The sequence below is a fragment of the Nocardia sp. NPDC050175 genome (assembly GCF_044459885.1).
GTDB lineage: Bacteria > Actinomycetota > Actinomycetes > Mycobacteriales > Mycobacteriaceae > Nocardia.
On record NZ_JBITJI010000004.1, the window covers coordinates 167,706 to 225,376 of the forward strand.

The following is a 57,671-nucleotide window of genomic DNA, read 5'->3' on the forward strand; positions in this document are numbered from 1 at the left end:
GTGCGCGGGCCACGGTGAGCACAACGCCGTAGGTAAGGCCCCAGCGGATGGCGGGCAGGGTGATGCGCCAGAACGTCTGCCAGCGGGTGGCGCCGAGGGTGGCGGCGGCCTGCTCCTGGTCGTCGCCGATCTCGTGCAGCACCGGCTCGACCTCGCGCACCACGAACGGCAACGTGACGAAGATGGTGGCGAGCACCATGCCGGGCAGGCCGAAGATCACCTTGAAGCCCGCGCTCTCCAGACCACCGAACCAGCCGTGCACACCCCACAGCAGGATCAGCGCGACGCCGACCACCACGGGCGAGACCGCGAACGGCAGATCGACGATGCCCTGAACGACCGTGCGGCCAGGGAACTTTCCGCGCACCAGCGCGAGCGCGGTGAAGATGCCGAAGATGACGTTCAACGGGACAACGATCGCCACGATGATCATCGACAACTGGAACGCCGAGATCGCCGCGGGCGTGCTGATCGAATCGATGAACTCGCCGATGCCCTTTTCGAAGGTGCGCAGCAGGATGATGATCAGCGGCGACACCAGCAGCACGAACAGGTAGCCCAGCGCGACGACCCGCAGCGAAATGCGGGCAGGCCAAGAAAGATTCATCGCGCTTCCTGTTCCTTGCGCACGCTGCGCTCGGCGAGCAGTCGCAATATGAGCAGCGATGCGAACGAAATGACCAGCAGGGCAACCGAAACCGCCGCCGCGTTGATCGGCCGATCGATCTCGATCTGCTTCTGGATGTACTGCGAGGCCATTTCGGTCTTGCGCGGAATCGCGCCGCCGATCAGCACCACCGAACCGTACTCGCCGATGGCGCGCGCGAAGGCGAGCCCGCCACCGGAGATGATCGCGGGGCCGAGCGTGGGTAACACGATGCGGCGGAACGTGGTCCAGTTGTCCGCACCGAGCGAGAGCGCCGCCTGCTCGACCTCGCGATCGGCCTCGATCAGCACCGGCTGCACGGAGCGAACCACGAACGGCAGCGTGACGAACGCCAGCGCGACGATGAGGCCGGGCTGAGTGGCGTTGAGGTGGATGTCGATTGGGCTCTGCGGCCCGTAAAGGGACAGCAGCACAATGCTGGCCACGATCGTCGGCAGCGCGAACGGCAGATCGATCAGCGCGTTGACGATGCCCTTGCCGGGAAAGTCGTCGCGCACCAGCACCCAGGCGATGAGCGTCCCCATCACCACGTTGATCACCGCGACCACGATCGAGACGAACACGGTGATCCGCAGCGAGTCCACCGCGGCGGGCGCGCTGATCGCGGCCCAGAAGCCGGACCAGCCCTCGTCGAAAGAGGTGACGGTGAGCGCCGCCAGCGGCAGCAGCACGATGATGCTGAGCCACAGCACCGCCGTGGCGATGCCGAGCGGGCCCACCGAGCCGGTCACCCGCAGCCACGACCAATTGAACCGGCCCGGGGAACCGCCGGGAGCGGGCGTGGTCCCGGCGGTGCTGCTGTCAGTCACAATCGTCCAGTATCCCGTGTGCCGGAGCCGGCTACTTGGTGGCCTTGTCGTAGATCACCGCGACGGAGCCGGTGTTCGGGGTGAACAGGTCCTTGTCGACGGCCTTCCAGCCACCGAGGTCGGTGATGTTCCACAGCTTCTGCGGGGTCGGGAAGTCCTTGGCGAAGTCGGCCGCCACCTTCGGGTCGACCGGGCGGAAACCGGCTGCCGCCCAAGCCTTCTGGCCCTCGGGGGTGTAGAGGAAGTCGCGGAAGGCGACCGCCTTCTCCTGGCTCTTGCTGTTCTTGAGCACCGCGACCGGGTTCTCGATCTTGAAGGTGACCGGCGGGATGAAGTGCTCGATCGGGTCGCCGTTGCGCTCGGAGAAGATCGCCTCGTTCTCGTAGCTGAGCAGCACGTCACCGGTGCCCTGCAGGAACGTCTCGGTGGCTTCGCGGCCCGACTTCGGCTGCACCTTCACGTGGTCCTTGGTGACCAGCTGGCTCAGGTAGTCCAGACCGGCCTGCGGGTTCTTACCGCCGTCGGACTTGGCCGCGTACGGGGCGAGCAGGTTCCACTTCGCCGAGCCGGAGCTGAACGGGTTCGGGGTCACTACCTCGACGCCCGGCTTGAGCAGGTCGTCCCAGTCCTTGATGCCCTTCGGGTTGCCCTTGCGGACCACGATCGCGACGACCGAGCCGAACGGAATTCCCTTGGTGGCGTCGGCATTCCAGTTCGCGTCGACCAGGCCTGCGTCGACCAGGCGGGTGACGTCGGGCTCGACCGAGAAGTTCACGATGTCGGCCTCGGCGCCGTCCTTGACCTTGCGGGACTGATCGCCCGACGCGCCGTAGGAGCCGTTGACCACAACGTTCTTGCCCTTGTCGGTCTTGTTGAACTCCGGGACCACCTTGTCGAAGCCCGGCTTCGGGACCGCATAGGCGTAGAGGTTCAGCGTGCCGCCACTGCCGTCGGCGCCACCACCCCCGGCGGTGTCACTGGCTCCACCGCCGCACGCGGTGAGGGCGACCGCCGCGAACGCGGTGAGTGCGGCGACGGTGGCGCGTCGGCGCGGGGAGAGCCAAGAATTGCGAGACATCGGGGTGGACCTTTCCTACGGACCGCCGATTCGGGACCTCGAACGGCGGAGACAACTACTGTTGGATCGGTAGACCTTGCCGCCGCGTCGATGCGAGCGGTGGCGTGGCTATCGGCCGGGTAGGCCGTCGGGGGTTCGGGGACGTCTGCGAAAAGGTTGCACGCCAGTCTACGAGGGAGGGACGCGCAAACGTGCCCGGTCAGCCGATCAGCGACAGAGAATGTCGGCGACAGCGAGATTGCCGACCGCGATCAACGCCAGTTCATGGCGGACCCGCGGGACGCAACTCGAAGACACGGGCAGACTGTAGCAGAGGCCACGGCCCGAGTTCGAATCTACAGAGTTCCAGGAAGACGGGGGTTTCATCCCATGACTAACAGCCCGGATCGTATACGTACGAGGTTTCCCGGCATCAGCACTCGCGCGTGGGAGCACCCCGCCGATCGCACCGCATTGGTCGCGCTGCGGACCCTATCCGGGTTCGACGTCATATTGCGGACTTTGTCCGGTTTGCTGCAAGAACGCCAGCATCGACTTCTCTACCTCGCGACGGCCGTTCGAGTCGACGAACGACAGTTCCGTTCGCTGCATCAATTGCGCGAAGACTGCGTCGCGGTGCTCGACGCCCGCACCACGCCGGAGATTTTCGTGCTGCAGACCCCGGAGGTGAATGCCCTCACCATCGGCATGGACCAGCCGTTCATCGTGCTGACCACCGGTTTGATCGACCTGATGGATACCGAGGAGTTGCGTTTCATCGTCGGCCACGAGCTCGGCCACGCACTGTCCGGGCACGCGGTGTACCGCACCATGCTCATGCATTTGCTGCGAATCTCCGCCAGCATCGGCTGGATGCCGGTGGGCGGCTGGGCTTTACGCGCGATCGTCGCCGCGCTGATGGAATGGAGCCGCAAATCCGAGTTGTCCGGCGACCGGGCCGGGCTGCTGTGCTCGCAGGACGTCGACGTCTCGGTGCGGGTGCACATGAAGACCGCGGGCGGCACCTGGATCAAGGAAATGAACCACGGCGCGTTCCTGGCCCAAGCCGACGACTACGAACGCTCCGGCGATCTGCGTGACGGTGTGCTGAAACTGCTCAACCTGGAATTGCAGAGCCACCCGTTCTCCGTGCTGCGCGCCGCCGAGCTGCGCCGCTGGATCCAGAGCGGTGAGTACGACCGCCTGCTCGCCGGCGACTACCCGCGGCGCGACCAGGACAAGAACGCCAGCCTCACCGAGGAGATCAAGGAAGCCGCCCGCACCTACCGCAACAACTTCGACCAGTCCGAGGACCCGCTCATCCGCACCGTGCGCAACCTCGGCCGCGACGTCGGCTCCGCGGTCAACACGGTCGGCCAGGAGGTCGGCGAGACCGTCTCCAAGATCGGCAAGCGGTTCAACGACTGGCGCGCGGGCGAGAACTAGCGGGTCACCAACCAGGCGACGACGACGAGGACGAGCAGGGCGATCAACGCCAGCTGGACGCGCGAACGGGGCATCAGTGGGCGCCGCTCTGCACGGTCGGGCGGGTTTCGCCGGTGGTGAGGTCGGCGGGCACGGTGTCGGGCACGGTGGGTAGCGCCTCCTCGACGCCGTGTCTGCGGTCGAGCACCCGAAGCAGGGCGCGCAGCGTCCGGTCGAGCAGGTAGGCGATGGCGAAGCTGACCGGGACCATGCCTACCAGCACGACGAGGAATTGCGGGATGAACGGGAGTCCCGCGACCCACAGCTCGAAGCTGTCCCACCAACCTGCGATCTGATGCACCAGCCCAGCCTAGTGCGTCCACCTGAGAGCTCGGCAAGGTCAATATTCGGTCACGGACGCGCCGCCCGGCAGGCGCGACATCAGACACAGTGGACGTGGGGCTGTGGTGGGCCCGAAGATGTGGGTATGGCGTCTCCTGAGTCCTCCGACGACCTCACCGTCGACGAGCCGTATGACCTGCCGGTGCTGAGCCACCTGACCGAATCCAAGCGGCACGGCGCCTTCCCGCCGATCGACGACTACGCGTTCCTGTCCGACTGCGAGACCAGCTGCCTCGTCGCCAGCAACGGATCCGTCGAATGGATGTGTGTGCCCCGCCCGGATTCGCCGAGCGTCTTCGGCGCGATGCTGGACCGTAGCGCGGGCCACTTCCGGCTCGGCCCGTACGGCGTCAACGTGCCGAGCGCGCGCCGCTACCTGCCGGGCGGGATGATCCTGGAGACCACCTGGCAGACCGAGACCGGCTGGCTGATCGTGCGCGACGCGCTGGTGCTCGGCCCGTGGCACAACAATGACCAGCGCTCCAAGACGCACCGCCGCACCCCGATGGACTGGGATGCCGAGCACATGCTGCTGCGCACGGTGAAGTGTGTGAACGGCACCGTCGAGCTGGAGATGAGCTGCGAGCCGTCGTTCGATTACCACCGTGCGGTGAGCCGCTGGGAGTACACCGGCAAGGTCTACGAGGAAGCGACCGCGGTCCGCACCGACGACCCGAGCGCAGGCCCGAGCCTGGTGCTGACCACCGACCTTCGGCTCGGGCTGGAGGGCCGAGAAGCCCGCGCGCGCACCAGGATGCAGGAGGGCGACGAGAAGTTCATCGCGCTGACCTGGTCGGAATTGCCCGCGCCCAAGACCTATGCCGATGCGGCGCAGAAGATGTGGCAGACCACCGAGAGTTGGCGCCAGTGGATCACCCAGGGCAACTTCCCGGATCACCCGTGGCGCAGCTACTTACAGCGCAGCGCGCTGACACTCAAGGGCCTCACCTACGCTCCGACCGGCGCACTACTCGCCGCTGCCACCACATCTCTCCCGGAAACCCCTGGTGGTCAACGCAATTGGGACTATCGCTACACCTGGGTGCGCGATTCCAGCTTCGCCCTGTGGGGCCTGTACACGCTCGGACTCAACCGCGAGGCCGACGACTTCTTCGCCTTCCTGCGCGACGCCACCACCGGTGAAAACGGCGATGCTGTTCCGATGCAAGTCCTTTACGGCATCGGCGGCGAACGCCAGATCACCGAGGAGACGCTCGACCATCTCAGCGGCTACGAACGATCCAAGCCGGTGCGCATCGGCAACGCCGCCTACAACCAGGACCAGCACGACATCTGGGGCACCATGCTCGATGCGGTGTACCTGCATGTGAAGTCGCGTCAGCAGGTGCCGGAAACGTTGTGGCCGTTGCTGGAACGTCAGGTGCACGCGGCCATCGCGCACTGGCGCGAGCCCGACCGCGGCATCTGGGAGGTACGCGGTGAGCCACAGCATTTCACCTCGTCCAAGGTGATGTGCTGGGTCGCACTCGACCGCGGCGCGAAGCTGGCCGAGCTGCACGGCCAGTTGGAGCACGCCGCCGACTGGTACACCATCGCCGACGAGATCAAGGCCGACATCCTCGAGCACGGGGTGAACTCCAACGGCGTCTTCACCCAGACCTACGGCGGCGACACCCTGGACGCCTCACTGCTTTTGGCGGTACTGAACCGCTTCCTGCCGCCGGAGGACCACCGGATCCGGGCCACCGTGCTGTCCATCGCGGACCGGCTCACCGAGAACGGGCTGGTGCTGCGCTACCGCACCGAGACCACCGACGACGGATTGACCGGTGCCGAAGGCGCTTTCACCATCTGCTCGTTCTGGCTGGTGTCGGCACTGGTCGAGATCGGCGAGCTGCGGCGGGCCAGGCACCTGTGCGAGCGACTGCTCGCCTTCGCCAGCCCGCTGCGCCTCTACGCCGAGGAGATCGACCCGCGCAGCGGCCGCCACCTCGGCAACTTCCCGCAGGCCTTCACCCACCTGGCGCTGATCAACGCGGTCACCCACGTGATCAGGGCCGAGGACTACCGGAACGCGGGCGGCTTCCAACCCGCCCACTCCCCCGCGAACAACCCTGGGTAGCAGGGATTTTCGTCAGACGGTCAGACTGTCGGCCTGTTCACGCAGGCCGCGCAGTTTGCCGAGCTGCGCGTCGACGTCGGCGATCCGGTCGCCGCTGCGGTCGCCGTACTTCTCGTAGGCCGCCTCGGCCAGGCGCAGCGCCTCGTCCGCCTGCTTGGCGACGTCGGTGGCGATCTCGGTGAAGTGATCGCGCAACACCCGCTGCATGGCGCGCAACCGATTCCGCGATTCCTTGCTCACCTGGAAGATGACGTCGTCCATCAGCCGAGCCACCGCGACCTTCGCCTCGGCGCGACGGCGGGCCTTGCGGTTCTTGCGGTCGTCCCACAGCGCGTTCACACCGAGCAGTACACCCGCACCGGCCGAATACCAGTTGACCAGTGACATGCCGAGCAGGCTGGTGGCGAGACCGACCATCAGGACGCCGCCGTAGGATCCGCGCAGACCGGACAGGAACTGTTGGGTCACACCGGCTTTCGCGCTTTCTAGGGGCTCGAGCGGCTGCACCGGTTCGAGGACCTCGCCGGGGTTGTCCAGGCGCAGATCCGGCAGCGGCGCGGCGCGGTTGTCCGCCAAGAACTTCGAGGCCACCTGCTCGGACAGTTCGACCGAGCGATAGTGCGCCATCACGAAGTTCTCCTCGACCGCCTCGCAGATCCTGGCGTCGAGGTCGGTGCCGAATTCCTTCCAGCGGCGCGCCGGATCGGTCTTGATGATCTCCGCCTCGGCATCGCGCACGAGGTTGCGCAACCGGTGCCGCAGGTCGTGTTCGATGTCGGCCATCAGCTCGGTGCTGCCGTCGACCAGGGTGACCTGCCAGTTCGCCGTGCGCTGGCGCAGCTGATCGGCCCCGTCCCGCGCCCGGACCAGTTGGTCGGTGATCTCGTCGCGGCGCCGCGGATCACGCAGCGACTCCACCTCATTGCGCAACGTCAACGCGAGATGATCGCCGACCAGGCGAATATCCTGCACCGCCGCTTCCGACGCGACACTGTCCGCGCGGGCGACCACGTAGTCGCGCAGGTGGTCGATCAGTTGCGGCACACCGGATTCGATGTCGCGCTGGTAGTTGCCGGACAGCCCGGCCTGCCGGTGCAGTTCCGCCGACACCGGCGCCACCGCGAAGCCGAGTCCGGCCGCGTCGAGCAGTTCCCGGTTGCGCTGCTGGGTGTGCGACCAGTGGGAGAACTGGTCGATCTTGTTCAGCACGCAGATGACGGTCGGGCAGATCTGCTGGATGCGCTGCAGATAGGCGATCTGATCGACGGTGAGTTCGGTGGCCGCGTTGGTGACGTAGAGGACGGCGTCGGCGGCGGCGACCATCGACCAAGTGGTGTTGTCGGCGCCGCGCGCACCCGGGGCGTCCATCACCACGACCCCGTCGGCCAGCAGCGAACTCGGCTGGGTGAACTCGGCCCGGACAACGCCGAAGCCGGAGATGGCAGGCCCCGGATCGAGCGGGTCCACCGACTGCCGCTCGGTGCGGCCGTCGACCGAACGGACCAGTGTCGCAGTCGGTTCCGGTCCGTACTCGACGATGACAGGCACGCTCAGGTCGCTGTCGGTGGCGCTGACCGACGCGCCGACCAGACTGTTGACCAGCGTACTCATGCCGTTCTTCGGCTCACCGACGACAACGAGGCGAACCCGGGGATCACTGACCCTGGCCCGGACCATGCTCAGGCGACTGCCCAGATCGTCCCGACCCGCGAATCGGGTCATCTCCCGCAGTTCGTCCAGAATCCGGATCAGCGGCGCCATCGCGTCCGGATGTTTCACCGTCGCGGCCTTCAGCCCGGCTGCGGCAGACAACCTGCCTCCTTACATGTGTTTGCTATCGATCGACATGGACGCCCCTGCACCCCTTGACCACACAACAAGCTCCGATTACATCAACGCTATGTCCAAGCCGCCCGGCACCATGTGGTGGATCTCGGCCATCGTCGCTTCCGGCATCAACGCACCGGAAAGGCCGCCGCCCGAAGCGAACGCGAGGGTCGAGTGGTCGTCGTAGAAGGCATGGTCCTGGATCGGGACCATGGACGAGTCGACCATGTGTGCACTGCTGATCGGATCTGCGATCGCATGCGGCTTGGGGTCGATCGTCGTCGGCGGCTTGTAGGTCGGCGCCTGTGTCGGCACCGGAGCCTGGGTCTGGACGGGAGGCTGGTAGGTCGGCACCGGGACGTCGTGCGTCGGGACCGGGACATCGTGCGTCGGCACATCCGCGGTCGGGATGTCACGAGTGGGCACGGTCGGCACGTCCTTGGTCGGCACGGTCGGCTGGGTGGTGACTCCACCGGACGCGCCACCGTTGCCGGTGCTCGGGCCGGTACCGGTCCCGGTGCCCGGCGTGGTGACGCCGTCATCATCCGGGGAGGTGGTCGGCACGTGCGTCGGCTGGCTGCCGGTGGCCGGCGGAACCTTGGTGGTCGGCACGTCCGGCCCGGTGCTGATGCCGCCATGACCCGTCGAAGGGCTGCCCGCGCCCGGCACCTTCGTCGTGATATCCGGCGTCTTCGGGGCGCTCGGAGTGGCAACGTCGGTCGGCACCACCGGGACCGGGACGGTCTTGGTGATGGTGGTCGGCGTGTTCGGGGTGGTGACCGAACCGTCCGAGTGCTTCGTCGTATCGGTCACCGGAGTAGTCGTCGGCTTCAGCACCGGCGTCGGGCGAGCGTGATCGAAGATCACCGGTGTGGCGGCCGCGGGCACGGTGAGCACCGACGGACCTTCCGGCGCGGTGAACACATTCGCGATCGGCGTGGTCGCGGCGTCCGGCTGGATCGTGGTCTGCAGCGGGGTGGCCGCGACCGGTTGCGCGGCACTCGCCACGGGCGCGACGGCGACAACAGGCGCCGCGGCGGCCACGGGTGCGACCGCGGCCGACATGACCGGCGCGGGCGCGGCGAGCGGCTGCACGACGGGCTGCGCGGTCGATGCCGTCGACGAGTTCGAGCCGGGAGTGGTGAGACCGCCGACAACGCCCGGGTGGCTGTGGTGACTGTGCCCGGTCATGGCCGGATCGGTCACCGAGCGTCCGGTGCCGTCGGGCACGTGACCGAGGCCGCTGCCGAGGAAGTCGGTGAACTGGTCGAGCTGGTCGCCCACGTGACCGACGCCGACGTCCACCTTCATCTCGGAGTTGAAGTAGATGCCCTGCGGGCCGATGCCGAAGTCCACCGACCACTGCGTGCCGACGAAGACGCCGAGCGGGTCACCGCCGCCGTCGCCGACACCGTCGAACGGACCACCGGCGGCCGAGGCCGCGTGCGAGCCGGGCAGGTCGAAGGCGCCGGAACCGGGCGCGACGAAGCCGTTCGTGCCCGGCAGGCCGAAACCGTGCCCGGCCTGACCCAGCCCGTGGCCGGGCAGGCCGAAGCCGTGGCCGCCGGGCAGGTCGAGATCGTTCGAGACACCGCCGGTACCCGGCAGTTGCAGACCGTTGGACGCACCGGCGTCCGTACCGGGCAGGCCGATGCCGTTGGGTGTGCCCGGCAGGCCCATGCCTGGCTGGCCGGTCGCGTCGGAGGTGCCTGGCAATCCGAAGCCTGGGTTCGATGTCCCCGGCAGTTCCATGCCGTGCTGGCCCGACGGACCACCAGGCACGCTGGGCAGTCCCATGCCGGACTGGCCGCCATCGGTGCCCGGCAACGCGAAGCCCGCATCGGTGCCGCTGTAGTCACCGTTGAGCGTCGGCAACGGCAGATTCGCGCCGTGGTCACCGCCGGGCAGCCCGAAACCGGGAGTGGGGTGCGCAACCGTCGAGTTGGTCGCGTGCGGCGGAGTCAGCGGAGCCGGCTCGACGACCAGGTCCGGGAAGGTGATCACCGGCGAGGGGATGTCGGAGTCGGGATCGGTGTTGTGTGCCCAACCCGCGTTCCTGCTGTCCGCGTGCGAAGAGTTGGGATGAGCCGGGACGCCGCCGCCGTTCGCGGCCACCAGTGCGCCGCCGGTGACGTAGGCGCCGGCCCGCGCTACCCGCGCGACACCCGTGGCCACTCGATAGGCGGTGTCACCCGTGCGCTCAGCTGCCTCGGTGGTCTCGTCATCGAAGGGCAGGTCACGCGTCATGAAAGCTCCATCTCGGGTTTCCAGCAACCATCCTCACAGACCGGCCAAGCCGAGTGAAGATCACCTAACACTATTTCGGGAAAACCCGACTGTCACATTCTGCAGGACTGTAGAGACTCCACAGGGGGCGAGCAACACAACCTTGCCATCCCGAAAACCAGAACGAAAGCCCTATTTCTAGTGGGTTACCCAACTGGACAAAGCCTCCAATTTGCACCATGACCAGGTCAGATTCTGCCGGTGCGCCGCCAGGCCGCGCGAAGGCCGACGAGACCCTAAGAAATCTCTAACGATTGCTCAACAAGTGGTGAAGATCCTTTGCCTACCGTCGATTTCATCGGACCAGCCGGGCCGACAGCATCGATCTGAAGGAGTCACCCCTCATGACTGCACTCATCGGACGCCGCATCGCGGCCGTGCTCAGCGGGACCGCGCTCACCGCCGCGGTGGTCGCGAGCATGGCGGGCGCCGCCTCGGCCCAGCCGGGAGCGCCGGGCACGCCGCCGCTCCCGACGCAGCCCGGTCCGCGCATCGCGATCGATCCGGTCCCCGGCGAACCCATCGTCTGCCCGCAGATCGGGCCGGACGGGTCGGTGGTGATCACGCATGGTGCGGGTGAGGAAGGTCCGTGGGTCACCATCGAGCGCGAGTTGCCACCCGGTGCCGTCCCCGCCACTCCGCTCGACACCAGGCCCGGCGTCCCTGCCGACGCCGCACCCGCATACCCGGCCGAGCCGGGGTGCGTCGTCGCCAGCGTTCGCTGACCGACCGGGATTACTGTTGATCCATGACCGGACACCGGATCTTGGTCGTGGACGACGAGGTTCGTGTGCTCGCGTCGCTACGACGCGGGTTGGAACTCTCCGATTTCGAAGTGGTCACCGCGGCCGACGGCGCCGAAGCCCTCGCCATGGTTCGGACCACGGCACCCGACGCCATGGTGTTGGACGTGAATATGCCGACGCTGGACGGTGAAGGCGTGGTCACGGCATTGCGCGCGATGGGAAACGACATCCCGATCTGTGTGCTCAGCGCCCGCAGCGCCGTGACCGACCGCATCGCCTGCCTCGAACGCGGCGCCGACGACTACCTCACCAAACCCTTCGACCTCGGCGAACTGGTCGCCCGGCTGCGCGCGCTGCTGCGCCGCCGGGTCACCACCGAACGGCCGGACGCGCAGGTGCGGGTCGGTCAGGTGCAGATCGACCTGGCCGGGCACCGGGTGCTGGCCGCAGGCACGCCCGTCGACCTGACCAAACGAGAATTCGAGGTGCTCGCCATGCTCGCCGACAACCCGGGCATCGTGCTCGGACGCGAGCAAATCCTTTCCACGGTATGGGGTTACGACTTCGCCACCGACACCAATGTGGTCGATGTGTTCGTCTCCTATCTGCGGCGCAAGCTGGAAGCGCCCGGCGCGCCACGGGTGGTGCACACGGTGCGTGGAGTCGGGTTCGTACTACGGGAGCAGCCGTGAAACGGTCACCGTCGCTGCGTACTCGGGTGGCAGTAGTTTCCGGTGTCGTCGCGGCGCTCGTCGCGCTCACCCTCACCATCACCTTCGCCGCGTTGCTGAACGCGACCGGTGAGCGACAGTTGGACGACACCGTGTCATCGATGGCGGTGCGGGTTGCTCCGCCATTGAAAGGTGTTCCGGCGGAGCGAATTCCGGGACCACCAGCCGCAGCCGCGCCACCACCGGCCGCCGCACCACCGCTGGCTGCGCCGCCGCTGGCAGACGCGCTGCCCTCCCCTGCCGCGACCGCTGGGACAGCAGCCCCCGGCTACGCGACCCAAGCGCCTTACGCGGCGAAAGACATCCCCGAGGACGCCACCGTCGCCCGCGGCGACCTGCCACCCGACGCCGCGATCACCCGCGTCGACGGACTGCCCGGCGTACTCGTTTCGCTGGACCCCAACCGCGACGTCGTCGCCTCGGCCATCCACCGCAGCCAGCTGATCGGCCTCGGCATCGGCGTCGCCGGCGCGCTGACCGCCGCGTTGCTCGGCTGGTTCCTGGCCGGTTACGCCGCCCGCCCACTGCGCAGGCTGGCCGCCGCCACCCACGGCATCGACACCCTCGAGGAACTGCCACCGCTGTCCGGCCAAGGCGCCAGGGAGGCGGAAGAACTCTCCGACGCCATCACCCGCATGCTCGCCCGCCTCGAAGCCGCCCACCGCGCCACCAACCACGCACTCACCAGCGCCCGCGACTTCGCCGCCGTCTGCGCCCACGAACTGCGCACCCCACTCACCGCGCTGCGCACCGACCTACAAGTGCTGGCCACCAAGGAGATTCCCGCCGAACAACGCGGCACCATCCTCACCGAGGTCCTCTTCGCCGAACAACAGATCGAAAACACCCTCACCGACCTGGAACGACTCGCCGTCGGCGAACTCACCAAGCCCGACCTCTTCGAACCCTTCGACCTCTGCGAAACCCTCGACCGCGCAGCCCAAGACGCCCAACGCCGCCACCCCGACGTCCACATCACCCTCACCGAATGCGAACCGGTCACGATCACCGGCACCCCCGGCGGCCTGATGCTCATCGTCACCAACGCGGTAGCGAACGCCGTCCAACACGGTCACGCCGAAACCGTCACCATCACCGTCCACCCCACTGCAAACAACACGGTGGAAATCCTCATCGACGACGACGGCACCGGAATCCCAGAAACCCTGTGCCCCACCGCTTTCGACCGTTTCGTCAAAGGCCCCGGCTCCCCCGGCTCCGGCCTCGGCTTGGCCTTGGTCCGCCAACAGGCCGAGTTACATTCCGGTACGGCCGAACTCGCCCGCAGCCCGCTCGGCGGCGTGCGCCTCCAGGTCCGAATTGCCGTACAGCCCTCGGACTGACATTCGGTCCGAGGCGCTGTCTACTTGCCCTTCGGCTTGTCCGAAGCAGCATCCGTGAAAGGGAGCGTCAGTCGGCAAAGTCCTTGAGCGCCTCGGTGTCGAGTGTGATGCCGACCGGCGGGGGAAGCGTCACCTCGCGTCCGAAGGCATAGCTGTGCACATCCTGATATCCGTCATCGCCTGGCTGGCTGTGCACCACAACGGTCCCCGCATCACGATCTATCAATAGATAGATCGGAATCCCTGCCTGGGCGTAGGCAGCGGGCTTCTCCACTCGATCGCGTTTATTGGTGCCCGAATCGTGGGACGTGACTTCGACCGCCATCACAACAGGGTCCGGCGAGGCCCATTCACCGGCGCCGCCGAACGCATCGTAAGGCGCCAGCACCCCATCTGGACGTGCTCGACCCTTCCGATAAGGCCCAACAGCCAAGCCTTGCCCGATGACATGCAGAAAGAGACCTGGGCTCAACGGCATCAACAGCATCAACAGCCAGTTGAGAACCCGGCCGTGGTCACCATCAGGCACTCGTTTGACCCCCAGTCGTCCGTCGATAAGTTCGACCTGCATCCCCTCGACCTCGCGATCGACCGCGCGGGCGATCGCCTCGAACTCCTCGGTCAGGAATGTGTCCTCATGCACCGCAGTCATCGCCATCCTCCCTGGTTCAGCACCGCTCGCCGACGCATTCTGCCTCATAGCTCACCACCTACTAGGCATTATCGCTCGATTCGCCGACGCATGCCGGATCGACGACCTACTACTTGCCCTTCGGCTTGTCCGAGGCAGCATCCGAGGACAACGCCGCCACGAATGCTTCCTGTGGGACCTCGACGCGGCCGATGGTCTTCATCCGCTTCTTGCCTTCCTTCTGCTTTTCCAGCAGCTTGCGCTTGCGGCTGATGTCGCCGCCGTAGCACTTGGCGAGCACGTCCTTGCGGATGGCGCGGATGTTCTCGCGGGCAATGATTTTCGAGCCGATGGCGGCCTGGATGGGCACCTCGAACTGCTGGCGCGGGATGAGTTCGCGCAGCTTGGTTGTCATCTTGTTGCCGTAGGCCTGGGCGGCGTCCTTGTGCACGATCGCGCTGAACGCGTCCACCGCCTCACCCTGCAGCAGGATGTCGACCTTGACCAGCGCCGCGTCCTGCACGCCCGTCTCCTCGTAGTCGAGGCTGGCGTAGCCGCGGGTGCGTGACTTCAGCGAGTCGAAGAAGTCGAAGATGATCTCCGCCATCGGCATGGTGTAGCGCAGCTCGACGCGGGTCTCGGACAGGTAGTCCATGCCGCCGAGCTCGCCGCGGCGACTCTGGCACAGCTCCATGATCGAGCCGATGAACTCGCTCGGCGAGATGACGGTGCACTTCACCATCGGTTCGTAGACGTGCCGGACTTTGCCCTCCGGCCAGTACGACGGGTTGGTGACGACATGCTTGCTGCCGTCTTCCATCTCTACGGTGTAGACCACGTTGGGTGCGGTGGAGATCAGGTCCAGATCGAACTCGCGCTGCAGCCGCTCGCGGGTGATCTCCATGTGCAGCAGGCCGAGGAAGCCGCAACGGAAGCCGAAGCCAAGTGCGACAGAGGTTTCCGGCTCGTAGGTGAGCGCGGCGTCGTTGAGCTGGAGCTTCTCCAGCGCGTCGCGCAGGTCCGGGTAGTCGGAGCCGTCGACCGGGTACAGACCCGAGTACACCATCGGGCGCGGCTCGCGGTAGCCGACGAGCGGTTCGGTGGCACCGTTGCGCGCGGCGGTCACCGTGTCACCGACCTTCGACTGGCGCACGTCCTTTACGCCGGTGATCAGGTAACCCACCTCGCCGACGCCGAGCCCCTGGGTCGGCTTGGGCTCCGGCGAGACGATGCCGATCTCCAGCATCTCGTGCGTGGCGCCGGTGGACATCATCTTGATCTTCTCGCGCGGCGTGAGCCTGCCGTCCACCACGCGGACATAGGTGACCACGCCGCGGTAGGTGTCGTAGACCGAGTCGAAGATCATCGCGCGGGCGGGCGCGTCGGAATCACCGACGGGCGCGGGCACCGTCTTGATGACCTCGTTGAGCAGTTCGGTCACGCCGACACCGGTCTTGCCCGACACCCGCAGCACGTCGTCGGGTTCGCAGCCGATGATGTGCGCGATCTCGGCCGCGTAGCGGTCCGGGTCGGCGGCGGGCAGGTCGATCTTGTTGAGCACCGGGATGATCGTCAGATCCTTGTCCAGCGCCAGGTACAGGTTCGCCAGCGTCTGCGCCTCGATGCCCTGCGCCGCGTCGACCAGCAGCACCGCGCCCTCGCAGGCTTCCAGTGCGCGCGACACCTCGTAGGTGAAGTCGACGTGGCCCGGCGTGTCGATCAGGTGCAGCACGTAGTCCGTGCCGTCGACCTGCCACGGCAGCCGCACGTTCTGCGCCTTGATGGTGATGCCGCGCTCGCGCTCGATGTCCATCCGGTCCAGGTATTGGGCGCGCATCGCCCGCTCCTCGACCACACCGGTCAGTTGCAGCATCCGATCGGCCAGCGTCGACTTCCCGTGATCGATGTGCGCGATGATGCAAAAGTTCCGGATCCGAGACGGATCGGTGAACGTCGTGTCGGCGAAGCTGGCGGGCACTCCACTCCTCATGGGTATTGGCAAACTGCCGTCTATCGTCCCATGAGCAGTGCGAAGCTTCCGCCAGCGGTGTGCCCGAGCGCGCGAGGCGGGTGTCGCGGGCGGTGTTTCCCGGCCGGAAACAGTGGGCGCCCACACACTTGATGCCGTGCTGCTATGACTCGGACTTCACCCCTCGGCCGGCTTCATCCCTGCTAGCGAGGGCCTTGGCCGGATCTGGCCGTCCGATGGGCCAGAGCAAGCCCAGATCAGCAAATTCGTAGTTGTCGCGAGGCGGTCGCGGCGCGGATGAGAAGACGGCGGTGCGCCGTTATATTGCGAATATGGCCCGAAGTTGGAACTCCCTCGGCAAGCAGCTCGGACTTATCGCGAAGGAGCAGGGTCCCAAGATCGTCAGGCAGCAGGGACCGAAGCTGGTGGAGCGGCTGGTCGGGTCGCTGTCTGGGCGGCGGACGCCTGCGGTGAAGGTGCGGCCGACCGCGTCCACCCCGGTGCCGACGGCCGAGCGTGCCCGCCAGATCGTCTACTCGCCGCAGTTGGACGGGCGGGCCGATCCCGGTGAGATCGTGTGGACCTGGGTGCCGTTCGAGGAGGATCCGAGCAATGGCAAGGATCGGCCGGTGCTGGTGGTCGGTCGGGACCGCCGGACCCTGCTCGGGTTGATGCTGTCGTCGAAGGCTGATCGGGCGCACGACCCGAACTGGGTCGGTATCGGCAGCGGCAGTTGGGATCCCGAGGGCAGGCCCAGCTGGGTTCGCCTCGATCGGGTGCTGGATGTGCCGGAAGACGGCATCCGCCGCGAGGGAGCCATCTTGGCGCGCAAGACATTCGACCTCGTCGCCCACCGACTGTGCGCCGAATACGCTTGGCACTGAATCGAATTGCGCGGCGACGTCAGCCTCACCTGGTGGCTGCCCGATCTGTTCCTGCTGCTGTTCCCGATTCCGGCACTGATCGCGTTGACCTGCAACGCGAGGACCGTGGCGGAATAGCAACGGGCCCAACGACACATGGTCGATGGGCCCGTGGTCAGCTCAACTCACGACAGCAGGTTGCGTGAACGGCCGAACAGCAGGCCGTACACCAGCGCGCCGAGCGCGCCGCCGATCAGTGGGAACACCACGAAGGCCCAGACCTGACCCATCGCACCGTCCTGATAGGGCGCGACGGCGAGGCTGCGGGCCGGGTTGACCGAGGTGTTGTCCACCGGGATCGAGATGAGGTGGATGACCGCCAGCGTGACGCCGATCGACAGACCGGCCAGCGGCACGTCGGAGAGCTGATCTGTCGAGGCGAGCACCACGAATACCAGCAGCGCGGTCAGCATGACCTCGATGATGATCATCGCCGCCATCCCGTACCCGTTCTGCAGCACGATCTCGCCCAGCGGCCCCTTTTGCGCCGACGGACTGTGATGCCCCCACCCATTCGCGCCGAGCCCGTCGACCGCGCGGTCATAGGACGGCAGATTCTTCGCCAGCGCGAACAAAACGAGCCCGGCCAGGAACCCGCCGATCAATTGCGCGATCCAATATCCGACCGCCGTCACCACGCTGATCCGGCCGAGCAGCAAATGCCCCACCGTCACCGCGGGATTCACGTGACATCCGGAAATCGGCCCGATCGCATAGACGAGGAACAGCAGCGAGAGCCCGAAGGCCAACGCCACCCCCAACGCCCCGACCCGCTCCCCCGCCAGCACCGCGGTACCGACACCGCCGATCACCAGCACAAACGTGCCGAGCGCCTCAGCACCCCACTTCTTGGTGTCGGGAATGGGTCCGTATTCGGCAACCTCTTCGACGAATTCTTGAGCCGTTGACATCTGCTAAACCGCCTCTCCGCGTATTTAGGCCATACCAGTCACTGCCGCAAGACTTGGTCACAGGTCCAACGTCAGGTGCGCAGCAATTTTTGGGCGTACCCGACGAGTTACCCATGTACGGACGAAATCAGTTGTCCCTATGCCGCCTCTCAGGAACGCTACGCGTCCGAAGTACCTGCGACAACGACCCTTGCAGCGTGTCCCTACGCGAGACGGGTGATCTCTACAACGACCTCGAGATCCGTGGAGCCACCTCCGGAGAATATGCCTTTCAGCGGCGGCACATCCGCGTAATCCCGGCCGACACCGACCGAAATGTGTTGCTCGTTGATGGCGATGTTGTTGGTCGGGTCGTAGCCCCACCACATGCCGGTCCACGCCTCCACCCAGGCATGCGACTGGCCGGCCACCGTCACGCCGATCTCGGCGGCCGGATTCGGGTGCAGGTAGCCGGAGACGTATCGGCTGGGAATGCCCATGCTGCGCAACAGCACCAGCGTCAGGTGCGCGTAATCCTGGCAGACGCCCTGCCGCTCGGCGAACGCCTGCACCGCCGAGGTGTGTACCGAGGTGGTGCCCGCGAGATAGGTCATCTCCCGGTGTACCCATTCGGCTGCGCGGACAACAGCTTTCGCCGGTGGCAGACCTTTGGACAGCTGCTTGGCGATACCGGCCAGCTTGCGGTCGCTCGGCACATACACAGTGGGCGCGAGCATTTCGTCGAAGCGGTCGGCGATCCGGTCCGTGCGCAACTGATCCCAGTCCAGCTCCTCGGCCGGACCGGCGAACGGCTCGGTCTCCACCACCGACGAGCCGGTGACCTCCAATTCGGTATGCGGCGCATGCAAGTCGAACGCGGTGACCGCGGTGCCCCAGTAGTCGGTGTAGCGGTAGGAGCGGGTGGAGGGCTCCGTCTCGACGCGATTGAGGATCACGTTCTGCCTATTGTCCGCGCGCGGCGTGAGCCGAGCCTCGTTGAACGACCGCGTGACCGGCGCGTCGTAGACATAACCGGTGGTGTGCACCACCCGGATTCGCCAGCTCATACTTCCCCCTCCACCTGCACGTGACCGTCCCGATTGCTGTGCAGATCGGTCCACGCCACCCAGGGCGCGGCGTGGAAGTACTGCAGCGCGATCGCCTCGCTCACCTCGCGGCAGGTCTTCTGCAACGACATCAGCCGGTTCTGCAGGTCCTCCAACAGCACACCGGGCGGCAGGAATTCGAGCTCGCTACGTGCGCGGCCCAGCAGACGTTGCGCCTCGTGCCTGGCCCCGACCCGGCTGCTCGGCCGCTGATCCAGTTCGGCCAAACAGGTTTCGGCCACCCGCACCGAGTGGAACACCGATCGCGGGAAAAGCCGGTCGAGCAGGATGAATTCGGCAACCAGGTTGGCGTCGAGGGCGCCGCGGTGGGTGCGCAGGTAGGTGTCGTGCGCACCGGCCGAGCGGAGCACGGTCACCCAGGCGGGCGAGGAGGTACGGTCACCGGCGCGCGAAAGTAGCAGGCGCACAGTCATATCCACACGTTCGATGGAGCGGCCGAGCAGCAGGAAGCGGTAGCCGTCGTCGCGGCTGAGGGTGGAGTCGGACAGTCCGGCGAACATCGCCGCGCGATCCTGCACGTAGTGGAAGAACTCGTGCGGCCCGAGACTGCGCGCCGCTTTCTCCGCGACCGCCAGCCCGATGTAGGTCGCATTCAAGCATTCCCACATCTCACTGGAAGTTACTTCCCGTGCGCCCCTGGCATTTTCACGAGCATTGGCGATCGAATCGATGATCGAGCCACCGTCGTGACTGAAGGCGACGAGGTCGGTGACCGACCAGACATCCAGCGCGCCTTCGGGAGGTTCGATGCCGAGCACCCGCAACAGGACTCGCGAAGTACGGTCGGGATCGACGGTCGCGTCCTCCAGCAGCTGATGCACCGCGACATCGAGGATGCGCGCGGTGTCGTCGGCGCGCTCGACGTAACGTCCGATCCAGTACAGCGATTCCGCGTTGCGGGCCAGCATCAGCGCGTCACCACCCTTGCCGCTGCTGTTGGGTTTGCCCGCCTTGCGATTGGCGTTGTTCGTGTTGCCCCGATAGTCGCCCACTCTGCGACTGCCCCGATAGTCGGCTGCTTTGCGACTGCCGTTGCTCCTGCTGTTGTTGCTGCTGTTGCTGATTCGCCTGCGACGCCGTCAGATCCCGGCCCACCTCGCGCGAATCCGATTGCGCCGGTTCACCGACCAACTCCGCGCCCGCCAATTCCCGATCGGCCAGTGAATCCCGCCCGGACAACACCCAGGTGTCCTTACTCCCACCGCCCTGACTGGAATTGACCACCAGCGACCCATCAGGCAGCGCGACCCGGGTCAGCCCACCGGGCAGCACCCAGACCTCGTCCCCGTCATTGACCGCGAACGGCCGCAGATCGACATGGCGCGGCACCAACTCGTTTCCGACCTTCGTCGGCACTGTCGACAACTGCACCACCGGCTGCGCGACCCACCCGCGCGGATCCGCCTTGATCCGCCGCCGCGACGCCTCCAGCTCCCGCGGCGACGCATCCGGCCCGATGACAATGCCGTATCCGCCGGAACCCTCGACCGGCTTCACCACCAACTCGGCGATCCGATCGAGCACCTCGTCGCGTTCGTCGTCCAGCCAGCAGCGGTAGGTGTCGACGTTCGGCAGCACCGGCTTCTCGTTGAGGTAGTACTCGATGATCGTCGGCACGTAGGCGTAGATCAGCTTGTCGTCGCCGACGCCGTTGCCGACCGCGCTGGAGATGACGACATTGCCCGCCCGCGCCGCGTTCAGCAGCCCCGCGACGCCGAGCACCGAATCCGGCCGGAAATGCATGGGATCGAGGAAGGTGTCGTCGATCCGGCGATAGATCACGTCGACTTGCCGCTCGCCCGCCGTGGTCCGCATGTAAACAACGTTGTCCCGGCAGAACAGGTCACGCCCCTCGACCAGTTCCACGCCCATCTGCCTGGCCAACAGCGAATGCTCGAAGTATGCCGAGTTGTACACACCGGGCGTCAGCACCACCACCGTCGGATCGGCCTCGTTCGGCGCAGCCGACGCGCGCAGCGCCGCGAGCAGGTGACTCGGGTAGTCGCCGACGGCCCGAACCCGGTGCGAGGAGAACAGATCGGGAAAGACCCGCGCCATCGTGCGCCGGTTCTCCATCACATAGGACACACCTGACGGCGAACGCAGGTTGTCTTCGAGCACCCGGAAGTCACCGCGCTCGTCGCGAATGAGGTCGATGCCGGCCACATGAATGCGCACCCCGTTCGGCGGCACCAGTCCCGCGGCCTCGCGATGGAAGTGCTGACACGAGGTGACCAGGCGTTTCGGGATCACCTCGTCGCGCAGAATGTTCTGCTCGCCGTACACATCGGCGAGGAAAAGCTCCAGCGCGACCACCCGCTGCTTGATGCCGCGCTCGAGCTTGGCCCATTCCGCGGCCGCGATCACCCGGGGCACCAGATCCAGCGGGAACGGTCGTTCCTGTCCGGACAGCGAGAAGGTGATGCCCTGATCGATGAACGCGCGGTCCAGTGCGGCCGCGCGCGCCGCGAGGTCGGACACGTCGATCGGCGCGAGCGCGGCGAACAGCCCCTTGTACGGCTGCCGCACCCGGCCCGAACCGTCGAACATCTCATCGAAGGCCTCGGCGTAGCGGCCTGGTCGATAACCCTCGAATAGCCCTGGGGGCGCGACCTTGCCATTGCTGGCGGCCCGCCCGTTCATACCGACCGGTCTGGACTCGACGGATCGCGCCGAGCGTGGCGGTGAGGCGGGAGTCATGCAAAAATCGTGCTACACGCAGCGGCAATGCTGCGTGTGACACAGGTAAATTTCTCGCATCACTAGTCCGCTACTGGCGATATGCCCGGTTGTGACACCGACCGGTCGGTGTCATCCACCAAGGCGGTCCAGTGCTGATTTCGTGCGCCGAGCGGCGGCTGGTATCCTCGACCTTCGGCGTTGCGTTACCCGTTTACCGAGGGTGCGACGCACGCGTAAGAACTTTTCCAGCACAAACCACTCAGCGACAGGAACACGAGGAAACAGGCGTGGCCAACATCAAGTCCCAGTTGAAGCGGATCCGTACCAACGAGGAAGCGCGCAAGCGTAACCAGTCGGTCAAGTCCGCGCTGCGCACCGCGATCCGCAGCTTCCGGGAAGCCGCCGCGGCCGGCGACAAAGAGAAGGCCGCCGCGCAGCTCCAGACCGCGAGCCGCAAGCTCGACAAGGCTGCCTCGAAGGGCGTCATCCACGCCAACCAGGCTGCCAACAAGAAGTCGGCCCTCGCGCTGGCTCTGAACAAGATCTGATTTTTCCGGTACCGATCCGGTACCACATGCATTGACGCAGCCGCCGTGGCCTCGACGACCACGGCGGCTTTTGTCGTGCTCATCCCCCGGTCAGCACACTGTTCATACTAGGGATTCCGGATCGGGCCACAGCCTGTCGGTGGTTCCAGCTACCATTCGGCGCATGGTTACCGTTTACGCCAATCAGACCGTGGTCCGTGGCGAGGATCTGCCCGACGTGATCCGGGCCGCCGAGGTCCTCGGCCTCGGGGTGAAGATCGAGAACGTGATGGTTCCCATCGACGATGAGGGCAATTACTCGTTGGAGTGGGTTGTCACGCGTGACGAGGAAGTACCCGTTTACGACGACTGGGAGGGCCGCTATGAGGAGTCCGAGGAAGACGAAGAGGAGCTAGTACTCAGCTCTGTGGAGTGAGTCCTGGCGATGTCCGATCGACCAACGGCGCCGGATCGGCCACCAGCCGATCCAGCGCCGTCTGAGAATCCGCATCGGCCGCTCGATAGATGATGATTCGCTGGTCAGGATCCTGCACCGGCATCAGCACCTCGTAATTGACCACCAGCTGCCCGACAATCGGGTGGCGCAGCGGCTTGGCGCCGCGTCCGTTCACCTTCACGTCGTGCTGGGCCCACGCCTGCTCGAACTCCGCGCTGCCGGTGAACTCGGCGATCAGATCGCTCAGCACCTGGTCCTCGGGATGGGCCGCCCAGGCCGCCCGCAAGTCGGCGATGCCCTCGCGGATGATGCGCTCACGCTCCACATAGAACTCACGCATGCTCGGCTCCATCAGGCACAGCCACATGGTGTTGCGATGCCGCGGCGGCAGCGTGTCGAAGTCGACGATCAGCCGCGTCATCTCCCGGTTCCAGGCCAGGATGTCGTAGCGATGGTTGACCAGCATCGCCGGTAGCGGCGAAAGATCATGCACCAGCATGGCCAGCGCGGGTGCCGCCACCGTGCTCGGCTTTGCGGCGTTCGGCTGCCGCTGCTGGGCCAGATCGAACAGGTAGGCCCGTTCGTCGGTATCCAGCCGCAGCGCCCGCGACAAGGCCTCCAGCACGTCAGCCGACGGTCGTAGGCCACGTCCCTGCTCCAGCCGGACGATGTAGTCGGTGCTGACCCCCGCCAACTCCGCGACCTCCTCGCGCCGCAGCCCCGGCGTGCGCCGCGCCTGCCTGCGCGCGGGCAGCCCTAGGTCACCGGGCATCAGGCGTTCGCGCCGGTCCCGCAGGAAGGCCGCCAATTCGTGTGTCGGATTCGCGGCGCTCACCGGTCCGCCGTGGCCGTTCAGCCCGCCGGGCCGTGCGCTCGCGCCGCCTGTCGCGTTCACCGTTCCAGTCATCACCTTCGATATTACGGCTGCATAGGACTGGCTTTCCCAGGAAGAAGCTTCCCTTACCCATCTCCTTGCCCCGCTCCAGACTGGGTTTCACACCAAAGATGCACCAACGACAAGGAGCTGGACATGTCCGGAGCCCGCACCCTCGATACCTACCGGCTGCTCGGCCGCTCGGGTCTTCGGGTGTCTCCGCTGTCTCTCGGCACGATGACCTTCGGCGCCGACTGGGGTTGGGGTGCCGATAAGGACGAGGCACGCAAGATCTTCGACACCTACCTCGATCGCGGCGGAAACTTCATCGACACCGCGAGCCAGTACACCAACGGCAGCTCCGAGCAACTGCTCGGCGAATTCACCGCGAACAATCGCGAAAGCCTGGTGCTGGCAACGAAATACACGATGCTGCGCCGCCAGGGTGACCCCAATTCCGGTGGGAACCACCGCAAGAGCATGTTCGCCTCGGTCGAGGCGAGCCTGCGCAAGTTGAACACCGACTACATCGATCTGCTCTACCTGCACGCCTGGGATTTCATGACCCCCGTCGACGAAATCCTGCGTGGCATGGACGATCTCGTGCGTTCGGGCAAGGTGCTCTATGTCGGCATCTCCGATGCGCCGGCCTGGCAGGTCTCCCGGATGCAGGCGATCGCCGACCTGCGTGGCTGGTCACCGCTGATCGCGCTGCAGATCGAATACAGCCTGATCGAGCGGACCGTCGAACGTGACCTCATTCCGATGGCACGGGAACTCGGCCTCGGGGTGATCCCATGGTCGCCGCTGGGCGGTGGCGTGCTCACCGGCAAATACACCCGCGAAGACCTGAACCACCAGGCGGCGGATTCGCCCGAGGGCACCCGTAAAGATGTGGTGGCGGCACAGGGTGCGCTCACCGAGAAGTCGCTGGACATCGCCGACGTGGTCAAGGAGGTCGCTACCGAGATCGGCAAGTCGCCCGCACAGGTCGCGCTGGCCTGGACGTTGCGCAATCCCGGGGTGACCTCGCCCATCATCGGTGCCCGCACCGCCGCCCAGTTGGAGGACAATCTCGGCGCGCTCGACGTCGAATTCGATGCCGCACAACTGGATCGGCTGCAGCAGGCGAGCGCCATCGAACTCGGCTTCCCGCACGACATGCTGGCGCTGCCGATGACCCGCAATGTCATCGCCGGTGATCTGAAGGTTCAGGGGCGCGCCTGAGCGACCAGTTAGGCGGCGGTGCGGGCATTGCTCGCACCGCCGCATAACGCCAGTCGTAAAGTCATTCGACCCGCTGAAGGCCGGTCGCTAGCCTTGCGTCTATGGATCTGGTGGCGCGGGCCTATGACAGTCCGGATGCGCAGAAGTTGATCGCGGAGGTCCAGCAGGAGTATGTGACGCGCTACGGCGAGCCGGACGTGACTCCGACCGATCCGGCCGAGTTCGAACCGCCGCGTGGCACGTTCCTGGTCGGTTATCTCGACGGGATTCCGGTGGCCTGTGCCGGGTGGCGCGCCCACGACAGTGACGAGCCCGACTTCCGTGACGGGGATGCCGAACTCAAACGTATGTATGTGGTCGTCGAGGCTCGCCGACGCGGCCTGTCCAGGTTGCTGTTGGCCGCCGTCGAGCAGAGCGCGGTGGCGGCCGGGCGTCGGCGGATGATCCTGGAAACCGCTGCGCTGCAGCCGGAGTCCATCGCCCTCTACATTTCTGCGGGCTATCAGACGATCCCGGGGTTCGGTATTTACCAGGACGAGCCGGTGAGCCGTTACTTCGGCCGAGACCTGCCTTGAGATTGCTTCTAGCGCAACACTTTCTCGGATGTCCGGCCGATCAGTTGACGCAAGGAATGGTGTCGCCGGTAATGGTGGCGTCTACCGGCTTTCCGACATCCGGAGTCGGCATTGCGGATCCGGCCTGCGGGTCGGCGGTCGACAGCATCTGCGGCCGAGGCGGGTTGTATAACGCGACAGTGGGATCCGGGTCGCCGAACGCGGCGCGGACCTCGCGGCGGATGGCCGCCGGGTCGATGATGTTGACGTCCTGACCGTTGATGTTGTCGTAGCGGAGCACCGGAAGGGTACGGAATTCAACCGCCGGGCTCTCGGACGTGCCGAGGGTGCGCAGGAAATCGGTGATGTTCCACCCGTCGGACAGCACGACGTTGCGGTGCGCGACGTCCATCAGTGCGGACAGCTTGGCGACATCGGTGAACGTGCCCGCCTTGCGCAGATCGAGCGCTACCGACGTGAGGAAGGCCTGCTGGCGGTGGGTCCGGTCGAGATCGCCGTTCTCCAGACCGTGGCGTTGCCGGACGAAGGCCAGCGACTGGGCCGGGTCGAGCCGCTGCCTGCCCGCGGGGAAATCGGCACCCGAGTAGTAGCTGTCGTTCACCGGCTTGTTCAGGCAAACCTCAACCCCACCAAGCGCTTTGGCCAAGTCATAGAAGCCTGCCAGCGTGACCTCGCCGAACCGATCGATCGGCACCCCGGTCAGGTCGCGCACCGCCTGCACGATCGACGCCCGACCCGCCTCACGTCCCGCGCGCTCCAGGGCCTTGCTATCGGTCACGCCTTGATCGATCAATTGATCCTGAACGGCGGCCTTCTTCAGCCCGTACGCTTCCTTGATCTTCACATTGGTGTAGCCAGGAATGCCGGACACCTTGACGTAGTCGTCTCGCGGAATCGACACCGCAACAATCTTTTTCATATCCGCCGGAATATGCACCAGGATCAAGGTATTCGCGTTGTATCCGCCCTCTTCGCCGTCACCCGCATGTAGCTGATCGAGGATCTCCTTCGGCAGATCATTCCCGTCCTGATCCTTACGAGTATCCAGCCCGATCAACAAAACATTCATGTCACCGGCAAGCGATCGAGGTGCATCCACCCCCAACGCCGCCGACCTGGTGAACCCTTTGTCGAACCGCCCCTCGGTAGCCCACCCGACCGCCGTTCCCGCCAGAACCGCCACCGACAACCCGCCGGCCACCACTTTCAGCACGGCAAGCCCCACCCGCCGCTCCGGCCGCCGATGCACACCACCCCGCCGCCGACGCCCGTGCCAAGCACCGGCCCGCCGGGAATCATCAACCGGAAAGCCCGGTGCAGTTCGCTCGTCCATAACCAAATCCAGTTTGACACGATTCGGATAGCTAGCAATTCGCCGAATTCATCACAAAAGCACTAGTCGACCCATCTCCAGCAACCCCAAAGGCGACCATCGGCCACCACAAAGGGCCTCACCAAGACCGGACAAACCTCGCCTGACATTGCGATCTGTCGAAACGACCTATCGAACACGGAAACCGGCCGAATCAGCAGGTCCTGTGCACTCCAGGGTCATTGAGTTCTGCCCCACATGTGTCTCAGCACACATCCGGCATCGCCAATTAAGTCCGACAGCGTGCCGAATCCGGCCCACCCCGTTCGAGACCAGGCAGAGCATCGGTCTCTCATTGCCGAAGCCGCGTCCGTTCCGTCTGGCCGCGCACGAAATTGCTGGCAAATCCATTCGCAGCAGGCTATTCCGTGCGCGGCCTCAGCCACGGGGTGCGTCGCGGGCGCGTAGCACCCGGTGGTCTCGACACAGCACAATTCGACCAGCCGATGCCGCGCAGGCTGATCAAGCCGTATGCGGATCGGGAGACCTAGCGGAATGCAGGCGCGCATCGCCAGTGTCCCTGCACAACGCGGTCCTGCCAGCCAATTGCTGCGCGAGCTGATCAATTCCTGGGCGGGCCTGATGTTTTCGTGCGGAGCGGCGGCCGTTGGGCGTCAGCCTGCGGAATGCAGGTCCAGGATTTGGGTGAGGGCGTGTTCCAGGGCGTAGTTTGCGTCGGCGGCGCCGCCTTTGACGTCGGCGTTCAGGGCGGCGACTACCTGGAGGGCGGAGCCGATGGTGGTGGGGGTCCAGTTGCGAGCCTGGGCTTGGGCCTTTTTGACCTTCCATGGGGGCATGCCGAGTTGCTGGGCGAGTTTGAAGGGGTCGCCGCGGCCTGCGGAACCGACTCGGGCGATGGTGTGCACGGAGTCGGCGAGGGCGTCGGCGAGCAGCACGTGCGGGACGCCGCGGTCGTTGGCCCAGCGCAGGGCTTCCATCGCGCCGGGGCGGTCGCCGGCGACGGCGAGCTCGGCCACGTCGAAGCCGGAGACCTCGGCTTTGCCGGAGTAGTAGCGGTGGACGGCGGCGACGTCGATCTTGCCGCCGGTGTCGGAGGCCAGCTGTGAACAGGCGGCGGCGAGCTCGCGCAAGTCGGAGCCGACGGACTCCAACATCGCCTGCACGACGTCGCCCGCGACGCGCACCCCGGCGTTCCGGAATTCGCCGCGCACGAACTCGACCCGCTCGGCCGACTTCGTAATTTTGGCACAGTCATGCACGACCGCACCGGCCTTCTGCAGCGCGGGCACCAGCGCCTTGGCTCGTCCGCCACCCGAATGCAGCACCACCAGCACCACGCCCTCGGGCGGATCGCCCGCAGCGGCGGTGATCACCGCGACCGCGTCCTTGCCCGCTTCGGCCGCCGACTCCAGGATGATCACCCGGTCCTCGGCGAACAGCGACGGACTCAACAACTCGGCCAGTTCCGCGGTGCTCGCGTCGCCTGCCCGCATCCGATCAACCGGCACCGCTTCAGCATCCGGCGCGAGCGCACGCACCTGCGCGGTGACCTCCGCCACCGCCCGCTCGACCAGCAGTTCCTCATCCCCCAGCGCCAGATGCAGCGCAGGCCGCTCGGTCACGACGCCACCTCGCCGACGCTCGCCTCCGCCATCGGCGAAGGCACGCCGTGTCGAAGTTTCACTCGCTGACGCTCGCGGGGCTCGGTCACGGCAGCGATCCTACGGTCCCCCACCGACAGTCCCGCGCCGCAGGTTCCGCGTGTTCACCGAGCACCACGCAGAACCCGGCAACTCGCGTCGACGACGCGCCACGTCAACTCGGCGTCGAGCCGGTCGAAGCGCTCTCCCACCTGTGTTCGTGGCAGCCACAGCAGCCGATCGGCGAGCGCTACACCGAATGGTGTTTCTACTGCGGTACCGAAAGGCGTTGCCCGGTATCGGGTTCCGGTTTCTATCTCGACCACCACGACCGTCGGGCCTGCCGCCTCGTTGTATTCGTCGCTAGAGATGACCAGGTACAGCTCGCGTTCACCGGTCAGCGGGGAGGGGTCGGAGAGGTAGACGTCGCCCTGTCTCACGACGGCCCACCGGGGCGTCGATCTGCTTTCCACGCGGCGAGGCCGTCACGGACCGCACGGGACTTCCGCTCAAGTCGCTCAGGGTCCACCGCTTCGGCGTCGTGCACCATCCGAGCGTGCTCATCGAACTCCCGGCGCAGCAGCTTCTCCTCGATCGCCTTGGCGGCGAACGCGGTGAGGGTGATGCCGTCGGTCTCGGCGGCCACCTTGGCCGCGTCTACCAGATCCGCACGTAGCCGCATATTCACAGGCTTTGTCACACCTTCCACTCTACGTTGGGCTGCACATGTTGTATGACGATCTGCTTTACACGGTGTAAACACCTCATCGAGCGGTCACCACGCGTAGTGATCCCCCATCGCCTAGTACAAGCACGTCGCCGCGCTGATCGGTGCGTGCCACGGTGCTGCCGAGGTCGGATAGCTCCGTGAGGACGCCGGCATTCGGATGGCCGAAGGTGTTCTCGGCACCGACACTGACCACGGTCAGCCGCGGGTGCACGGCGGTGAGGAATTCCGTTGTGGTGGTGCGTGACCCGTGGTGCGGAAGCTTCAGCACGTCCGCCTGCAGCGCGACTCCGCTTTGCAGTAATGCTCGTTGCGCGACCGCCTCGATGTCTCCGGTCAGCAGGATGCGTCCGGCGGCCGTGGTCGCGGCGAGGACGATCGAACGATCGTTGGCTTCCTCGGCCTCGGCTCCTGGCGTGGGCCGCGGCCCACCCACCTCCGGTGCGAGCACCTCCAATTCGACTGTGCCGAAACGGAACACCTGTCCGGCCGACAGTTCGATCAACGGAATCCCGGCCTCCCCCGCAACCGCCACCACCTTCGCCGATCCGTCCACTCGCGCACCATGCTGCGAAGCCGCCCCATGTGGGTCGCCTGACGAGGGCCAATCGACTGCCTGCGTGCATCGCTCGCCCGGCGACTCACACGAATCAGTGGCCCGCTGACACTGCACGTCCACCACCCCGGCCACCGAACCTGATCTGCCACTCGCAGCGCCATCCACACGCTTCGCCGAATCATGTTGAGCCTCTGGCGATCCGCAACCGCCGCTCACTGATCCACCTCTGGACTCACGACCACCATCCAAGGCGGAACCTGCTTGCGCGGTCCGGGCCGACCGCCCATCATCGACGACCGCCGTATCGCTGGGGTTCGGCGTCAAACCCTCGAGCTCATGCAATCCGACAGCCACTGCGGCTACGGCTCGTCCGTCTAGTGCGCCACTGATGCCGCCGATGTGGTCGGCGTGGGGATGGGTCAATACCAGTAGTGCGACGCGGGAGATGTGTAAGCGGTCCAAGCAGTTTCGGATCGGGCGGGGCTCGGGGCCGACGTCGATCAGGACGGCAGTGCCCGTTCCGACGGACAGGGCGAGTCCGTCGCCTTGGCCTACGTCGCAGGCGGCGAGTATCCAGCCCGCAGGTGGCCAGCCGGGATGCCAGATCCGCACCGGGATCACCACCACCGCCACACCGAATGCCACCGTCAGGATCACCCTCCGTATCGCGGCGAACCGCAGCACGAGGATGCCCACCGTGACAACGACGAGAGCGCCGAGCCCGCCGAGGATTCCGCTGGGCACTTCGATCGACGAGCCGGGCACATCGGCGGCGTGTTCGGCGACGAGCAGCAACCACCACATCGGCGGTGCGGCACAGTGCACTACGAGCTCGGCCAGCGGCAACCAGATACAGGCCAGCACCGCACCCACTGCGCCGATCACTGTGATGGGCGCGATGACCGGTTCGACCAGAACATTCGCGAAAATCGCGATCAGACTTAGCTTTCCGTCCAAGGCGACCACCAGCGGTGTCGTGACGACGAACGCGCCCGTCGCCACCGCGACGATCTCGGCGGGCACCCGCCGCCAGCCCCGCGCCCGCAGCCAGTCGGCCCAACTCGGTGCCAGCAGGATCAATCCGGCGGTCGCAATAGCCGACAACGCGAAGCCTGCCGAAACCGCGAGTGCGGGCCACACGGCGAGCAGGCCGATGATCGCCGCACAGAGTGCGGGTAGCGCCTGTTTCCGACGTCCAGTTACCAAGGCCAGCAAGGTGATCGCGCCCATCGCCCCGGCCCGCAGCACGCTCGGGTCGGGCCGCGCGATGATCACGAACAACACCAGCGCCGCCCCAGCGACCAATGCTCCGGCGCGCGGACCAAGAGTCAGTACCCGCACCGCCAGCAGCACCGCTCCTAACAAAATTGTGAAATTTGCGCCGCTGACCACACAAAGATGGGACAAGCCCGCGATTTCGAACTCCTCGCGCAGATCGTCGGGCAGCCTGGAGGTGTCACCGTCCACCAGCGCGGGCAACAATCCGGCCGGCTCCTCGGGCAGCGCTCGGGATGTCGCCGTCGCGAAATCCGTACGCACCGACCGGGCTACGCGCTGCCACCACGGCAAGCCGCCGACAACCCGCGGTGATCCCTGCGCCAACAGCATCGCCACCGTGAGATCACGCCGCCCCGGTACATCCACCCGCGCTTGGAACTCGACCGCCTGCCCGGGCACCAACTCGCCCCACCCGTCACCGGACGCCAGAACCACCACCGCCCCACCGGCCCGCACCGTCGTCTCGCCGAGCCGATACTCGTCCAGACCGCCCCGCACAACCCACCGACTCCCTCCGAATGAGCTGCCGCGCACCGGCTTCGGATCACCACTCGGCGTCACCACCACCCGCAGCGAATACCCCGACGCCGCCCGCATCGGATGCGTCGCCACCCGATGCTCCCGCCACGCCGCAGCCACCGCGAACCCTGCCGCCAACAACACCGCCGCCAGCGCAACCACCGCCACTGCCCGCCGCCGCTCCCCCCGATGCGCTATCGCCCACAGCAGCAGAACCCACAACCCGATCGCCAACACCGCCAACGCCCCCGCAAGCAACAACCCCGCCACCCACCCAGCCGTCACCGCCACAATCGTTGCCCCCCAACAACACACCGCCGCAGGCAACAACCGAGCATCGAGCACCTGCGGCTCATCCCCGGAGTCATCGCCCTCCGCACCACTGCCCGGCAACCTTCGACGGCTCGGGTCTATCGCCGGACGCCCGGCACCATCTGTCCCGCCCGGCCCGACACCTCCGCTACCCACATACCGGCCGTCGAGGCGCGGCCCGGCGACACGTTCGCCACGGACTCGCTCTGCCGAGCTCATACCTTCACCAGCTCGCGCAGGCGGGACAGGCGGGCGGGGCCGATGCCGTCTACTTGGCCGAGTTGGGTTACGTCGGTGAAGCGGCCGTGGGTGGTGCGCCAGGCGATGATCGCCTTCGCCATGACCGGGCCGATGCCGGGCAGGGCTTCGAGCTCGGATTCCGTTGCGCTGTTGAGGTCGACGCGGCCCGAAGGGGTTGTCGGATGGGCGGATCCGGACGGCGTGGCCGAGGTGCGGCCGCCCGTGTTGATTGTCATGCTGCCGAGTTGTGGTGGGCCCGGGTTCGGTCCGGGTGAGCCGACGAGTACCTGGTCGCCGTCGACCAGCCGCTGTGCCAGGTTGAGTCCGGCGAGATCAGCGCCATCCTGCGCGCCGCCTGCCGCTACCAGTGCGTCGGCGACGCGCGCACCGGCGGGCAGCCGCACCAATCCGGTGCGGTGCACCAAACCGACCACGCTGACCACCAATTCGGCACTTGGCTCAGCAAGTGCGTCGCCGCGTGCTGCCGCCGCACCACCCGGCTGAGTGGGTACCGGCGCGGCACTGGACGACGCGGCCACGCTCGGCGGTACCGCACCCGATATCCGCGCAACGGCGGGAGTAGCGGTCGTCCGCATTGCAGGCAGCGGCGGCACCGGTCGAGCGACCGGCCGCTCACGGAATATGACGACAGCGGCCACCACCATCGCCACCAACCCGATCACCAGCAGCGTGCACAGTCCCCGACGCCCCGGATCGAGCCGAATCCCCCGAAACCGCTCCGGCACAACCCGATCCAGCCATCCCCGCCCCTCGGCGGGTTCCTCCAGCCACCCCGGCGAACGCACCTCACCGAATTCGTCATCACCGTCCTCGACCTCCAGCTCGGACGGCAACTCCACAAGATCCCACCGCCCCGCGCGCCGGGAAGGTGTCCCGCTCGCCCCCGATCCCGACCGCCGATTCACAGGCGACTCGACCTCAACCTCCGATGACGCGCTCCTGGAGAGCACCGGGCTCTCCGGGACCTCCGCACCCGACCGCCGGCCTCGATCGCGCACGCCATCCACCGATGACGCGACCATCTCTTGCGCTACCGCACCCACCGAAAACGTCGTGTCTCCGGCCGAACCGTCCGCACCCGACCACCCACCTGCACGGAACACAGCGCCTCCCGACGGCTCCGCCGGTATCCATGACGCGCTGTTCTTGTCGATCGCCTGGCTCACACCCGAGCGCAGTCCACCCGGTCCGTGATCCACACTCGACGCATCAGCCATCAGGGACTCATTCCGCAGCGACCCCGTGCTTTCAGGCACCACTAGGCTCTCGTCAGGGCGCAACTCGGTCGACCGCCGATCCGCACCTTGCAACAGACCTATCGACGACCGGGCAGGCAGCAACGACGCCTCGGTTGCTCGGGTCGGCAGCACATCGCGGAGGCCGAATCCTCTGGTCGCCGCGGGCCGCGCATTCACCAGGTGGGCTCGGCGGCCGCCGAGGGGACGCGAGGCTTCGGCCGCGCCTGCGATTCCCGTCCGGCTGGCGCTGACGCGGCTGGTCAGTGCGCCGAGTCGTCGCTGCATCCGCTCGCGTTCGTCCTGTCGTGGCATGGGGGCGACGGTAGTTCTGGTCGGCGGCGAAAGGCCGTGGCCGAGCAGGCAATTCAGCGGCCCTGTTGATAACTGCGGGGGTGTGGACAACTCGCCGACGCCGCGCGGGTCGGTCGGCGGGCGTGGCGGACTGGGAGGTGCAAAACTTGGTCCGTGATCCGATTCCGTTTCGGCTTGACGCCGCTGGACCGAGTCGGGCCGGGCGCAGATCAGTACCGGGCCCTGCACTGGTTCGCGCTCACCGAGGGCTGGTACTACATCGGTGTCGGCGACCATGACCTGCTGCGCGTCTCCGACCGCACGGCCGAGCTACTGCGAACCCAAGCCGGACACCACGAGACTCCGCACGACCGCTACGTCGAGTATTACGTCGCCCGCCTGTGGGAGGACATCCTGACGTTGCTGCCGAGCGCACTGGAGCCGGTGCCAAGCGACCTGATCGACTTCGTCGGCACCGAATCGACGGGTTGGTCGTGGGCGGACACACCCGAGGTAGACGCCGCGTCGACCTGGTATGGCGACCGCACCCTCGACACCGGATACCTGTGGTTCGGCCCGCATCTGCGATGGTGGCGCGCCGTCGAGGACGGCTGCGATTCAGTCACCGTCGCTTGGCGATACCCGGTGGATCCGGAGAGCGAGATCGAATTCACCGGTCCCCCGACCGGTCGGTTGAGCGTGCCAACCGACGAATTCCGCACGGCCGTCATCGAATTCGATCGCGCGCTGTTCGTCGCGATGAACGAACGCCTTCGCGAGTTCGAATCATCCGGTCCGCCGGAGGGCATCGAGATCGACCTCGGCCTGTTGCGGCACGAGCACCGGGAGCGAACGCGCTGGCTGACACAGGCGCTGGACCGTCGACCCGACACGGACTGGGAAGCCGTTCGCATCGGTGCCCGCGCCCTGCGTCAGTCCTCGTCCGCGGTCCGCTGATCGGCTTCTCGCGCCAGGTCCTCGGCGAAACAGTTGGGGCGACGGTCATGCGCCACGACAACCAGGGGTTAGGCCCCGCCGGGGAGGACTAGGACGCCTACCGCACCTACGCCGAGATGGACGCCGAGTGCGGGACCGAATTCGGCGACGATCAGTTCGTGGATACCGGGGATCAGGTCGCGGAGTTGGCTGGCGACAGTTTGGGCGGCTTCTTCGGCACCGAGGTGTTGGACAGCGACGGCGGCACCGTCCTCGCCCGCCGCATCGACCGCTGCGGCAACGAGTTTCGCGAAGGCCTTGGAGCGCGTACGGACCTTCTCGCGGAGTTCGAGGCGACCCTCGACGATCTGCAGCAACGGCTTGGTGACTAGTTCACTGCCGAAAAAGGCTGCGGCGGAACTCAATCGGCCGCCACGACGCAACTGTTCGGTGCGATTCACAAGTATGAATGTGCGCGCTCGGCTAGACGCGGCGACCGCGGTGTCGTAGACGACATCAAGCGGCGCTCCGGCGCGTGCGCGACGCGCGGCGGCAAGTACCGGCAGCCCGGTGGCCAGGCCCGCACCGAGCGAATCGACGAGACGCACTCGATCGGCGGCATCCATATCCCGGACAGCCTGCCTGCCAGCCTCCCAGGTACCGGAGAGCTGACGCGAAATATGCACCGCGACAACACCATCGCCGCCACTGAGCACCCACGCCTGTTCGTAGACAGCGCGCAGCTCGCCCGGCGATGCCGCCGAGGTGGTGACCGTGTCGGAGGCATAGTCGATGTCGACAGGGTCGACGCCCTCGCGGATCGCGCGGTCACCGATCAGCACATGCAGTGGTACGACGGCGATATCGAGCTCGGCGGCGAGTTCGGCAGGGAGGCTGGCGGACGAATCTGTCACGACCACGACGGCCACGGACTACCGAACCTCCTGCAGGGTCTTCACCATCGCGTTGGCCACCGCGGTATGCCCGGCCCAGCCCCAGTGGATACCGTCCGGGTTCGCATCGCCGGAGAAGATGTTGTCGCGCACGGCTTCACCGAGATCGACCAGCGGCACCGAGGTGCGGGCCGACCACGCGCGCAGCGCCTTCACCGCGCGCGCACGTCCGGAATGCACGCGTCCGTAGGCATCGCAGTTGTGCACGGACGGCAGCACCGCGACGAACGGCAGCTCAGGCCGCAAGTGCGCCAACGCTTCCCGCGACTGCTCCAGATAGTCCACGCTCACCTTCGGCGGAAGCGCGACGGGGCGACCGAGTTTCGACAGCTTGGGCTGCAGCCAGGTGTAGGTGGCGCGCACGCCACGGCGCAGGACCGGCGGACGGATGTAGCGGATCAGCTCACGCAGCGCGGTCGGCAGCGGCGAGGGCAGGGAATCCATGCCGCCGACCGCGAACACCACCGCACCGGCGCGCGGCACGGCCGCCCACACCCGCGGGTCACCGATCAACGCCCAGTACGCGTCCCGGCAGGTCCAGCCGATCCGGCCGACCACCTCGACATCCCAATCCAGCTCGGCCCCAACAAGGTTCGGCCAGATCCGCGGATGGTCGGCGGGCAGCCCGCCCTTGGGCCCGAAGTAGGACAACGAATCCGCGATCACCAGCAGCACGGGCCGCCCCGCCGCACCATCCGCAACGCTCGAATCGGCTGCCGCAGTGATGGACTCGCCGCCTGCCTGCGGGGAGACAACGCCGACAGCAGATTCGACGGCTTGGGCCGACCCGACAGCTGGTCCAGCAGACGCCGAAACCGAGTCGGCCGCGCCGACGGCGGTTACTTCGACTGCGACGTCGATGGAATCAGCTGCGGCATCGCCCAATTCACTTGGCGCGACAACCGGGCCAGCAGCCCCAGCCGATACAGAACCGACTGCAGCACTGACCGATTCGCGAGCTGGCTCCGCGAGCGAGGTCGCAACGCCGACCGGAGCCGCCCGATCAGGAGGTGGGTCAACAGAACTGGCGGGAACGGAACCCTCGGGTTCGGACGGCCCCTCGCCCTCTTCCGTGCCCGACTCAGCAGGTTCGGGCTCCACCACCGGAGGTACCGGGGGCGGGCCGAACAGCGCGTCCGGGACAGAACGTTCCGGTTTGGCCGAAGCCTTCCGGAACAGTTCATCCGGCACCTGCCGAATCGGATCTTCAGAGGACATCCGGGGCCACCTTCGCCGATGCATTCCACACGTCAAGGCGCCAGCCGGGCTGGTCGATGCTCGGACCGTGACTGCTGAGCTGCACCCAGCTGGTGTTGGCCAGTCCGCCGAGGACGGGCCAGTTCGCTGGAGGCAGGTCGAGCAGCGCGGCCGTGAGGCCGGCGATCAGCCCGCCGTGCGCCACCAGGATGATAGTCCGGCCGGGCCAGTCCTGCCGCTCGACGAGAAGTTCCCGCACCACCGGCAGCGACCGCGCACCGACCTCGAGTTTGCTCTCCCCATTGGGCGGCCGAAAGGTGGCGTCGAGCCGCCACGCCTGGCGCGCGCCGGGATAGTCGGCGTCGACCTCGAGATGGGTCAACCCCTCCCAGTCGCCGAGATCGGTTTCGCGCAGTCGCGGATCGGGCACCACATCGAGTGACGTGTGATCGGCCAGCGCAGAGGCGGTCTCGAAGGCGCGGCGCAGATCCGAGGAGATGATGGCGATCGCGTTATGCGAAACCAGTTCGCGCGCAGCCTCTTTCGCCTGACGACGACCGAGTTCGGTGAGATCGGTGTCGATCTGGCCCTGCATCCGGTCGGCGGCGTTCCATTCGGTCTGCCCGTGCCGCAACAGGATCAGATTGCGCACGTGGGCGTACTTACTCACGGTCGCGCCTTTCTGACGCTCGACGCTGCCCTACCGATGACTCGCTCGTTCACTCGGTGTCGCTCTCCGCGTCGCCGTTCACCGCCGCGGCCCGCGCGTCCGGTCCGCCGATGCCGTCCACCGGCACCACCGGGCAGTCCTTCCACAACCGTTCCAGCGCATAGAAATTGCGCTCGTCGTTGTGTTGGACGTGCACCACGACATCGACGTAGTCGAGCAGCGCCCAGCGACCCTCGCGGGTGCCCTCGCGCCGCACCGGCTTGTGCCCGGCCTCGCGCAGCTTGTCCTCGATGTTGTCGACGATGGCGTTCACCTGACGCTCGTTCGGCGCGGAGGCGATGACGAAGCAGTCGGTGATCACCAACTGCTCGGACACGTCGAGCACCACCACGTCGAGCGCCAGCTTCTCGTCCGCCGCCCGCGCCGCAACCTGCGCGATCTCGACCGACTCGACAGATGCACTCATAGTTGCCCCCCGCTACGCTCGCTCACTCAGCTACCTTCCGCTCCTGCGGGCACATAGAGGTGCCGCTTAGATATGTACTGCACCACGCCATCGGGGACGAGGTACCACACCGGCCGGTTCTCGGCGGCGCGGCGACGGCATTCGCTCGACGAGATCGCCAGCGCCGGGATTTCGACCATCGTCACCGCATCGGCCGGAAGATCGCGCAGATGTTCCTCGAGATGATCGGTATTCAGCTCGTACCCCGGACGGCTCACCCCGACAAACCTCGCCAGTTCGAACAGTTCGGCCCAATCCTGCCATGTCAGGATGTTGGCCAGCGCATCCGCTCCGGTGATGAAGTACAGCTCGGCGTCCGGATGCCGGTCGCGCATCTCCCGCAGCGTGTCGACGGTGTAGGTGACCTTTTCCCGGTCGATGTCCGCGCGACTGACCGAGAAACCGGGGTTGGAGGCGGTCGCGATCACGGTCATGAGGTAGCGATCCTCCGCCGGACTGACCTGTTTATCGGCCTTCTGCCAGGGCTGACCGGTGGGGACGAAGATCACTTCATCGAGCGCGAACCGATTCGCGACCTCGCTGGCGGCGACCAGGTGACCGTGGTGGATGGGGTCGAAGGTGCCGCCCATCACGCCCAGTTTGCGGCCGCGCCGACCTGTCTCTTGCATGAGTGCCGAGCTTAACTGGTCGGCTCCGGGCGGCCAGGAGCGGCGCGGGCCGATTGTCGCCGCCGACAATCGCTGGATCCGCTCGATGGCGCGCACGAGTTCGCCTGGCGCGCGTGATTTGGCTGGCAGATTCGTGCGCGGCCGGAGAATTTGTGCGCGCCGGACACGCTATTCGCCCGCTAGCCCGTAGCCGTCCTCCGCGTCGAGCATCTCGCTCAGTTCGCGGCGGGTCTGGGCGAGCTCCTCGGTTATCGCCGCAGACGAGCCGGTGTCGGTCAGCTCGGCGATCAGCGCCTGCATCGCACTGAACCACGGTCGGCCTGGTCGCTCGTCGGAGGCCCAGAGCTGCAGCCAGGCCGCCGAGCGGACGCAGCGGGCTCGTGACACCACGTTTCCGAGGTCGCCGAACAATTCGGCTGCTCGCTGGTATGCGGCTACCGCCGCCGCGTCCTGATCGCAGTAGTCGAGGGCGGTGGCGGCGGACATGGCGAGGTCGGCATGTAGTTCGCGACGGTCGGGATCGCGCTCGACCAGTTGGGCGGCTTGGGCGAATTGCCTTGCGGCGTCCTGATATCGGCGCAGTGCGTTCAAGGAGTCACCGAATTGGGCACGGACAGTGGCCAGTTCGGCGGGCGGATAGGGAATTCCGTCCGCCGCCATCACCTGTTCGAAGAGCGCGGCAGCCTCACCGTGGCGCCGAACACGATGGAACGCCCGCGCGGCAATCACGGTGTGGTGCAGCAGATCCGGCTCAGACACTCCCTCCCACCTCGCGGCCGCACGCACGGCCGCATCCGCCAGGTCGAGCTCACGATCCGGTTGTCCGGCGATCGCGATGACCAACTGCGAACTGAGCCGCGCGACGTGCTCCGCGGCCAATATCCCCGCACCCACCGCCAACGCCTCCCGCAGCCGCGCCTCGGCATGTTCCGGAGCATCGGCCAACCGTGCGGCGCCGACCTCGGCAAGCCGCTGCCCCTCGGCCAAACGGTCAGCCTCGGAAGCGACCCCCTCCGGCCACTCCTCTGGAAAGGCAGTCACCGTTCGTCCAACCTCGGTAGTGAGTACCGCACCTCCCACGAACGCAGTACGACCCGCGAGCGAAGTATCCGTAAAGGTCGCTCCACCGACTCGAGCCGGATCGCTCCCACGCATAGCGCCACCGGCGCTTGCAGCAGGGCTACCGCCCGGCGGGATGGCACCTCTCTCAGATGTAGCGCCACCTGTTGGCGAGGCACCGCGTGCAGAACTGGTGCCGTTCGCAGCGGGTCCACCGCTGGCAGGCGAGGCACCGCCACCTGACACGGTGTTCGCGCCAATGGCACCTCCGGCAGGAGCCGTATCGCCCGCAGAACCGGCACTACCCGCTGTTGCTGCACCACCGTCACCAAAAGCTGGGACAGCCGCAGCAGCATCACCGTTCCCGGCGGCACTGGACACAGCTGCTTCACCGTCTGCGACGGCACCGGCCGCGGATGCCGTGCCTTCCATCTCCTCCTGCGCAGGAATACGATCAGCCCCCGCCGCGCCCCCGTTCACCCGCGGCAGTCTGCTGCGCAATCCGAGTGGAAGTCGTTCCAGCAGTGGCTGTCTCGCCAATCGGGTCGCGACATGAGTGCTTACCGCCGCGTTCTCGTTGCGTATGTCGTATCGCGCGCACAGGCCCGCGATCTCTGTATCGAGTTCCGCCAGTAGGGAATCCACTGTTTCCCCGGCGACCTGGATGTAGCCGAGGCCGAGGGTGGCGAGTCTGCGCAGTAGCACGCAGACGCCGGTGATGAAGGCGAGGCGGGAGCCGGCGTCGGCGCCGGGGTCGGTGAGCCAGCGGGCGTGTTCGGAGAGGATCTCCAGGCCGCGTCCTTCGTTGCCGGTCAGCGCGCAGAACTCGATGTGCAGTGCTACTGACGGGCGCAGGCTGTCGCTGTGCCGGACCAGGGGGTACCCGGTCAGGTGTGCGCCGCGCGCGTCGGCGAAGCGGCCGGTGCGCATCATCGGGAGCAGGGCTTGGGCCAGCACGCGATGCGGTTCTTCGGCACAGGTGCGGTCGCCGTCGATGACCGGCTGCCAGTGGGCGAGCGCGCCCGCGTCGTCTCCCAAAGCGGCTTTGCTGGTGCCCCATTCGTCGCGTTCACACGCGTCGCAGTCCGACATGCCGTCGCGCGGGGCCGCCATGGCCTCTTCCTGCAGCCGCGCACCCTCCTCGACGTCACCCAGCTTCCGCGCCAGCTGGGCGCGCAGCGCCAGCACCGGGCGCAGGCTGTAACCGCGCTGCCTATAACGGGTTTCGAGCTCGTCGAACCAGCGGTACACGGTCGGCAGCGGTATCGCGGGGTTGTCGATCAGCCCCCAGGTCATCCACTTGAGGTACCAGTGCACCGAATGCGTGAGCGGGCCGAGTTCGACGGGGAACTCGTCGTAGATCCGCAGCAGCCTGCCGTAGGCGACCGGCGCCAGGTCGCGTTCGCCCGCGTAGGTGTAGGACTCGGCGAGCTCCAGCAGGACTCGCCCTTCCAGGTTGCGGTCGGGGGCCGACTTCGCTGCCGCCGCAAGCATTTCCAGCCGCTCGACGCGTAGTCGACCGTGCGGCAACGAGTAGACCTGCGCGAGCGCCTCATTGATCTCGGCGGTGTCCACGTTTCACTCCGTCTCTTCGCCGGTGCCCGCGGCACGTTGCGTTGCCCAGCTGAGGAATTCGCCGAAGGCGCGGTTGAGCAGCGCCGTGTCGGCCGCCCGCAGCGGGCGGTGGGTCATCAGCAGCGCTTGCCCGTACAGCGATTCCACCGCGGTCTTCAGGAAGGCGGGGTCTCCGATGCGGGTCAGTCTGCGCACGACCGGGCTGTGATGGTTCAGCACGAGTTGGGCGCGCGGTGCGGCGGCGTCCAGCGCGCCGAGGATCTCGCTCCACAGCTCGTTCGCGCCGAGCGCGGTCTCCGCCCTGGCGCGTTCGTGGCGCGCACCGCGCCCTTCGAGGTACAGCGCGGGCACCGAAACCGGTTGGAAGGCACGCACAATCACGTCGCAGGACAGCGGATCGAGTACCGCGCGCGCAATGGACAGCACCGGCGTCAACGCCAGTTCCTCGGTCGGGTCGATCGGGTCCAGCGCGGCCGTGATGGCGTCGGTGTCGAGGTCGATCACCTCGACCCCGGGGAGCAGCTGCGGCAGCAACGCGACCAGTTCGCGGTCATAGGCGTAGCCGCCGTTGACGATCCCGATCCCCTGCGCCGCCGCGGTCGACGCCACCTGACGGAACTCCTCCACCGTCGAGGTCACCCGCATGACCGGGTGTTTTCGCGCGAACTCGGTCAGCGGTAGTCGCCCATCCGTGGTCTCGAAAGTCAAGTGCGGCAGCATGATCCGGAACAGCTCCGCCGAATGCCGAGCCATCGCCTTGACGCCGAGGGCATGCACCGCGAGGAACGCGGCCAGCCGCTGCGGCTGCTCGGCCGCGATCTCGGTGAGCCAGTCACGCACTCGATCGCCGAGCACCTCGCGGATGATGGCGAGCCGTTCGTCCTCGTAGAGCCCTTCGCGAGACGCGGTCGGCCGCAACGAATCGGTGTCGATCACGCATCGCACGAAGAACGCCCAGTCCGGCAGCAGTCCACGCACCGCGTCGCCGAGCAGCATGCCCTTCAGATACACCCGGTGCGCGCTGCTCTCGGCCGGATTGCCCGGCTGCGCAAGCACATACGCGACGCCGCTGACGCCGGCCAGTTCCGCGTCCAAGTCGATCACGTCGAGTGGATCGAATCCGAGTGTGCGCTCGCCGAATTCGAGCAGCGCCTCGCGCCGCTCCATGGCGGACGGGTAGTGCCGATGCCACACGGCCGGGCCATCGGTGACCGGCACGATGATGCCGTCGGACTCGACGGTCACCGCGTACGGCAGCAATGAACCGTATTCGCGGGCGAGTTCGATCACCCGGCGCGGCACGAACCACGACTCGGCGCCGGCCCGCGGCGTCAGCTGCACCGTGGTTCCCGGCTCCGGATACTCCGCGGGCTCCAGCAGCCGCACCGAGTAGGTGCCGTCCGCCGCGGCCAGCCATTCGACCGGCGCGGCCGCGCGATCGTCGGCGGACCGGGTGACCACCCGGATCTGCTCGGCCACGGTGAAGCAGGCGAGCAGTCCGATGCCGAACTGCCCGAGGAACTCTCGCCGCGCACCCTCGATGTCGTCCCGCTTCGACGATCGGCCGATGGTCGCCAGGAAGCGGTGCACGTCCGCCTCGGTCAGGCCGACACCGGGATCGGTGATCCGCAAGCCGGTCGCATCGATGCTGATCCGAATCGCGGTAGGCGCCAGTCGGTCTCGCTGCGCACGCGCGGTGACGGCGTCCACCGCGTTCTGCAACAACTCACGCAAATACACCCGAGGGCTGGAATACAGGTGGTGAGAGAGTAAGTCGACGATCCCCCGCAGATCCACCTGGAACGTATAGCTGTCCTCCACCGCCGCCACACCATTGGGCGTTCTCTCCACCATGGTCCGCAATCCTTGCGGCAAGCCCCAATGGTTCGCTTAACAATCGCTGATGACGCCGACCAGGCGCTGATCAGACCTTCGGCCGCTTGGACTTCGGCAGCCTGCTGACCACCGCCTCATAGGACTGGTCGATCAGTTCGCGCACCTCATCGTCCGGTATCGCACCGTTGAGCTTGACCCCGTTCCAGCCGTATCGCCCGATATACGACGACGCCGTCACATCATTCGGATACACCCGGATCAGCTCGTTGGCCTCTTCCCTGGTGCGCCCGCACTTGAGCCCGACCGAGGTCTCCCCGAGGAACGCGAAGATCTTGTCGCCGACCTTAGCGACCACGTCGCCTTCCCACGGTTCGTCCTGCCAAGCACCGGGTTTCGCGAGGCAGTACTTCAGCAGCTGCTTGCCGTTCATGTCCACTCCTCACACGGGCAGCAGCATCGACACCACTGCCGTCAGTTGGCTGGCCGAGCGACATTCGTGCATCTCGATCACCTGCCGGTATTTGTCGGCAGCGGAATCACCCGAACCCCAGTTGGTTTGCATCTCCGGATTGAGCCAGTGCGCGTGCTTGGCGGTCCGTACCAGCGACCGTAGCGTCTCGAGTTCGGGATCACGATAGTTGGTGCGCGCGTCGCCGAGAATCAGCAGTGAGCTGCGGGCGGTGACCGCATCGGGGAAGTCCCTGGCGAATCCGGCCAGCGCGTTGCCGTAGTCGGAGTGCCCGTCCATCCCGACGACGCGCGCCTCGGTGAAGATCCGGTTCATCGCCTTGTCCAGCTGGGTACGCGGATCGAAGAACTGGGTCACCTCGTCGGTCTGGTCGACGAACGCGAAAATCCTTACCCGCGAGAACTGTTCGCGCAGCGCGCTGACCAGCAGCAGGGTGAAGTTGCTGAACCCGGCCACCGACCCGGATACGTCGCACAGCAACACCAGCTCCGGCCGGCCGGGCCGCGGCTTACGGTTTACCAGGTCGATGGGCACGCCACCGGTCGACATCGACTTACGCAGCGTCTTCCGCAGATCGATCTCGCCGCGGCGAGAATGCCTGCGCCGCACCGCGAGTCGCGAGGCGAGAATGCGCGCGAGTCGCTGGGTGCTGCGCCGCATCTCGACCAGCTCGGATTCCGAGGCCCGCAGGAAATCGACGTCCTCGGATTGCCGCGGCACACCATAGCTGGCGACCCGCTCACGACCGATCCGCTCGGCCACCCGTCGCCGCGTCTCCGCCTCCACCGACGCCCGGAACGCATCGATGCGGCCGCGCGCGGCCCGCCGGGCGATCTCGGTGTCGAACGCGCTGGTATCCGGTCCGGCCGCCAGCCCGGCCAGGATCTTGGCCAGTAGCGTCTGCGGCTGAACATCTTTCAACGCCTGATAGGCCGAGAACGACGACCCACTCGCGGACTGATACTGACCGAGCTGATCGACCACCTGAGCCGCCAACGCATCGAGCCGAGCATCGCCCGCTTCCTGCATCAACAGCTCCGCGAGCAGTTCCCGCAGCGCCGCGATGTCCACTTCACCGGTCGGCGTCCTTGGCAGCTCGACCTCGTCGAGAGCGCCGGTGCGTTGACCGATCGCGATCGGAAACCACAGATCGAAGAGCCGATCGAACGTCGCGCGATGCGTGGTCCGGCGCAGCAGCGAACACGCCAAACCCTCGCGCAGCACGTCCCGATCGAGTAGATCGAGCACGGTCACCACCCGGCCCGCGTCCACCGTCTCCGACGGCCCCACCGGAATACCGCGCTCGCGCAGCGCTTCGACGAACCCGACGAGATGACCCGGCAACCCGTGCGGCGCGGTCAGTTCCGCATCCGGCGCGGGCTGCGATCGCGCGGCCATCGGCTCAGGCCAGCTTCAGCTCGGCCAGCGCACGCTGGTGATCACTCTGATGCTTGAGCACGACTCCGAGCGTGGCCCGCACCGCGGAATCGTCCAGGTCGTGCATGCCGAGCGCCAGCAGCGTGCGACCCCAGTCGATCGACTCGGCCACCGAGGGCAGCTTCTTCAGCTGCATACCGCGCAACACGTGCACGATCCGCACCAACTGCGCGGCGACAGCGGCGGACAGCTCCGGCACCCGGCTGGCCAGGATGCGACGCTCGAGCTCCTCGTCCGGGAAGTCAAGGTGCAGGTAGAGGCAGCGACGCTTGAGGGCCTCGGACAGCTCGCGGGTGGCGTTCGAGGTAAGCACCACGAACGGCTTGCGGGTGGCGACGATGGTGCCCAGCTCGGGAACGGTCACCGCGAAATCGCTGAGCACCTCGAGCAGCAGGCCCTCGATCTCGACGTCGGCCTTGTCGGTCTCATCGATCAGCAGCACCGTCGGATCACTGCGCCGGATCGCGGTGAGCAGCGGGCGCGACAGCAGAAATTCCTCGGTAAAGACGTCGGCCTTCGTTTCTTCCCAGTCGTTTTCGCTGGACGCCTGGATGCGCAGGATCTGCTTGGCGTGGTTCCACTCGTAGAGCGCGCGGGCCTCGTCGACGCCCTCGTAGCACTGCAGCCGGACCAGTTCGGCGCCGGAGGTCTGCGCGACCGCCCTGGCCAGCTCGGTCTTGCCGACACCGGCCGGACCCTCGATGAGCAGCGGCTTGCCGAGCCGGTCGGCCAGGAACACCGAGGTTGCGGTGGCTTTATCAGCGAGGTAGCCGGTGCTGGCCAGCTGATCGATCACATCGTCGACCGAGGTGAAGATCGGCTCCTGGGTCGTCTCGGGGGTGGGGGCCACGTGCAGTCCTTCCTTGGCAACGAGCGAGGCTCGCTCCCTTAATACCTATACCGGCCGGATCTGGCCGTCGCCCCACACGATCCACTTGGTGGAGGTCAGCTCCGGTAGCGCCATGGGTCCGCGGGCGTGCAGCTTCTGCGTGGAGATGCCGATCTCGGCGCCGAAGCCGAACTGCTCACCGTCGGTGAACGCGGTTGAAGCATTCACCATGACGGCCGCGGCGTCGACTCGGCTGGTGAATTCGCGGGCCGCGGCCAGCTCACCGGTGACGATGGCCTCGGTGTGCCCGGTGCCCCAGGTGTTGATGTGCTCGATGGCCGCGTCGAGGCCGTCGACCACCTTGAGCGCGATATCGAGGGTGAGGTACTCCTCGCCCCAGTCCTTGCTGTTCGCGGGCACCAGGCCGGGCAGGTCGCCGTGCACGGTGACGCCGTGCCGTTCCAGCGCCTCGATCAGCTTGGGCACCGCGACGGTGGCGATCGCGTCGTCGATGAGCACCGTCTCGGCGGCATTGCAGACGCTGGGGCGGCGGGTCTTGGCGTTGATCAGGATCTGCTCGGCCATCTCCAGGTCGGCGGCCGCGTGCACGTAGACGTGGCAGTTGCCGGTGCCGGTCTCGATGGTCGGCACGGTGGCGTCGCGGACGACGGCGCTGATCAGGCCGGCGCCGCCACGCGGGATGACCACGTCGACCAGGCCGCGGGCCTGGATCAGGTGGGTGACGCTCGACCGGTCCACGCTGGGCAGCAGCTGCACCGCGTCGGCCGGAAGCCCCTGTGCGACAAGGGATTCTCGCAGCACCGCGACCAGCGCGGCATTGGAGTGCGCGGCCGAGGAGGAGCCGCGGAGCAGCACGGCGTTGCCGGACTTCAGGGTGAGCCCGAACGCGTCCACGGTGACGTTCGGCCTGGCCTCGTAGACCATGCCGATCACGCCGAGCGGCACCCGGACCTGGCGGGTTTCCAGGCCGTTCGGCAACACCGAGCCGCGCACGATCTCGCCGATCGGGTCGGGCAGACCGGCGACTTGACGCAGGCCGGAGGCGATGCCGTCGATGCGAGATTTGGTGAGTCGCAGCCGGTCGATCAACGATTCCTCGACGTTGGCGGCCTGCGCGGCGAGCACGTCCTCGGCATTGGCGTCGAGTACCGCATCGGCCGCGCCGAGCAGGGCGTCGGCGGCGGCATGCAGTGCCTCGTTCTTCTGCGCCGTGGTCAGCTGCGCCAGCACACGCGACAAGACCCGAGCCTTGCGTGCGGCCTCGTGCACCACCTCGCGGACGTCCGGCTCGGTCGTCGTTCCTACCGTCATGGGTACAGCCTACTGACCCGGTCCAAGGCCTAATCCACCGCTGCGCATCGCCCGCCGTCCGGTCCGTGGTCACATATTCAGGTGATGGAACTGGGTCTGCTGCTGGTCGTGGCCATCGTCCTGATCATTGTGATTGCCAGTGTCATCGTGGTCGCCGTGAAGTCCGGCTCCCGGCCCGCGACACCGCCGGTCTCGAGCCCGGGCTGGTACCCCGACCCGGCGGATCCGCGCATCGTCCGCTGGTTCGACGGGTACCGGTGGACGGATCAGACGCAGCAGCGCCTCTACTAGCCTTTGACGGCATGGCCGAAAAGACGGACGTTGCCTCGATCGCGGTGCTCGGCAGTATCAACATGGACCTGGTCACCACCACCGATCGGCGGCCGGTGCCCGGCGAGACGGTGCTCGGTACCGGCTTCGCGATGGTGCCGGGTGGGAAGGGCTCGAATCAGGCGATCGCCGCGCAGCGGGCCGGTGGTGCGGTGCGGTTTCTCGGAGCGGTCGGGGACGATGTGTTCGCGGCCGAATTGCGGGGCGTGCTGACGGATTCGGGGGTTGGCGTCGACCGGCTGCGGACGGTGGACGGGCCGAGTGGTGTCGCCGCGATCGTGGTGGACGGCGGTGGCGAGAACAGCATCATCGTGGTCGGCGGCGCGAACGCCAGGATGACCGAGCTCACCGAGGCGGACCTCGACGCGATCGCCGCCGCCGATATTCTGCTGTGCCAGTTGGAGATTCCGATCGATACGGTAGTGGCCGGAGCGCGGCACGCCCGCGCGAACGGCACCACGGTGCTGCTCAATCCCTCCCCCACCCAAGACCTTCCCGCCGAACTGTGGGCGAACGTCGATGTGGCGGTGGTGAATTCGGGCGAGGCCGAACAGCTCGGCGCCGCCCTCGACCCGGTCGCCCATGTAGTCGTGACGCGCGGCGCGGATGGCGCGACCTATCGCGGCCCAGGCGGCAAACAGCTGTCCCAGCCGAGCCCCAAGGTCGACGTCATCGACACCACCGGCGCGGGCGACACCTTCACCGGAGCGCTGGCCGCCGCCTGGCACCGCGGCCCCGAATTCGCGCTGACCTGGGCAGGTGCCGCCGGCGCTCTCGCCACCACCAAGCTCGGCGCCAGCTCCTCCATCCCCACCGAAGCCGAGATCCGCGCCGCCCTCCCCGCGAACTAAAGCACCCTGCCGACGGGGATCCCGCCGCGAATCCGGTGGCGCACAGTGCGATCGGCCAAGCCTTGCCGGTTCACTGTGCCGCCGCCGGACGACGCACCGCCACGGCTGAAAGCTCACGCCGAAGCCCAACTCGCCGACTATCGTTGACGTTCATGCCCACGATGCCGGAGCGCATTCCGTCCGATGGCGACAACGAAGCGGTGATCGGCAGGTTGGATGCCGACATCGTCGCGCTGACCTTTGTCGACAACGCGGGGATTACCCGGGTCAAGACGGTGCCGATGCGGCGGCTGGCACATGCGGCGCGGAACGGGGTCGGGGTGTCGCCCTGCTTCGAGACGTTCGCCTTCGATGATCTGATGACGGCCGGTAAGTACCTCGGCGGGCCGGACGGTGATCTGCGGCTGGTCCCGGATCTGTCGGTGTTGACCGAGCTTGCCTGCCAACCTGGCTGGGCGTGGGCGCCGACCAACAAATACACCCAGGACGGGACGCCCTTCGCCGCCTGTCAGCGCGGATTCGCCACCCGGCAGGCCGAGGCGGCGCGGCAGGCCGGAATTCAGCTGTCCATGGCGTTCGAGACCGAATGGGCTGTTGGCCAGGGCGATACACAGGACTTCACTCCGGCCGCCTTCGGACCCGCCTACGGCCTGGTGCGACTCGGGCAGGTGGCCGACTACGCGCGGGAACTGGTCGCGATACTGGACCGGCAAGGCATCCTCGTCGACCAGTTCCACCCGGAATACTCACCGGGCCAACTGGAACTGTCCGTCCAACCGTCCGATCCGGTCGGCGCCGCCGACGACGCGGTGCTGGTGCGGCACACCATCCGGCAGGTCAGCCTGCAGTACGGCTGGCGCGCGCTGCTCGCTCCCTGCCTCGAGCCCGGCGGCACCGGTTCCGGTGCGCACCTGCACTTTTCGGCACAGGACGACCAGGGCCCGCTGTTCGCCACCGGCGACGGCCCGTACGGCATGCGCCGGACCGGCGAGGCCTTCCTCGCCGGAATACTGCGCGAGCTGCCCGCGCTCGTCGCGGTGGGCGCCGGTAATCCGGCAAGCTTCCTGCGCCTGGAGCCGTCGCGGTGGGCGGGCGTCTGGCAATGCTGGGGCCGGGAAACCCGCGAGGCGGCATTGCGTTTCATCACCGGGGTACGCGGCACCGAGGAGTGGGCGGCCAACGCCGAGGTCAAATGCTTTGACGCGACCGGGAATCCATATCTGATCGTCGGTTCGGTGATCGCCGCCGGACTGGCCGGTGTGGCCGAGGAGCTGCGGCTGCCCGCCGAAATCAGCGGCGACCCGGTCACCTTCGACGCCGAACAGCTGCTGATCTCCGGCGTACGCAGGCTGCCGACCCGCCCCGCCGAGGCGGCCGACCGGCTGGCGGACTCCGCGGTGCTGGCCGAGGCGATGGGCCCCGAATTGCACGACGCGCTGCTCACCGTGCGCCGCGCCGAGGCGGACCGCTATCAGAGCACCAGCCCCGAAGCGCTTGTCGCGCTGACTCGTTGGCGGTTCTGACGTGCTGACCGACGGCCTGACGCTCACCGATCACCACTGCCACGGCGTCGTCCCGCACGATCTGGACCGGGCCGGATTCGAGCGACTACTCGGCGAGGGCGCCACCGGCAGCTTCGATTCCGCGATCGGCCTCGCGGTCCGCCGCTGGTGCGCACCGGCACTCGACCTACCGCCGCACGTCGGCCCGGACGCCTACCTGACCCATCGGACCGAACTCGGCTGGCGCGAGGTCGCCGTGCGACTACTGGGCGCCACCGGCACCACCAGCTGGTTCATCGATACCGGATTCGGCGGCGGCACAGCGGAGTTCAGCCAGCTCACCGATGGCGAGGTGCGCGAGGTCGTGCGGATCGAACACGTCGCCGAGCAGGTCATCGCCGAGGTAGGCGCGGGCAAGACAGTGTTCGATCAAATCGAGGCCCGGTTGCGCGAACGTGCCCGAAATGCGGTCGGACTCAAAACGATCGTCGCCTACCGGTGCGGTCTGGACTTCCCGCTCCGCGAACGACCACCGAAAGCCGTTATCCCCCAACACCGGCTCACCGATCCGGACCTACTCGGCTGGCTGGTCGGCCTCGGCGCCCGCATCGGCGCCGAATTCGGCCTGCCGCTGCAATTCCACACCGGCTTCGGCGATACCGACCTGCGGCTGCATCGCGCGGATCCGCTGCTACTCACCGACTTTCTCCGCAAAACCGCGAATACCGGCCTCACCGTGATGCTGCTGCACTGCTGGCCGTTTCATCGCAATGCCGCCTACCTGGCGCACGCCTTCGGACATGTCCGGATGGATATCGGACTCACCGCCCCCTACGTCGGACACCGCACCCAGGCCGTGCTGGCCGAAGCGCTCGAACTCGCCCCGTTCCGATCGCTGTGCTACTCGTCGGACGGCTACGGCCTGCCCGAACTGCACTTTCTCGGCGCCTTCTGGTGGCGCCGCGGGCTCGGCAGGCTGCTCGACGAATGGCTCGCCGAGGACCTGATCACCACCGCCGATGCCGAACGCCTGGCCGCGGGCATCGCGCACATCAACGCCGAGGACGCTTATCCGACCACTCCGCCCAGTAACACCGAGTAGAAATACTCGCCCGCTACCCGTATTTAATCGAGTGCGATAAGCCGCGTCGATCTTTACCGTTGATCAGGAAACCAACGAAAGGATCGACAGATGTTTCCCGTCGAGCTGCGCGGCACCCGCGCGCAGACGCTTATGTGGGCCGAAGAGCACGCGGTCGAGCAGACCGCGCTGCAGCAGCTGCGGAATATCGCCGCGCTGAAATGGGTCCACGGCGTCCGCGTGATGCCGGACGTGCACCTCGGCAAGGGGGCAACGGTCGGCTCGGTGATCGCGATGAAGGACGCGGTGTCCCCGGCCGCGGTCGGCGTGGATATCGGCTGCGGCATGGAGAGCGTCAAGACCGACCTCACCGCCGCGGATCTGCCGGACGACCTGCGTTCGCTGCGGTCCCGGATCGAGGCGGCGGTCCCGGTCGGTTTCAACGCGCACGACAGCTCGGTCAACGTGACCAAGCTCGGTGGCGAGGTTTCCGCACTGGGCGCGAGCACCGCGACGCTGCGTGCGGGCTGGGACAACTTCTGGGGCTCGTTCGCCTCGCTCGACGACGGCGTGCAGAACCGGGAAGCCAAGGCGCACAAGCAGATGGGCACCCTGGGCGGCGGCAACCACTTCATCGAGGTCTGCCTCGACCAGGACGACGCGGTGTGGATCCTGCTGCACTCGGGCAGCCGCAATATCGGCAAGGAACTCGCCGAGCGGCACATGGCCGTGGCACGGACGCTGTCGCACAACGTCGACCTGCCCGATCGCGACCTGGCCGTATTCCTTTCCGGGACACCGGAAATGGACGCTTACCGCCGCGACCTCACCTGGGCGCAGGAGTACGCCGCACGTAACCGCGCGGTGATGCTGGCCCTGGTGTGCCGTGCGGTGCGCGACGAATTCGCCGGGCGCCCGGTGCGTTTCGATCAGCCGATCTCCTGTCACCACAACTATGTGGCGGAGGAGCTCATCGACGGCATCCCGATGCTGGTGACCCGTAAGGGCGCGGTCCGGGCGGGCGCGGGTGATCTCGCGCTGATTCCGGGTTCGATGGGCACCCGCTCATATGTGGTGCGCGGCAAGGGAAATCCGGCCTCGTTCCAATCGGCCTCGCACGGCGCGGGTCGGCGGATGAGCCGTAACGCGGCGAAGAGGCAGTTCACCGTCGCCGATCTGGTCGCCCAGACCGAGGGCGTCGAGTCGCGCAAGGACGCGGGCGTGGTCGATGAGATCCCGGCCGCCTACAAGGACATCGACGAGGTCATCGCCGCACAGCGCGACCTGGTCGACGTCGTCGCGACGCTGCGGCAGGTGCTGTGCGTCAAGGGCTGAATTCGGGCCGCGCCCACCGGATGTGGGCGCGGCCTAGATTCACTTGCGCCGCAAGGTGGCCGCGAAGGCCGCGCCGATCAGGAACATGCCGGTGAGCAGCGCGAAGCCGTTCAATACCCAATTGTGCAGTGCCAGATGGAAATCGTCGGACAGCTCGGGCAGGTTCTCGATCTGCCGGTAGGTGTCGTCCGGGAAGACGATGTGCAGGATCCCGGGGATCAAGCCCCACACCAGGCCCGCGATCGCCGTGCCCACCGGGGAGAACGCGGCCAGCGCCGCCACCAGGAACAGCAGCACCGCGCCGCCGATGATCTGGAAGTTCGAACCCCACCGGTCCGCCGAGCTGCCCAGGATGACCCACTGCCTGGTGTCCAGCGCGCCGTGCGCGGATAGCCCGACCCCGATCGGGGTGATCACCAGCGAGATCAGCGTGCCGGTGAGCGTCCGGCCGAAGCCGCTGCGACTCTGGAACTGGCTGCCTGGCGGCGACCAGCCCGCCGGCGGCTGGTATTGGCTCGACATGGTTGGCCTCCTGCACGGACCCCGCTTTCGGGATCACCTCGGCCCTATTGTCCGCTGTTCATGGTCATTTCGCGTTGAATGCCGCGCCGATTCAGCGGCGGGCCGCACTGTCGGCGCGACCGAGGAGACGCGCACGTCATGACTGGTTACCATCGGGTATGCGCCAGCGACAACGAGGTTCGGGCTCAACCATCCATCCTGGGGCGGCCGCGGAACCCCCGGCCATTGTGGGTGTTCGGCGATACTTCGTCAGCGCGCGCGGCGTCGACTTCCATGTGACCGAGTCCGGTCCGGTGGACGGGCGGCCGGTGGTCGCGCTGCACGGGTGGCCGCAACATCATTACGCCTATCGCCATCTGCTGGCAGACCCGCCGGCGGGTCTGCGCATCATCGTCCCGGATCTGCCGGGTTATGGCTGGTCCGGTCCGGCGCCGCATCGATGGGCCAAAGACGACGTGGCCTCCGATGTGCTGGCGTTGCTCGATGAGCTCGGGCTCGACCACGTGTTGCTCATCGGCCACGATTGGGGCGGCTACATCGGACATCTCATGGTATTGCGGGAGCCGGAGCGGTTCGACGGATACCTGGTGTTGAACATCGCGCATCCGTGGCAGACGCCGCGCAGCTTCCTGCCGCATCTGTGGCGGCTGCTGGCGTATCAACCGCTCGTCGCCACGTTCGGGCAGTATCTGCAGCAGCGCACCCGGGTGCTCGAGGTGATGCTCGCCAAGGGCGTCAAGAATCGCGCGGAGTTCGGGCCGGAAGTTGTTCGCGCGTATGCCGATCGGTTCCGCGATCCCGATGTCGCGCGCGCCGGAGTCGACACCTATCGCACCTTCTTGCTCCGTGAACTGCCGCGCGGTGCCCGGCATGGGGAAACGCGCCGCGCCACTATCCCGATCCGTGCCCTGTTCGGAGTCGATGACAGCGCCGTCCACCACTCGCTGGCCGCCGCCGAAACCGCGAAGGCCGATGACTACACGCTGGAGCGGGTGGCGAACTGTGGTCACTTCATCGCCGAAGAACAGCCCGATCTGATTCGCGCCCGCCTGATCACGCTCGCCGAGGAAACCGCCGCAACCTAAGCCGACCGGGTCACATCGTGGTTGTCGATGCCCTGCAGCGCCGTGATGTGCTCGACCACAACGGTATTGCCGCCCCGCTGTTTCGCCTGATACATCGCGCTGTCGGCGCACCGGATCAGATCCTGCACCAGTTGACGGCTTTGCCGGTAGCCGTCAGCACCCGCGTCGGCGACGGCGATGCCGATGCTGGCGGTGACCGAAATCGACCCGACGGGTTCGGCGACGGCGTCGCGTAGTCGCTCGGCGGCATCGACCGCGGTCGGGACGGGCAGGCGCGCGACGATCGCGAATTCCTCACCGCCGAGCCGGGAAACGATGCTGCGGGTAGGTGCCGCGTGCTGCAACCGATCGGCCGTGCGCACCAGCACCTTGTCGCCCGCGGCGTGCCCGAAGGTGTCGTTGACCGCTTTGAAGCGATCCAGATCGACCATCATCACGCAGACCGGCACCAGCCCGGAGCCGCCGACCAGCATCGCGGAGTGGTATTCGAATCCGCGCCTGCTCAACAGCGTCGTCAACGGATCGGAGAGCATGTCGCTGCGCAGTACCCAGTAGCAGAACTGCAATCCCGGCGGCACCACCGTGGCCGCGACCATGCCGAGAATCATGATCACCGCCGATGCGGCATCGCCGACGCCGAACAGCGGAATCGACAGCACCGCCGCCGACGCCAACGACCACGCCGTGTGCCCGGCGAGCACCTGCGGACTGTGGAAGGCGCTGACATAGATGCCGACGATCAATAGCAGCATCATCCCGACCGACCGGACGACATAGCCGGGGCTCAGCACGCAGACCAGCGTGATGCAGAGGTCGCCGACCGCGAGCAGCGTCAGCGATTCCACTCGGCTCGGCCACGGCAACCACCACCAGCGCACCACCCACACCACCGCCGCCGCCACGATGCACCAGAGCACCGTGCGGCCGAGCACGTTCTGCGGGCCCGCCGACGAGGTGACCGTCAGCACGCTGATCAGCGGCGTCGCCAGCCCGCACAGGCCGATCGCGAATTTCACCACGCCGAGCGCCGAGCGGTCGGCCAGGGCGTTCACCACCCAGCGGTAGTCGACGCCGTCGTGCCACCAATCCCGCAGCAATCGTAGATAGCCGTTCATGACCGCGCCCCGCCCACGCTCGGCTCGGTCACGCGCGGTGCGCGCTGTGACATGACTCGCTCGCTACGCTCGATCATTCGACTCGTCCTCGGCGTCGACAGGGAAGCCTCGTATCGTTTCGAACCGCACTCACTTGTGGTGAACGCCGCCGCGGAAGCCGGTGATCGCGGTGTCATCGCGGCGATTCACGCAGTGTAGGACAGATCGCCGTACATACCGAGAGTCCGACCGGTATCGATCTCGACAGGCCCGGTCGGGGCGGGCGGGCGCGACGCGGGCGGTTGCTGTCGGTACCGTCGGGCACGATGGAGCGCATGACCACGGCGACCGATGTCCCGGCGATCGACCTCACCGCACCCGACCTTCGCGAGCGCGCGGAACACCTGCTGCGCGAGCTGGCCGGACCCGATGCTCGGCTACGGGAGGATCAGTGGACGGCGATCGAGGCGCTGGTGGTGCAGCGGCGCCGCGCGCTGGTGGTGCAGCGCACCGGCTGGGGTAAGTCGGCGGTCTACTTCATCGCCGCCAAGCTGCTGCGCGGGGCCGGGCGCGGGCCGACGGTGATCGTGTCGCCGCTGCTCGCGCTGATGCGTAACCAGGTCGCCGCCGCACAACGGGCGGGTGTGGTTGCCGCGACGATCAATTCGGGCAATGTCACTGAATGGGACGAAATACACACGCAGGTCGCGTCCGGCGAGGTCGATGTGCTGCTGGTCAGCCCGGAGCGGCTGAACAATCCGGACTTCCGCGATCAGGTGCTGCCGAAGCTGGCCGCCGACGCCGGTCTCGTGGTGATCGACGAGGCGCACTGTGTCTCGGACTGGGGGCACGACTTCCGGCCCGACTACCGGCGGATCCGCACGCTGATCGCCGACCTCGGCTCGGACGTGCCGGTGCTGGCCACCACCGCGACCGCGAACGACCGGGTGGTCACCGATGTCGCCACGCAAATCGGCACCGACACCCTGGTGTTGCGCGGCACGCTGGACCGCGAGTCGCTGCACCTATCGGTGGTGCGCTTCGCCGACGCGGTGGAACGCACCGCCTGGCTCAGCGGACATCTGCGCACGCTCACCGGCTCGGGCATCGTCTACACGCTCACCGTCGCCGCCGCGCACGACCTGGCCGACGTGCTGAACTCGCACGGGCACACCGTCGCCGCCTACACCGGACAGACCGATCCCGCCGAACGTGAGGCGCTGGAGCAGGCGCTGTTGAACAACGAGGTGAAGGCGCTCATCGCCACCTCGGCGCTCGGGATGGGTTTCGACAAGCCCGATCTCGGCTTCGTCGTGCATGTCGGCGCGCCGTCCTCGCCCATCGCCTACTACCAGCAGGTCGGTCGCGCGGGCCGTGGCACCGAGCGCGCCGAGGTGGTGCTGCTGCCCGGGCCGGAGGACGCGCGGATCTGGAGTTACTTTGCCTCCGTTGCCTTTCCGCGCGAACACATCGTCCGCTCGGTGCTCGACGCGCTCGATACCGATCGGGCCTTGTCGACGGTCGCACTGGAACCGCTGGTCGAGCTGAACCGCTCCCGGTTGGAGATGGTGCTCAAGGTGCTCGACGTGGACGGTGCGGTGCGGCGGGTGCGCGGCGGCTGGCTCTCCACCGGCCAGCCGTGGACCTACGACACCGAACGCTACGAGCGTCTGTCCGAGGCGCGCGAGGTCGAGCAGCAGGCGATGGTCGACTATCAGTCGACGAGCGCCTGCCGGATGGAGTTCCTGCGCGGTCAGCTCGACGACCCGGGATTGGCTGCGGAACAATCGGATTCGTCCGGCTGCGGTCGCTGCGACAACTGCACCGGCACTCGACCCGACGTCTCGGTGGACGCCGAAGCGGTCGCCGCCACCCGGGCCCGCCTCGACCGTCCCGGACTGGACCTGAGCCCGCGCAAGCAGTGGCCCACCGGCATGGCGAAGCTCGGTGTTCCGTTGTCCGGCAAGATCACCGGCGGCGCCGAGACCGGCCGGGTACTCGGCAGGCTCACCGACCTCGGCTGGGGTCAGCGCCTGCGCACCCTGCTCGACGGACCCGACGATCCCATCCCCGAGAAGGTCTTCGAAGCCTGCGTCGCCGTGCTGCGGGACTGGAAGTGGACCACCCGCCCGACCTCGGTGCTGGCCCTCGAATCCCCCCGCTACCCGGTCCTGACCGCCACCCTCGCGGCAGGCCTCGCCGAGATCGGCCGCCTGAACGACCTCGGCACCCTCCCCAACCGTCCAGACCGCCCACCGGTATCCGCCGCCAACTCGGCCCACCGCGTAGCAGGCCTGTTCGACTCCTGGGACGTCCCCGACCTCACCAACGTCGAGGGCCCAATCCTGCTGGTAGACACCCTCTCCGACACCGGTTGGACCCTAACCCTCGCCGCCCACGCCCTCCGCACCGCAGGGGCTGACGCGGTACTCCCCTTCGCCCTCGCCTCGGTCACCTAAACGAGCATCGAGGCGAGTCATATGGTCGCTAAACGATCTTCAACAGCAACCATTTGACTCGCCTCGATGACGCCAACAACCCTTTGACTCGCCTCGTTTTCCCCAGCCTCTTTCAACCGGACCACAGCCAGTCCTCACGCTGGAACCCACACGCTGCCCATCACAAGTTGCGGAAGAGAAGGCCGGGTACCCCACCTGACGTGCTCAGCACTACTCCGGTCATCCGATGAACCAGTCGAAAACCTCTGGGACAGCACACCACCGGAGATTTCTCAGTAGACCAACCCGGACCTGTACACCTAGAGACCCTCGGAATAGTGGACCTATCCGGGCAAGTGCTTCTTAGACCTCCGCACGTGAGCAGTCCATAGATGCTGAAGGCCTATCCATGTTTTCCCGTGAGTAGTGCTGGGCACGTCGTGTGCCGTACCCGGCTTTAGGTGCACGTCAGGTGCGCGGTGTCGCGTTGGTGAGGTGGTCATCTGGCTGTGGTTGCGTGACAAGCGCTTTGGACAAGAGGGGGTGGTCGGCGGCGGTTTCGATGGTCGATCAGACCCGCGAGGCGCTCC

The 57,671-nt window shown here is 67.0% G+C and carries 50 protein-coding genes and 1 pseudogene (1 of these 51 only partly in view); 18 read left to right on the forward strand and 33 right to left on the reverse strand.

The window, feature by feature from the left end:
- The 4 genes from cysW to ACIBK2_RS15295 all read right to left on the reverse strand — a co-directional run.
- Positions 1-607, reverse strand: the 5' portion of a protein-coding gene (gene cysW / locus ACIBK2_RS15280) for a sulfate ABC transporter permease subunit CysW (protein WP_396967570.1). The gene continues 200 nt to the left of window position 1, outside the view; the window shows 607 of its 807 coding nt (coding positions 1-607); it begins with the start codon at positions 605-607; its stop codon lies beyond the left edge, outside the window.
- The gene (gene cysT, locus ACIBK2_RS15285) at positions 604-1,476 is read right to left on the reverse strand and encodes a sulfate ABC transporter permease subunit CysT (RefSeq protein WP_396967572.1); all 873 of its coding nucleotides are present in this window, start codon (positions 1,474-1,476) and stop codon (positions 604-606) included. The genes cysW and cysT overlap by 4 nt, the downstream gene beginning before the upstream one ends.
- Positions 1,477-1,507: 31 nt before the next feature.
- On the reverse strand, positions 1,508-2,554 hold the full coding sequence (locus tag ACIBK2_RS15290) for a sulfate ABC transporter substrate-binding protein (protein ID WP_396967574.1): 1,047 nt from the start codon (positions 2,552-2,554) through the stop codon (positions 1,508-1,510).
- A 207-nt stretch (positions 2,555-2,761) separates the two neighbouring features.
- A complete protein-coding gene (locus tag ACIBK2_RS15295) occupies positions 2,762-2,851 on the reverse strand; it encodes an Ms4533A family Cys-rich leader peptide (RefSeq protein ID WP_317983926.1) in 90 nt (29 codons plus the stop codon).
- A gap of 72 nt (positions 2,852-2,923) precedes the next feature.
- Here ACIBK2_RS15295 and ACIBK2_RS15300 point away from each other — a divergent pair, with 72 nt between their 5' ends.
- Positions 2,924-3,979: a M48 family metallopeptidase gene (locus ACIBK2_RS15300; protein ID WP_396967576.1), complete on the forward strand. Its 1,056-nt coding sequence runs from the start codon at positions 2,924-2,926 to the stop codon at positions 3,977-3,979.
- A 73-nt stretch (positions 3,980-4,052) separates the two neighbouring features.
- Here the strand turns inward: ACIBK2_RS15300 and ACIBK2_RS15305 are convergent, their stop codons facing one another.
- Complete coding sequence (locus ACIBK2_RS15305) at positions 4,053-4,319, reverse strand: hypothetical protein (protein WP_357382915.1); 267 nt, start codon at positions 4,317-4,319, stop codon at positions 4,053-4,055.
- 126 nt (positions 4,320-4,445) lie between these two features.
- Here ACIBK2_RS15305 and ACIBK2_RS15310 point away from each other — a divergent pair, with 126 nt between their 5' ends.
- Positions 4,446-6,443, forward strand: a complete 1,998-nt coding sequence (locus ACIBK2_RS15310) for a glycoside hydrolase family 15 protein (RefSeq protein ID WP_396967579.1) — start codon at positions 4,446-4,448, stop codon at positions 6,441-6,443.
- 12 nt (positions 6,444-6,455) lie between these two features.
- On the opposite strand, the gene ACIBK2_RS15315 is transcribed toward ACIBK2_RS15310, so the two are convergent.
- Positions 6,456-8,255 carry a dynamin family protein gene (locus ACIBK2_RS15315; protein WP_396967581.1) on the reverse strand — a complete coding sequence of 600 codons (1,800 nt, stop codon included), beginning with the start codon at positions 8,253-8,255 and terminating at the stop codon, positions 6,456-6,458.
- A gap of 75 nt (positions 8,256-8,330) precedes the next feature.
- Complete coding sequence (locus ACIBK2_RS15320) at positions 8,331-10,517, reverse strand: hypothetical protein (protein ID WP_396967583.1); 2,187 nt, start codon at positions 10,515-10,517, stop codon at positions 8,331-8,333.
- 383 nt (positions 10,518-10,900) lie between these two features.
- Between ACIBK2_RS15320 and ACIBK2_RS15325 the strand changes: the two genes are divergently transcribed.
- Genes ACIBK2_RS15325 through ACIBK2_RS15335 form a run of 3 tightly spaced genes read left to right on the forward strand, consistent with a single transcriptional unit; the run spans position 10,901 to position 13,376 of the window.
- Complete coding sequence (locus ACIBK2_RS15325; RefSeq protein WP_396967585.1) at positions 10,901-11,281, forward strand: hypothetical protein; 381 nt, start codon at positions 10,901-10,903, stop codon at positions 11,279-11,281.
- A gap of 23 nt (positions 11,282-11,304) precedes the next feature.
- Positions 11,305-11,994 (forward strand): response regulator transcription factor, encoded by a 690-nt coding sequence (locus ACIBK2_RS15330; RefSeq protein ID WP_396967587.1) that lies wholly within the window; start codon positions 11,305-11,307, stop codon positions 11,992-11,994.
- Positions 11,991-13,376 carry a sensor histidine kinase gene (locus tag ACIBK2_RS15335; RefSeq protein ID WP_396967589.1) on the forward strand — a complete coding sequence of 462 codons (1,386 nt, stop codon included), beginning with the start codon at positions 11,991-11,993 and terminating at the stop codon, positions 13,374-13,376. Before ACIBK2_RS15330 ends, ACIBK2_RS15335 begins: the two co-directional genes overlap by 4 nt.
- A gap of 67 nt (positions 13,377-13,443) precedes the next feature.
- Here ACIBK2_RS15335 and ACIBK2_RS15340 read toward each other — a convergent pair whose 3' ends face one another.
- Positions 13,444-14,028, reverse strand: a complete 585-nt coding sequence (locus ACIBK2_RS15340) for a Uma2 family endonuclease (RefSeq protein ID WP_396967591.1) — start codon at positions 14,026-14,028, stop codon at positions 13,444-13,446.
- 109 nt (positions 14,029-14,137) lie between these two features.
- On the reverse strand, positions 14,138-15,997 hold the full coding sequence (gene lepA / locus ACIBK2_RS15345) for a translation elongation factor 4 (protein WP_396967593.1): 1,860 nt from the start codon (positions 15,995-15,997) through the stop codon (positions 14,138-14,140).
- A 311-nt stretch (positions 15,998-16,308) separates the two neighbouring features.
- Between lepA and ACIBK2_RS15350 the strand changes: the two genes are divergently transcribed.
- Positions 16,309-16,860, forward strand: coding sequence for a type II toxin-antitoxin system PemK/MazF family toxin (locus ACIBK2_RS15350; RefSeq protein WP_396967595.1), 552 nt, complete (start codon positions 16,309-16,311; stop codon positions 16,858-16,860).
- Positions 16,861-17,024: 164 nt separating this feature from the next.
- Here the strand turns inward: ACIBK2_RS15350 and ACIBK2_RS15355 are convergent, their stop codons facing one another.
- The 4 genes from ACIBK2_RS15355 to ACIBK2_RS15370 form a co-directional block, all read right to left on the reverse strand.
- Positions 17,025-17,810: an aquaporin gene (locus ACIBK2_RS15355; RefSeq protein WP_396967597.1), complete on the reverse strand. Its 786-nt coding sequence runs from the start codon at positions 17,808-17,810 to the stop codon at positions 17,025-17,027.
- A 203-nt stretch (positions 17,811-18,013) separates the two neighbouring features.
- A complete protein-coding gene (locus ACIBK2_RS15360; RefSeq protein WP_396967599.1) occupies positions 18,014-18,856 on the reverse strand; it encodes a transglutaminase domain-containing protein in 843 nt (280 codons plus the stop codon).
- Complete coding sequence (locus ACIBK2_RS15365; RefSeq protein WP_396968462.1) at positions 18,853-19,824, reverse strand: alpha-E domain-containing protein; 972 nt, start codon at positions 19,822-19,824, stop codon at positions 18,853-18,855. Before ACIBK2_RS15365 ends, ACIBK2_RS15360 begins: the two co-directional genes overlap by 4 nt.
- Before the next feature lie 7 nt (positions 19,825-19,831).
- Positions 19,832-21,559, reverse strand: coding sequence for a circularly permuted type 2 ATP-grasp protein (locus ACIBK2_RS15370; RefSeq protein WP_396968464.1), 1,728 nt, complete (start codon positions 21,557-21,559; stop codon positions 19,832-19,834).
- A 326-nt stretch (positions 21,560-21,885) separates the two neighbouring features.
- Between ACIBK2_RS15370 and rpsT the strand changes: the two genes are divergently transcribed.
- Both rpsT and ACIBK2_RS15380 read left to right on the forward strand, forming a co-directional pair.
- Positions 21,886-22,146: a 30S ribosomal protein S20 gene (rpsT, locus tag ACIBK2_RS15375; RefSeq protein ID WP_364728132.1), complete on the forward strand. Its 261-nt coding sequence runs from the start codon at positions 21,886-21,888 to the stop codon at positions 22,144-22,146.
- 163 nt (positions 22,147-22,309) lie between these two features.
- Complete coding sequence (locus ACIBK2_RS15380; protein ID WP_396967601.1) at positions 22,310-22,561, forward strand: hypothetical protein; 252 nt, start codon at positions 22,310-22,312, stop codon at positions 22,559-22,561.
- Here the strand turns inward: ACIBK2_RS15380 and ACIBK2_RS15385 are convergent.
- Complete coding sequence (locus ACIBK2_RS15385) at positions 22,545-23,489, reverse strand: helix-turn-helix domain-containing protein (protein WP_396967603.1); 945 nt, start codon at positions 23,487-23,489, stop codon at positions 22,545-22,547. The genes ACIBK2_RS15380 and ACIBK2_RS15385 overlap by 17 nt on opposite strands.
- A 123-nt stretch (positions 23,490-23,612) precedes the next feature.
- Here ACIBK2_RS15385 and ACIBK2_RS15390 point away from each other — a divergent pair, with 123 nt between their 5' ends.
- Both ACIBK2_RS15390 and ACIBK2_RS15395 read left to right on the forward strand, forming a co-directional pair.
- Positions 23,613-24,683, forward strand: a complete 1,071-nt coding sequence (locus ACIBK2_RS15390) for an aldo/keto reductase (protein WP_396967605.1) — start codon at positions 23,613-23,615, stop codon at positions 24,681-24,683.
- A gap of 101 nt (positions 24,684-24,784) precedes the next feature.
- Positions 24,785-25,258: a GNAT family N-acetyltransferase gene (locus ACIBK2_RS15395; protein WP_396967607.1), complete on the forward strand. Its 474-nt coding sequence runs from the start codon at positions 24,785-24,787 to the stop codon at positions 25,256-25,258.
- A gap of 172 nt (positions 25,259-25,430) precedes the next feature.
- Here ACIBK2_RS15395 and ACIBK2_RS15400 read toward each other — a convergent pair.
- The 6 genes and pseudogenes from ACIBK2_RS15400 to ACIBK2_RS15425 all read right to left on the reverse strand — a co-directional run.
- Positions 25,431-26,591, reverse strand: a pseudogene (locus ACIBK2_RS15400) (LCP family protein); the annotation flags it as partial.
- Between the two features lie 653 nt (positions 26,592-27,244).
- Positions 27,245-28,213 carry a DNA polymerase III subunit delta gene (holA, locus tag ACIBK2_RS15405; protein WP_396967609.1) on the reverse strand — a complete coding sequence of 323 codons (969 nt, stop codon included), beginning with the start codon at positions 28,211-28,213 and terminating at the stop codon, positions 27,245-27,247.
- Positions 28,214-28,356: 143 nt separating this feature from the next.
- Entirely contained in the window at positions 28,357-28,671 is a 315-nt protein-coding gene (locus ACIBK2_RS15410; RefSeq protein ID WP_396967611.1) for a type II toxin-antitoxin system PemK/MazF family toxin, read from the reverse strand.
- Positions 28,668-28,931, reverse strand: a complete 264-nt coding sequence (locus tag ACIBK2_RS15415) for a hypothetical protein (RefSeq protein WP_396967613.1) — start codon at positions 28,929-28,931, stop codon at positions 28,668-28,670. The genes ACIBK2_RS15410 and ACIBK2_RS15415 overlap by 4 nt, the downstream gene beginning before the upstream one ends.
- A 64-nt stretch (positions 28,932-28,995) precedes the next feature.
- Entirely contained in the window at positions 28,996-31,599 is a 2,604-nt protein-coding gene (locus ACIBK2_RS15420) for a ComEC/Rec2 family competence protein (RefSeq protein WP_396967615.1), read from the reverse strand.
- A gap of 242 nt (positions 31,600-31,841) precedes the next feature.
- Positions 31,842-32,726, reverse strand: a complete 885-nt coding sequence (locus tag ACIBK2_RS15425; protein WP_396967617.1) for a helix-hairpin-helix domain-containing protein — start codon at positions 32,724-32,726, stop codon at positions 31,842-31,844.
- Between the two features lie 864 nt (positions 32,727-33,590).
- On the opposite strand from ACIBK2_RS15425, the gene ACIBK2_RS15430 reads away from it, so the two are divergent.
- Positions 33,591-34,373 carry a DUF5984 family protein gene (locus ACIBK2_RS15430; RefSeq protein ID WP_396967619.1) on the forward strand — a complete coding sequence of 261 codons (783 nt, stop codon included), beginning with the start codon at positions 33,591-33,593 and terminating at the stop codon, positions 34,371-34,373.
- Between the two features lie 68 nt (positions 34,374-34,441).
- Here the strand turns inward: ACIBK2_RS15430 and ACIBK2_RS15435 are convergent, their stop codons facing one another.
- The 11 genes from ACIBK2_RS15435 to ACIBK2_RS15485 all read right to left on the reverse strand — a co-directional run bounded on the left by ACIBK2_RS15435 (position 34,442) and on the right by ACIBK2_RS15485 (position 46,843).
- A complete protein-coding gene (locus tag ACIBK2_RS15435; protein WP_396967621.1) occupies positions 34,442-35,281 on the reverse strand; it encodes a DegV family protein in 840 nt (279 codons plus the stop codon).
- Between the two features lie 3 nt (positions 35,282-35,284).
- A complete protein-coding gene (octT, locus tag ACIBK2_RS15440) occupies positions 35,285-36,031 on the reverse strand; it encodes a diglucosylglycerate octanoyltransferase (RefSeq protein ID WP_396968466.1) in 747 nt (248 codons plus the stop codon).
- 481 nt (positions 36,032-36,512) lie between these two features.
- Positions 36,513-37,172 (reverse strand): histidine phosphatase family protein, encoded by a 660-nt coding sequence (locus ACIBK2_RS15445; protein ID WP_379282501.1) that lies wholly within the window; start codon positions 37,170-37,172, stop codon positions 36,513-36,515.
- 49 nt (positions 37,173-37,221) lie between these two features.
- Positions 37,222-37,638 (reverse strand): ribosome silencing factor, encoded by a 417-nt coding sequence (gene rsfS, locus ACIBK2_RS15450; RefSeq protein ID WP_396967624.1) that lies wholly within the window; start codon positions 37,636-37,638, stop codon positions 37,222-37,224.
- A 26-nt stretch (positions 37,639-37,664) separates the two neighbouring features.
- Positions 37,665-38,306 carry a nicotinate-nucleotide adenylyltransferase gene (gene nadD / locus ACIBK2_RS15455; RefSeq protein ID WP_379282889.1) on the reverse strand — a complete coding sequence of 214 codons (642 nt, stop codon included), beginning with the start codon at positions 38,304-38,306 and terminating at the stop codon, positions 37,665-37,667.
- 168 nt (positions 38,307-38,474) lie between these two features.
- A complete protein-coding gene (locus ACIBK2_RS15460) occupies positions 38,475-40,940 on the reverse strand; it encodes a hypothetical protein (RefSeq protein WP_396967626.1) in 2,466 nt (821 codons plus the stop codon).
- Between the two features lie 3 nt (positions 40,941-40,943).
- On the reverse strand, positions 40,944-42,794 hold the full coding sequence (locus ACIBK2_RS15465) for an HSP90 family protein (protein ID WP_396967628.1): 1,851 nt from the start codon (positions 42,792-42,794) through the stop codon (positions 40,944-40,946).
- 70 nt (positions 42,795-42,864) lie between these two features.
- Positions 42,865-43,206 carry an MmcQ/YjbR family DNA-binding protein gene (locus tag ACIBK2_RS15470; protein ID WP_396967630.1) on the reverse strand — a complete coding sequence of 114 codons (342 nt, stop codon included), beginning with the start codon at positions 43,204-43,206 and terminating at the stop codon, positions 42,865-42,867.
- 9 nt (positions 43,207-43,215) lie between these two features.
- A complete protein-coding gene (locus ACIBK2_RS15475) occupies positions 43,216-44,643 on the reverse strand; it encodes a VWA domain-containing protein (RefSeq protein ID WP_396967632.1) in 1,428 nt (475 codons plus the stop codon).
- Between the two features lie 4 nt (positions 44,644-44,647).
- Positions 44,648-45,532 carry an AAA family ATPase gene (locus ACIBK2_RS15480; protein WP_396967634.1) on the reverse strand — a complete coding sequence of 295 codons (885 nt, stop codon included), beginning with the start codon at positions 45,530-45,532 and terminating at the stop codon, positions 44,648-44,650.
- Between the two features lie 45 nt (positions 45,533-45,577).
- Positions 45,578-46,843: a glutamate-5-semialdehyde dehydrogenase gene (locus tag ACIBK2_RS15485; RefSeq protein ID WP_396967636.1), complete on the reverse strand. Its 1,266-nt coding sequence runs from the start codon at positions 46,841-46,843 to the stop codon at positions 45,578-45,580.
- 84 nt (positions 46,844-46,927) lie between these two features.
- On the opposite strand from ACIBK2_RS15485, the gene ACIBK2_RS15490 reads away from it, so the two are divergent.
- The 5 genes from ACIBK2_RS15490 to ACIBK2_RS15510 all read left to right on the forward strand — a co-directional run bounded on the left by ACIBK2_RS15490 (position 46,928) and on the right by ACIBK2_RS15510 (position 51,942).
- Positions 46,928-47,134, forward strand: coding sequence for a DUF2510 domain-containing protein (locus ACIBK2_RS15490; protein ID WP_396967638.1), 207 nt, complete (start codon positions 46,928-46,930; stop codon positions 47,132-47,134).
- A gap of 11 nt (positions 47,135-47,145) precedes the next feature.
- Positions 47,146-48,024, forward strand: coding sequence for a ribokinase (locus ACIBK2_RS15495; RefSeq protein WP_396967640.1), 879 nt, complete (start codon positions 47,146-47,148; stop codon positions 48,022-48,024).
- A 152-nt stretch (positions 48,025-48,176) separates the two neighbouring features.
- Positions 48,177-49,547, forward strand: a complete 1,371-nt coding sequence (locus ACIBK2_RS15500; RefSeq protein ID WP_396967642.1) for a glutamine synthetase — start codon at positions 48,177-48,179, stop codon at positions 49,545-49,547.
- 1 nt (position 49,548) lies between these two features.
- Positions 49,549-50,628, forward strand: coding sequence for an amidohydrolase family protein (locus ACIBK2_RS15505; RefSeq protein WP_396967644.1), 1,080 nt, complete (start codon positions 49,549-49,551; stop codon positions 50,626-50,628).
- Between the two features lie 90 nt (positions 50,629-50,718).
- Positions 50,719-51,942, forward strand: a complete 1,224-nt coding sequence (locus tag ACIBK2_RS15510; protein ID WP_396967646.1) for an RtcB family protein — start codon at positions 50,719-50,721, stop codon at positions 51,940-51,942.
- 39 nt (positions 51,943-51,981) lie between these two features.
- On the opposite strand, the gene ACIBK2_RS15515 is transcribed toward ACIBK2_RS15510, so the two are convergent.
- Positions 51,982-52,464, reverse strand: a complete 483-nt coding sequence (locus ACIBK2_RS15515) for a hypothetical protein (protein WP_396967648.1) — start codon at positions 52,462-52,464, stop codon at positions 51,982-51,984.
- Positions 52,465-52,622: 158 nt separating this feature from the next.
- Here ACIBK2_RS15515 and ACIBK2_RS15520 point away from each other — a divergent pair, with 158 nt between their 5' ends.
- The gene (locus ACIBK2_RS15520; protein WP_396967650.1) at positions 52,623-53,549 is read left to right on the forward strand and encodes an alpha/beta fold hydrolase; all 927 of its coding nucleotides are present in this window, start codon (positions 52,623-52,625) and stop codon (positions 53,547-53,549) included.
- Here the strand turns inward: ACIBK2_RS15520 and ACIBK2_RS15525 are convergent.
- Entirely contained in the window at positions 53,546-54,664 is a 1,119-nt protein-coding gene (locus ACIBK2_RS15525; protein WP_396967652.1) for a GGDEF domain-containing protein, read from the reverse strand. The two genes, ACIBK2_RS15520 and ACIBK2_RS15525, sit on opposite strands and share 4 nt — an antisense overlap.
- A gap of 314 nt (positions 54,665-54,978) precedes the next feature.
- Here ACIBK2_RS15525 and ACIBK2_RS15530 point away from each other — a divergent pair, with 314 nt between their 5' ends.
- Entirely contained in the window at positions 54,979-57,102 is a 2,124-nt protein-coding gene (locus tag ACIBK2_RS15530; RefSeq protein ID WP_396967654.1) for a RecQ family ATP-dependent DNA helicase, read from the forward strand.
- Positions 57,103-57,671: the final 569 nt, after the last annotated feature.

Bases quoted from the DNA above. Each gene is read 5' to 3' on its own strand.
- ACIBK2_RS15290 (WP_396967574.1), bottom strand. From the start codon at position 2,554: ATGTCTCGCAATTCTTGGCTCTCCCCGCGCCGACGCGCCACCGTCGCC.
- ACIBK2_RS15300 (WP_396967576.1), top strand. From the start codon at position 2,924: ATGACTAACAGCCCGGATCGTATACGTACGAGGTTTCCCGGCATCAGC.
- ACIBK2_RS15310 (WP_396967579.1), top strand. From the start codon at position 4,446: ATGGCGTCTCCTGAGTCCTCCGACGACCTCACCGTCGACGAGCCGTAT.
- ACIBK2_RS15320 (WP_396967583.1), bottom strand. From the start codon at position 10,517: ATGACGCGTGACCTGCCCTTCGATGACGAGACCACCGAGGCAGCTGAG.
- ACIBK2_RS15325 (WP_396967585.1), top strand. From the start codon at position 10,901: ATGACTGCACTCATCGGACGCCGCATCGCGGCCGTGCTCAGCGGGACC.
- ACIBK2_RS15330 (WP_396967587.1), top strand. From the start codon at position 11,305: ATGACCGGACACCGGATCTTGGTCGTGGACGACGAGGTTCGTGTGCTC.
- ACIBK2_RS15340 (WP_396967591.1), bottom strand. From the start codon at position 14,028: ATGACTGCGGTGCATGAGGACACATTCCTGACCGAGGAGTTCGAGGCG.
- lepA (WP_396967593.1), bottom strand. From the start codon at position 15,997: ATGAGGAGTGGAGTGCCCGCCAGCTTCGCCGACACGACGTTCACCGAT.
- ACIBK2_RS15350 (WP_396967595.1), top strand. From the start codon at position 16,309: ATGGCCCGAAGTTGGAACTCCCTCGGCAAGCAGCTCGGACTTATCGCG.
- ACIBK2_RS15355 (WP_396967597.1), bottom strand. From the start codon at position 17,810: ATGTCAACGGCTCAAGAATTCGTCGAAGAGGTTGCCGAATACGGACCC.
- ACIBK2_RS15360 (WP_396967599.1), bottom strand. From the start codon at position 18,856: ATGAGCTGGCGAATCCGGGTGGTGCACACCACCGGTTATGTCTACGAC.
- ACIBK2_RS15365 (WP_396968462.1), bottom strand. From the start codon at position 19,824: ATGCTGGCCCGCAACGCGGAATCGCTGTACTGGATCGGACGTTACGTC.
- ACIBK2_RS15370 (WP_396968464.1), bottom strand. From the start codon at position 21,559: ATGAACGGGCGGGCCGCCAGCAATGGCAAGGTCGCGCCCCCAGGGCTA.
- ACIBK2_RS15380 (WP_396967601.1), top strand. From the start codon at position 22,310: ATGGTTACCGTTTACGCCAATCAGACCGTGGTCCGTGGCGAGGATCTG.
- ACIBK2_RS15385 (WP_396967603.1), bottom strand. From the start codon at position 23,489: ATGACTGGAACGGTGAACGCGACAGGCGGCGCGAGCGCACGGCCCGGC.
- ACIBK2_RS15390 (WP_396967605.1), top strand. From the start codon at position 23,613: ATGTCCGGAGCCCGCACCCTCGATACCTACCGGCTGCTCGGCCGCTCG.
- ACIBK2_RS15395 (WP_396967607.1), top strand. From the start codon at position 24,785: ATGGATCTGGTGGCGCGGGCCTATGACAGTCCGGATGCGCAGAAGTTG.
- rsfS (WP_396967624.1), bottom strand. From the start codon at position 37,638: ATGAGTGCATCTGTCGAGTCGGTCGAGATCGCGCAGGTTGCGGCGCGG.
- nadD (WP_379282889.1), bottom strand. From the start codon at position 38,306: ATGCAAGAGACAGGTCGGCGCGGCCGCAAACTGGGCGTGATGGGCGGC.
- ACIBK2_RS15465 (WP_396967628.1), bottom strand. From the start codon at position 42,794: ATGGTGGAGAGAACGCCCAATGGTGTGGCGGCGGTGGAGGACAGCTAT.
- ACIBK2_RS15470 (WP_396967630.1), bottom strand. From the start codon at position 43,206: ATGAACGGCAAGCAGCTGCTGAAGTACTGCCTCGCGAAACCCGGTGCT.
- ACIBK2_RS15475 (WP_396967632.1), bottom strand. From the start codon at position 44,643: ATGGCCGCGCGATCGCAGCCCGCGCCGGATGCGGAACTGACCGCGCCG.
- ACIBK2_RS15485 (WP_396967636.1), bottom strand. From the start codon at position 46,843: ATGACGGTAGGAACGACGACCGAGCCGGACGTCCGCGAGGTGGTGCAC.
- ACIBK2_RS15490 (WP_396967638.1), top strand. From the start codon at position 46,928: ATGGAACTGGGTCTGCTGCTGGTCGTGGCCATCGTCCTGATCATTGTG.
- ACIBK2_RS15495 (WP_396967640.1), top strand. From the start codon at position 47,146: ATGGCCGAAAAGACGGACGTTGCCTCGATCGCGGTGCTCGGCAGTATC.
- ACIBK2_RS15500 (WP_396967642.1), top strand. From the start codon at position 48,177: ATGCCCACGATGCCGGAGCGCATTCCGTCCGATGGCGACAACGAAGCG.
- ACIBK2_RS15510 (WP_396967646.1), top strand. From the start codon at position 50,719: ATGTTTCCCGTCGAGCTGCGCGGCACCCGCGCGCAGACGCTTATGTGG.
- ACIBK2_RS15515 (WP_396967648.1), bottom strand. From the start codon at position 52,464: ATGTCGAGCCAATACCAGCCGCCGGCGGGCTGGTCGCCGCCAGGCAGC.
- ACIBK2_RS15520 (WP_396967650.1), top strand. From the start codon at position 52,623: ATGCGCCAGCGACAACGAGGTTCGGGCTCAACCATCCATCCTGGGGCG.
- ACIBK2_RS15525 (WP_396967652.1), bottom strand. From the start codon at position 54,664: ATGAACGGCTATCTACGATTGCTGCGGGATTGGTGGCACGACGGCGTC.
- ACIBK2_RS15530 (WP_396967654.1), top strand. From the start codon at position 54,979: ATGACCACGGCGACCGATGTCCCGGCGATCGACCTCACCGCACCCGAC.